Below are 57671 nucleotides of genomic sequence, written 5' to 3'. Positions count from 1 at the left end.
TCGGCCGCGTGCCGGGATTGCGCCGTGGCCTCACCCAAATCGTGCTGCTGACCGGACTGCTCGAATTGGTCGCGGTTCTGATGCCGTTCCTGCTGCAGTGGGTGGTCGATGACGCGCTGCCTGCGCGCGGCACTTCGCTGCTCGATGGGCTGGTCGTCGGCTTCGCGCTGCTCGTGCTCATCGGCACCTTGCTGGACATCGCACGCGGCTGGTTGGCCGTGCTGGTCAGCATGGACCTGAATCTGCGCTGGACCGCGCGCGTTCTCGCTCACCTCTTGCGCTTGCCGCTGGACTTTTTCGAGCGCCGCCATGCAGGCGACATCGCTTCGTGCTTCGGTTCGATCACCATCGTGCAGCACACTTTTACGACCGGCTTCATCGAGGCGCTCGTCGACGGGGCCCTGGTGTTGGGCACCTTGGCGATGATGACCTGGTACAGCCCGGTGGGGGCGGCACTTGCGCTCGGCGGCGTGCTTTTGTATGCACTGGTGTGTGTGCTGCTGCACCGGCCACTGCGTCAGGCGAGCGCCGAAGAAATCGTGCAGGTGGCACGGCAGCAGAGCCACTTTCTCGAGACACTGCGGGGCATTCAGGGCATACGCCTGTTCGCGCGCGCCGAAGAGCGCCAACGCGGCTGGGCCAAGCTCATCGCCTTGCAGACCAATGCCGAGCTTCGTGTGCAGGGCCTGCGACTGACGCACCAGACAACACACCGGCTGCTGTTCGAGCTGCTGCGCGTGCTGGTCATCTGGCTCGCCGCGCACGCTGTATTGTCAGGTTCGGCGACCCTGGGCCTCTTGTTTGCATTTCTGGCCTACCTTGACCAATTCACTCGGCGCACGGGCGCACTCATCGACCGGCTGCTCGATCTTGCGCTGCTGCGTCTGCATGTCGATCGCGTCGGCGACATCGTGCAGACACCGGTGGAACCGCCCGACCCATCGCCACCTGCCGCCGAACCCGACACGGGGCCACCGAGGATCAGCGTGCATGGGCTGCGCTACGCGTATGCGTTCGCGGAGGAGCCCGTGCTCGATGGCGTCGACCTCGAAATCGAAGCCGGCGAGTGCGTTGCGCTGACCGGGCCTTCGGGCTGTGGCAAGACGACGCTTGTGAAGTTGCTGATGGGGCTGCTCGAACCGACGCACGGCGAGATCCGGGTCGACGGTGCGCCGCTGGCCGAGTTCGGCCGCAATCGGTTGCGTGCGATGGCCGGCACCGTGATGCAGGACGATGTGCTGTTTACCGGTTCGCTCGCCGACAACATCTGCTTCTTCGACCCCGAGCCGGATTTCGAGCACATGCGGCACTGCGCGCAGCTGGCCGCGCTGCACGATGACATCGAGAACATGCCGATGGGTTACGACACGCTCGTCGGCGAGGTCGGGGTCGGCCTGTCCGGGGGCCAGAAGCAGCGCGTCATGCTGGCCCGCGCACTGTACCGACGCCCCCGCCTGCTGGTGCTGGACGAAGCGACGAGTCACCTGGATGTATTCGCCGAGCGCAACGTCAACGAGGCCATCCGCAGGTTGGCTTTGACGCGCATCGTCGTCGCTCATCGGCCCGAGACGATCGCCATGGCAGACCGCGTGATCGAGATGGCACACGGCCGTGTCGTGCGCCAACTGAGAGCGCTCGGGCAGGTTGGCCGATGAGGCCCCCAAGGGCGTGGCGTCGGTCCACAAGCGCCGAGCACGGGGGCGGAGCCTGCGCGACGAAGTGGTCCCGCGCCGCCCACCACGATCGGCTGCTGCGGGCTCGGGATTGGGCGACGAGCGCAGGTTGACCATCGGGTACAAATACGCTGCTGGTGGTGGCCGTTCCGGCCGAACGCGAAGCCGCTCCCGCCTGTTCCATCCTGGCTGGCGCACCGTTGGCGGCGCTCGCTGGCTTCTGCGCGCGATGCTGCTGTGGTTCGCCATGGCGGTCGCGGCGTTGCCGGCGGACGCGCATGACCCGGCTGCGGCACCTCTGGTCGTCGGCCTCTTGCCCGCCGGTGTCGCGCCGCTGCTCGACGGCCGCCTCGATGAGCCGTGGTGGGCCGAGGCGGCGCTGATCGACACCTTTTATGAAGTCGATCCCGGTGATCGTCTGCCGCCACCAGTGCGCACCGAGATCCGGTTGGCCGTCGATGCCAGGTACCTGTACATCGGGGTGCGTGCCTTCGACCCGTCACCTCAGGCCATACGTGCGCCGATCCTGCGCCGCGACGATAGCGGCGACGATGCGGACAAAGTGACGATCTACATCGACGCCTTGGGCAACCGTCGCGTTGCCCAGATCTTCGAGGTCTCGGCCAGCGGCTCGATCGGCGACGGACTGTTCAGCGAGGACACCGGCAGCGCCGACGAGGGTGGGGCTACGCTGGGTGTGGAGGACATGTCGCCCAACTTCCGCTACCGCAGCGCGGCGGCGCGTTTCGAAGGCGGCTGGTCGGCCGAACTGGCGATTCCGTTCTCCACGTTGCGCTACGAAACCGGTGACGCCAAATCCTGGGGGGTGCTGGTGGCGCGCAACTACCCGCGCGAGCAGGCCTACTACATGATGTCCGGACCGGTGCCGCGCGACTCCGCATGCACCCTGTGCTGGGCCACGCCGCTGGCCGGCCTGCAGCCGCCGCAGTACCAGCTGACGTTGCAGGGGACGGCTTCACTCTCGCACCGCACCGTGCGCGAGCGTCAGGCCGATGGTGGAACCGCGGCGCAGGGGCAGGACCAGGCGGGCCTCGACCTGAAGTTGTCGTGGCGTGCCGACACACACGCCGACCTGACGCTGCGGCCCGATTTTTCGCAGGTCGAGATCGACGCCCCGCAACTGGCGGGCAACACGCGCTACGCGATCTATTTCCCGGAAAAGCGGCAGTTCTTCCTGGAGAGCGCCGACCTCCTCGAATCGCCTTTGCCGGTGCTGCGTACGCGTTCCCTGGCGGCGCCGGATTGGGGGCTGCGCCTGACGCATCGCGGGCCGGTCGAGGGCACCGTGCTGATCGTTCGCGACGCGCCGGCAGGCAGCATACTGCTGCCCGCGCCCAGCTACACCGACGAGCGCCTGCGTGAGCAGCCCTCGACCGCGTTGCTGATGCGCATGCGCACGCAACTGGGCGACGCGACGATCGGCGCGCTGCACAGCCAGCGGCGTTACGAAGGCGCGCTCGGCCGCAACGAAGTGAGCGGCGTCGATGCGGCCTGGTCGCCCGCGCCGTCGCACCGCCTCGATTTCCAATGGCTGCAAAGCCGCTCCACCGCCTTGCAGGCCGAGCGCGGTGTGCCCGACACGGGATCGGCTTGGCAGCTGCGTTGGTTCCATCGCGCACCGTCGCTCAGCGTGGATGCCAGCGTACGGCGCGTGGATGCAGGCTTCCGCGCCGACAACGGTTTCGTCGAGCGCGCCGACGTGCGCCAGACGGCATGGAGCGCCAGCATCTACCAGCGGCCCTGGTTCGGTCTGCAGGAAGTCGGGCTGACCATGGGCGACCAACGCAGCCTCGCGCTCGACGGCGACCGATCGCTGCTCGACGCGCGCACCGCGGCCGGCGCCTACGCCACCTTGCCGCGCCTGACGCGACTGGCGGTAGAGCCGTGGGTGCGTGTCCAGCAGCGCGCCACCACGACAGGCCTCGTTCACGAGATGCAGCGCTGGCAGGCCAACCTGAGCTCGATGCCTTCGTCGTGGTGGAGCGGGCTGTGGCTGCAGATCGAGGGCGGTGAGATGCTCGATGTCGAGCGCGACCGCATCGGCCGCGGCGGCGCGTTCGACAGCTGGGCCAGGTGGCAACCGCACGCCCACCTGCAGGTACAGGGCGAGTTCAGACGGCTCGCGATCGGGGGGCACGGTCAGGCGTGGTTCGACGAACGTGCCTGGCGCTTGCTGGTGCTCTGGCACCTGGGGCCCGACCAGTACTTGCGCTGGATCGATCAGCGCCGCCGCGTGCGCCGCCAGGGCTTGTCCGACTCTGGCGAGGCGGCGCGCACGTTGAGCTGGCAATACAGGTGGCGCTCGGATTGGCTCATCGACGTCGGCATGACCACCCAGACGAGCTTGCGCGTCAACGCAGACCGCGGGGCCCGCAGCCGGGAGCTATTCGTCAAGGCCACCTGGGAGTTCGACCGGTAACGGGTCGGCGCTACGATGGGGGTGACTCCGCGCAGGCACTAGGGCGTGTTCTCAATGAGCCTGTGGATCTCGTTGAGGCCATGAGTTCCCGCCAGCGACGTTGCACTCGTTGCCCAGGGAGCCACCCTTGGCTGCCTTGCGCGCCTTGCGGCGTGCGCTCATGGTCTCAACCCGGGCTCGGGCGGGATGGCGCTGACCAGCTTGCTCTATCGGCTATGACAGGTTGGTGGTATTTCACTGGGTTGAATTGGCCGCCTGACAATTCGTATTTTGGCCGTCCGGATTACTCGGTGAAGGTGAAATCGACCGTCGGGTCATTTGCGATGAATAGCTCGGCCAAGGTCCGGCGCAACCAGACCAGTGCTGGGTCTCTGTTGAATTTCGAATGCCAGTACTGGTTGATTGGGACCTCTGGAATGCGCAGCGGTGGTGGAAAAACGCGGAGCTTCATCCATTGGGCGAAGATGAACCCGATCGCTCTGGGCACGGTTGCCACTACATCGGTGTCGCGAACGATAAATGCGGCATTCACGCAAAGCTGCGTCCACAAGGTGACACGGCGTTTCGGTACGCTCTTGTTAATGAGCGCCTCGATATGCTTCTGATGGTGCCCTTCGGCCAGCACCGCCATATGCTCGGCCGCCGTGTACTGTTCCAACGTCAGGCCAGTTCTGATGTGGGGATGGCCGTCGCGCACGAGACAAACGAAGGGATGTTCGAACAATCTTTGCACGAAGATGTTGCCCTCGGGTAAATCGGGCTGATAGCCAATGGCGAGATCGACCACACCGTCGGCCAGGGCCTGGGCGAGCTCTCGCGTCGGCAGGCAGACGGACTTGATGCTGACCATGGGCGCAGTTTCCCGCAAGCGCGTCATCAGGTGCGGCAGAAACGCGATCTCACCGATGTCCGTGGTGTTGATGGTAAACACCCGCTCGCTGCTCTTGGGATCGAACCCTGGAGGATTGAGGAAATCGCGCTCCAGGATGTGCAGCATCTGGCGTACCGGTCCGGCCAGCGCCAGGGCCTTCGGCGTCGGTTCCATCCCGCGTACCGTCCGGACGAAGAGCTCGTCGCCAAGGGTCTCGCGCAACTTCTTCAGGCCATAGCTCACCGTCGGCTGAGAGGTGTTGAGACGTTCAGCGGCCAGGGTGACGCTTTGGTCGCGCAACATCGCATCGAATATATGGAGCAGATCCAGATCGAGTTTCATCGTTTCCTGGTGTCCTTGGTCGTTTGTCCTAGAAGGCACACCGTTTATTTAACTTTCAACTAGTTGGTCTGTCCATTACTTTTTTTCCTCGGAAGTCTGCGTCTCATTTTTATATCTCAATGGTATTTTTCATCGTTGGCTTCTCTGTCTTCTGGCTCGAGTCCAATCAATTTGGCTCGGTGCTCATCGCACAAGGTGATCAGCCGCCGCTTGGTCTTGAGACCGTTGTTGGCGCTTCGCGCCCAAGGGGTGCCCTGATGGGGCGCCAGGGCACGAAAAGCGTCGTGAATGGCCAGCGGCTAACCGCGCTGAGGGTGAAAAATGCCACGCGATTGCAAGACGTTTGCCCGGTCCGTGCCCTAAACTGGTCCGGTACCTGTTGAAACCCATTTGTTCAGCGTTTCCCTGGCGGAAGTGTCGCAAGTATGTGATCGTCAATCAGTTTTGTTATTTTGGATTGCCAACGATATGCTGATTGCTGCGGGAGCCCCGCGTGCTAAACCACTTAAGCATCTATTTCCACGTTGCTTTTTGGTTTGGCAATACACATCAACACGTAGCCGTTTTTCTTGTCTTCAGCGCTTAGAACCGAATCATCGTAACCTTCGCTGATCAGGTCCCCCTTTGTCTTTTTTTGCTTGCATACGCCGCAGACGCCCTGGCGGCATCCTGCCGGCAACGACAAACCGGATCCCTCGGCCGCGTCCAATAGTGTCCCCCCGGAATAGGGAACAGCGCACGCTGTGCGGGAAAATTCAATCTTGAGTCCGGTGTCCTTTGCGTTGCAACCAACACCCGTGGGCAGTTGGCTTCGTGCTTTCTCCCGGCGTACCGGCTCAGTGGATAATTTGTCGAGTATTGCTTTGAGACCATAGCGGGGCGTTTCGGGTAGTGGCGCGCTTCTTCCGCCTTGGGTATAACCTGCCGGTGGTCCACCGAAGCTTTCTTCGTGATAGTGCTCCATGGGAAATTCACAGGATTTCATCTGTTCCCTCACGCTCTGCATGAACGGCTGCGAGCCGCAGACGAATAGGGTCCGATTTTTGAAATCCGGGACCGCCATCTCCATGAACGCCGTGTTCAGTCGTCCACGATAGCCGGCCCAGCTGCTGGTGCAGCCGACTTGGGACAGGATGAATATCAGGTGAAGATTGGGGTGGCGGGAAGCGTAATACTCGAGTTCCTGTCGCGCGACGATGTCCGCTTCGGTCTTGGCGGCATGCACGAAAACAATATCCACCTTTGCTAGGGTGTCCAGCAACCAGCGTGTCATGGACAGCATGGGCGTCACGCCGCTGCCCCCTGAAATAAAGCATACCTTGTCATTTGGATAGTCGTGACAGGAGAATTCACCATAGGGGCCGGAAATTTCGATTTCGTCCCCTTCTTTCAAGTTGTCATGAAGCCAATTCGATACCATCCCCGGTTGTTGCCCCTCGGCAGCGGGCATGCGCTTGATGGTATGGGAAATGGTGTGCGGACGACTCGGCGTCGAGCTCAAGGTGTAGGAACGGGCGACCGGCTTTCCGTCGATATTCAGATATAGGGTGGCGAACTGACCAGGCTTGTATCGAAATAGGGTATTTGGGGTTGCCGTGAAAAAGAACGTCTTGACGTCATGCGTCTCGTCGATGATGCGGCTACAGGTGACCTTGATTTTTCCTTTTTCCCAGGCTTTCCAACACGTGTTGTGTACCATAGCGACCGGTTGATACATCTTGGGAGGAGGGGGCATCATTTCGGTGAGTTCGGCCTCGGGAACCTCGACGCGATTGGATTCCTGATCTGCGTTCGTTGATTCGACTTTCAACGTCAGAACGCCCACCTGGATATGCGCGTCACGCTCCAATGCCATTGCCGTTCCAGGGGTTAGTTGGCAGCCGTTTGCTTGGGTTCCATATTTTGAATTCAAGTCTTCAATTACCACTTTTCCATTGGCCATGGTGAGCTTGGCATGCTGGTGGCTGACGGATGTATGCCCGAGATGGACCGAACTTTCGGGATGGCGACCGATGATGGCGCCGTTTGTCAGTGCGATATCGTCGAGTTTGAGTTGTTGAATCAACTCGCGCGCTCTATTGATTACATTGACTTTTATCATATGGATCCTCGCGGTATTCCTGGAGCATTCGATTGATACTGGTCAGCCATTGGTTATTGAAAGCAGCTTCTTGTCTTGAGAGGCAATCGATCGTTGTATTCGGCCAAATCACCAGCGTGCCGTTGCCATCAGAGTCAAGCCAGGCGTCTGTCAGTCGATGAATGAGGGTCGAATTGACGGGAAGGCCTTGCGGCAATCCGTGACGCTTCCCCGCCAGCAGCAACGCGCCTGACGTGTCGAGCAACATCACGGTGAAATCCCGTGACAAGGCATGAACGGGGATCGGGGTGCCGGCATGGGTGGGCCGAAGTTCGGCGCCGTCCGCGAGCTTGAACAAGGCTTCGCTGGGGCAATTCACGAACAAGGGCAGGCCGGCCAGGGTAACCATCAGATCGAGCGGGTGAGTGAAGTCGGCTTCCCGCCGATGATGCACATTGATGATGGCCGTTTGCCCGTTTGAAAGGATCGACAGCGTATTGCGCTTTTTGAGCGGGGCGCTCTGCCCGTGCAAAAGGCGTCCATTCAGAAATGTCCCGTTGCAGGAATTCAGGTCCTCACAGCGATACCCCTGTGCGTTCTTGACCAGGCGGAAGTGATAGCGGCTGATTTGGCCGAGTTGAACGACCCAGTCGTTGTCCGGCGCACGCCCGCAGCGCACGGTTCCGTCAAACGACAGGTGTTCGTTCGCAAAGCCGACGATGCTCAGCGACATGCCGAGCGGCCTCGGTGTCACATCGGGGGCGCTGCGTCCAAGTTGGGGCCACAACCGATCATTGATGGCGTCCGCCCAGGCAAGTCCTTGCCATTGCGCTTCGTAAGCGGCAACCAGTGCCACGCAAGGGTCTTCGGCGTGCGCCAATGCATGTAGCACTTGGTTGAGCGTGTACGCTTCAAGGCGTTCTATCGCACCATCCGTGGGGCGGTCGAGTGCGGTCCAGAACGGTTCTGGCAGGCGTAGCCGCCATTGTGATTTTTCGATGAGGAGCGCGTTTCGCACCGCTGATTCGTGCTTTGACAGCAGTTCCCCGGCCAGATCGACGAAGAACTGCGGGCTTTCGTCCAATGTCTCGACAATGCCCAGACACTCCTCAGCCACTTTTGTCGCCTCGCGTTGAAGGTGGCGATGGAGAAATGCCCGCGAGGGATTGCCGGGAGCAAGTGTCAGTTGCTTCGCGTGGATATCACGCAGATCGTCGAACAGCGCGTGCAGGGTTTCAACGAGGGGGCCGGATTTGGAGGTGAGTCCCTCGATGACTTGGGCTTCCTCGTGTTCGGAAATCGCAACATCCTCGCGCAGTCGGCAAATGGAATCGTGGTGTTCGCGCAAGGCTTCCGTCAACGGTTGGCCTTGAGAGATCGTGCTGTACAAGAGCTTTTCGAGCTGTCGACGAAAGCTCTCCATGCGCAGCGACGATGAAATCAACAAGTTGTCCCTGATGTCGTATTCGTCTTTCAATGTGCCGACGATCGCCTCGTGCTCTTGGTCGGAGATGCCGCAACTGGTACGAACCTTGGCCAACAACGTGCGTCCTTCGATGGAATCCGCATTCCCTTGATGGAGCACGTCTGCCAGGAGTGCTTGATAGAAGGCAAGACGGTTGCTGCTTTCCAGCTTGGGTACCAGGGAGGTCAACAAATGTATTTCGTCGGCACTCAGGGCATCGAGCTGGCGACCGTTCAAGTGCTCGGACCAGTCGCTGCGAAGCGCATGCAAATGCCTGCGCATGCTGTCGGCGAGCGATTCCCGCTGGTGGCGTTGGCTGGTTCGCTGCCAACTCCGGTAGGCCCAGAACGCCAGGGCGATGGTGCTGACCACGCCAAGCGTGCCGACGACCGGTTTGGGCAGCCAGACCATTCCCGGTAAGGCAACCTGATAGATCAGAAGAAGCACGGCCAGCAGGGTGGTCAGGGTCATCGTCCGATGCCGTGACATCTCCACCACTGTGTCCGCCTGACTATCGTGAGACCATCGTTGCATCAGCTTCTCGGCCAGCAGTCCGACCGCGGCCGCGAGCACGATCCAGAACACCATCAACAGCGATGCGCCGAGCAGCCGCGGTATCGGTAGCCAAGTGCCCCAGGGCGCAAAGCCGACAGCGCGCCAGTCGGTGTCATACCAGACCGCCGTGCCGTAGTTGAAACCTCCCGCGGTGGCATACATACCGTGAATGAACCCCAGAACGGTGCCAAGGTAGCCGTACACCACGAAACGCTGGTCGAGCTTGGGCAGCCGATCCCAATAGCTCTTCTCGATGTCAATGTCCGGGCACGCCGAAATACAACCAACACAGGTCGAAACATCGCCATTGGCATCGGATTTTCGGCACATCGACTGACTGATTCCGGCCACCGGTTTTGAGGCGTTCAGCCCCCGAGGCCCGCTCAATGCAATCTGTACTGCGTTCATGGGACAAAAATAGTGGCACCAGGTCTTGCCCCCATAGAGAAATCCCACCAGCAGCGCGGCAGCGAACAGGACCAAGGTAAAGCCGAACAGCAACTCGGGGTTGGCGGAAATCACCGTCAGACGCAAGGTGACGCCGACGAAGAACAGAAGAAACTGCAAGACGAGCGCGTAGCGAGCGAACCAGGAGTCGGGTGGTATCAATGCCGGCCGCCGTTGATCGCCGCGTCCGACCTTGCGCTGCAGGCCCAATGCCCGCGGAATCTGGCTCAGCGCGGACAACGGGCAAATGCGCCGCCAGGCATCGTGGCCCGCGAAGCCCAGAAACAGGACCACCAAGGGGATAGCCACACCCCAGAAAATACGGGGTGCGGGGTTGTAGTCCGTAGGTAGTAAGACCTGGTGACGCAAGTTCACCGCCTTCCCAGCCAGGCCCTGTACATACCAAGCGTCACCTGGAACTGTCAGGCGATTTTGTCCAATATCGACGACATACAACGCCAATAAGCCTATCCATGCCAAGAGCAATCCGTAGCGTATGCGGCGCATGCGACTTTCGCTGATTTTCGAAAACATAATCAATCTCGGGGCATGCGTTCGACGGTACTGTTTCGGTTCTCACCTGACACCGGTCGCTGACGGGTTTTGTGGATCATGTCGTCTCGCTTCTCCTTTTGTGATGCGCTTCGTTGGGCCTGAGCATCAGCCCATGTTCGGCTTCAAACGCATGGACGGCGAGCCGCCCGAGGATGGAGGGCGATAGCACGGGCATCGTTGATTTCAAGGGCGAGAAGCGCTCGACTATCCGGGCAGCACTGCCCGACAGTCGGTTTTGTCATCATCGGGATGCCAGCCTGTATCTGCCTGATCGACGTATTTGGCTGTTCACCCAAGAGATACGGACGCCGGCCCGTGGTGATCGGGCGGATTGATGATCGTGCTCCGGAACAGCCGGCTGCGCGGTAGCCACCACAACGGCAAGAGGATTGAAAGCAGCAAGGCCACAGCCGCGGGGCCGGGGTCGATAGCACGAATTTGCAGGTGTGCAAGTGCGTGCAGCCACCAGTACGCGCCGGTCGTCGTCAGCGCTGCTAGCGTGCAAGTGATGGCCCGCTGCAATGCCATTGAGATGTTGGTGGCGCCCTGGATGGCGTCGGGCAGTCGCGAACGGGTCAATCCGAGCATTAGAAGAACGATAATGATCGGTGCATGGCCGATGGCATCGAGCGATCCGAACACAGGGATGGCGGCAATGAATGGCACCAGGAGCAGCCAGGCCGCGATCTGTACGCTTCTGCGGCCAAAAACCAGCGCATAGGCTGCGCAGAATTCGATCCATCCAGCGGCAGACAGAAAGAGTTCCGGTGACAAATTGCCACGGAGCCCACGTAGTTCGTCATTCATTACCTCGGCGCTCCACGATGGAAACAACCATTTTTCTCCGGCGGCCCACATCAATGTGATGCCGGCACTTACGCGTAGCACCGCAAACGCGAGATCGTTGCGCTGACCGCGGTAGCAAGAATCAATCGCCACGAATGCGGCCGCACCCAGGAAAATCGGGTAGTCCAGCATATGGAACGCGCCATGCTGCAAGACGGAGAAACCATACAATACGGTAATACCCGCCGCGCCGAGCCATGCGCTCGGCCGCCATATCAGCGTGAACGCGATCAGCAGCTGGAGAATCGGGACCCACATTCCCGAGGCATAGAGCTCAGGCGTCAGATAGACGGGGCTATCGCCGAAATATGGCACCACCGTGAAGAAGAAGGCCGCAAGTCCATATCTCAACAGCCTGGGCATCCATGGGGTGGCAAACACATCGATACGTTCGGCAAATGTATTCAGGGGAGAGCCGACCCGTGAAACGCGCGTGTCGATCACACCCACGACGAACATCACTAGAAAACTCAATACTCCAAGGATAATGAATGCCGGTGAGGAAATGACCTTCAGTGGCGACAAAGCCGGCGCCGAGCAATCTGCGTTCTCCCAGAACCACTTCACATGGGCAAACGCAGTGTTGCTACAAGTGGCCAGGAGTATGAGCAGGCCGCAGCGGGTGGACCAGCGGAGGTGACGAGTCTGGGAACCTGCGCAATCATTTTGGACAGGAATTCGCATTGAAACTGTCTCCTTGAACTCTTGTGTTGAACGCAATGCGACGTTCGGTTTAGCGCAGCGTGCCTTCACGGTTTGTGAAGGCGCCGCCGACCTGCTGCACGAAGCAGCCGTCGCAGCAGGCGGGCGATCTGCCACCGAAGAGCGCACAGTCCGATATGCGCTACGCCAAAGGCCAGCGATACGCAGGGACTACATTTGGGTTGAAATCAGGTGGACCGGAGTGGCTGGCTGGGATCAGGCGATGACCGCCTCTCTATTCGCCTTGCGCCGCGCATCGGCCCTATTGAACAAATGCTCGCCCGCCGTCACCATCGGTGGCCAGCCAGCTGGACTCATCCGGGCGTACGATACGACTGCGATATTCAATTGGGTGCGGCGGGTAGGGCGTCGACGAAGCGGATCCCGGCCGGTCGGGTACGGCCGATTAGATAGGCGCCAATCGTATGTTGCTAGCGGGCCTTGACTGGTTGCTGCAGGGCCTGGTCGCTGCGATCAGTTGCGGTCGGCCGCCTGATGTCCATGGCGAGTCAGACAAGCGGACTTCCCTATATCGGTCGATCAAGCCTTCCGATACCTTCGTTGCAGTGCAAGCGGTAACATCAAAAGTGGTGCGCATCCCGTGTCTCCTCGAAAAGTTGCGATTTGATCGCTTGTTTTCCGTCCGTCGTTTCTATCAAGAAGTGACGCCGGCTTTTTTGTATTTCGTGGTGCTTAGTGAGCGAGACTGATGCTAGCAATGAGGGGGTGACAAGGAAACAAAGGAATGGGCAGATCAACTATTTGAAAGTTAAATAGGCGAAATGCATTAGGGTAATCTGGTTTGTCCCACGAGGCGGGGAAAGAGCTGAGGTAAATCGTCTCGGGTATCGCGACAGGATGATTGGATCCAATCATCATGGCGCCTGAATCTGCAACACTCGCATGCGCTCATCGTCGTCCGGAGCAAATCAAGATAGTTGTCGCCAGATTCATGCAACCAACCGATCAATGGCTTTGGCATGGCCGTGGTCGCAAAGGGCCGCATCGCGCTCGTGGATCTCCCTGCTGACGATCTTGCGGCTGTACAAATCCAGGATCAGGTAGAGGTAGAGGTAGAACCACTGCCCCTGCACCTGTGTGGGCAGGTAGGTCATGTCCCACTCCGCACCTAGCCAAGAGCTGTGGCGGCAATCCCCCCCGGTGACTTGGATCCAACAGTAAAAACGCCCCGAACTCGGGGCGTTTTGTTAGGCGGTGGATGATGCAGACAATCAGCCCTCGTAAGCCTCGATCGGCACGCAGGCGCAGAACAGGTTGCGGTCGCCATACACATCGTCGATGCGATTGACGCTGGGCCAGAACTTGTTCTCGCCGACCCAGGGCAGCGGGAAGGCGGCCACTTGGCGGGTGTAGGGACGATCCCATTCGCCGATGAGGTCGGCCTGGCTGTGCGGGGCGTGCTTGAGCGGGTTGTTGTCGCCGTCCCATTCGCCGGCTTCGATCTTGGCGATCTCGGCGCGGATGCTGATCATGGCGTCGATGAAGCGGTCCAGCTCGGCCTGGCTTTCGGATTCGGTCGGCTCGATCATGATCGTGCCGGCCACCGGGAAGCTCATGGTCGGGGCGTGGAAGCCGTAGTCCATCAGCCGCTTGGCGATGTCCACTTCGCTCACGCCGCAGGCGGCCTTGATCGGGCGGATGTCGATGATGCACTCGTGCGCCACGCGGCCGTTCTCGCCGCTGTACAGCACCGGGTAGTGGCCCTTGAGGCGGTTGGCGATGTAGTTGGCGTTGAGGATGGCGATCTCGGTGGCGCGCTTGAGGCCCTCGCCGCCCATCATGGCGATGTACATCCAGCTGATCGGCAGGATGCTGGCCGAGCCGTAGGGCGCGGCGCTGACGGCGCCCTGGCCGGCATGCGGGCCGTCGATCGGCTGCACCACATGGTTGGCCATGAAGGGCGCCAGATGCGCGGCCAGACCGATGGGGCCCATGCCCGGGCCGCCGCCGCCGTGCGGGATGCAGAAGGTCTTGTGAAGGTTCATGTGGCTGACATCGGCGCCGATGCTGGCGGGCGAGGTCAGGCCGACCTGGGCGTTCATGTTGGCGCCGTCCATGTACACCTGGCCGCCGTGGGCATGCACGGTGTCGCAGATCTCGCGGATCGCCGCTTCGAACACGCCGTGGGTCGAGGGGTAGGTGATCATCAGGCAGGCGAGGTTGGCGCTGTGCTGCTCGGCCTTGGCCTTGAGGTCGGCCACGTCGACATTGCCGTTGTCGTCGCAGTCGACGGCCACCACCTTCATGTTGCACATCTGTGCCGTGGCGGGGTTGGTGCCGTGGGCCGACTTGGGGATCAGGCAGATGGTGCGGTGACGGTCGCCGCGGCTGTCGTGATAGCGGCGGATCGCCAGCAGGCCGGCGTATTCGCCCTGCGCGCCGGAGTTGGGCTGCATCGAGATGGCGGCAAAGCCGGTGATGGCGCGCAGGTAGGCGTCGAGCGAGCCGATCATCTCGAGGTAGCCCTGCGCCTGGTCGATGGGCGCGAAGGGGTGGATGTTGGCGAACTCGGGCCAGGTGACCGGGATCATCTCGGCCGTGGCGTTGAGCTTCATGGTGCACGAGCCGAGCGAGATCATCGAGTGATCGAGCGCCAGGTCCTTGTTTTGCAGGCGCTTGAGGTAGCGCAGCATCTCGTGTTCGGTGTGGTGGGTGTTGAACACCGGGTGCGAGAGGATCGCGTCGTTGCGGCGCAGCGCGTCGGGCAGGGCGCCGTTGCGGGCGGCCACGACGGTGTCGAGCGCATGGATGTCCATGGCCTGGCCGGTGACCAACTGCAGCAGGGCGGCCACGTCGGCGGCGGTGTGGGTTTCGTCGAAGGCCAGGCCGAGGGTGTCGTCGGCGACGCGGCGCAGGTTGTAGCCGGCGGCCGCAGCGGCGGCGAGGACGTCGGCACCGGCGCGGACCAGGACGGTGTCGAAGAACACGTCACTGACCGGCGCCATGCCGGCCTGTGACAGGCCTTCGGCGAAGATCGCAGCGAGGCGGTGGATGCGCCCGGCGATGGTGCGCAGGCCCTCCGGGCCGTGATACACGGCGTAGAAGCCGGCCATGTTGGCCAGCAGCACCTGCGAGGTGCAGATGTTGGAGTTGGCCTTTTCGCGGCGGATGTGCTGCTCGCGCGTTTGCAGGGCCATGCGCAGCGCGGTCTTGCCGCGGGCGTCGACCGACACGCCGATGATGCGCCCCGGCACCGAGCGCTTGTGTGCGTCGCGGGTGGCGAAGAAGGCGGCGTGCGGGCCGCCGAAGCCCATCGGCACGCCGAAGCGCTGGGCCGAGCCGAGGGCGATATCGGCGCCCATCGCGCCCGGCGACTTGACCAGCACCTGGGCCATCAGGTCGCAGGCCACGGCGACCACGGCGTCCTTGGCCTTGAGGGCGGCGATGGTGTCGGTCAGGTCGACCACCTCGCCGTTCTGGCCGGGGTTCTGCAGCAGCGCGCCGAATACGTCATGGGCGGGGGCGTCGGCGGCATCACCGAACACCAGCTCGAAGCCGAACAGCGCGGCGCGGGTGCGCACCACGTCGATGGTCTGCGGCCAGGTGTTGGCGTCGACGAAGAAGGCGTTGCTCTTGCTGCGCGAGACGCGGCGGGCCATGGCCATGGCTTCGGCGGCAGCGGTGGCTTCGTCGAGCAGCGAGGCGTTGGCCAGCTCCATGCCGGTGAGGTCGATCACCATCTGCTGGTAGTTGAGCAGGGCTTCGAGGCGACCCTGGGCGATTTCGGCCTGGTAGGGCGTGTAGGCGGTGTACCAGCCCGGGTTCTCGAGCACGTTGCGCAGGATGACGTTGGGCGTCAGCGTGCCGTAGTAGCCCATGCCGATCAGCGATTTCTTGACCACGTTCTTGGCGGCGATGGCCTTCAGCTCGGCCAGGGCGACATGCTCGGCCTTGGCGCCGGCCAGCGGCAGCGGGGCGTCCAGACGGATCGAGGGCGGCACGGTTTCACCGATCAGCGCATCGAGGCTGGGCGCGCCGACGGCGGCGAGCATGGCCTGCACTTCGTCCTGGCTGGGGCCGATGTGGCGTTGGATGAAAGCGTCGTGCTGGTCGAGCGCCGACAGGGGAGCGGAAAACGGTGTGGTCGACATGGGGCGGGTTTCGCTGATAGGAAAGGGCACAGAGGTCCGTTCGGACGGCGGACGCGGCGCCGCGCCAGGGCGCACCGCGTCCGTGGGCGGGGGTCGGGATCAGTCGTCGGCGGCGATCTCGGCGTAGGCGGCGGCGTCGAGCAGGCCGTCCACGTCCGCCAGGTTGGCCGGCTTGATCTTGAACAGCCAGTTGGCATAGGCATCGGCGTTGACCGCCTCGGGCGCATCCAGCGCGGCCTCGTTGGCGGCGACGATCTCGCCGGCGACCGGTGCGTAGATGTCGGAGGCGGCCTTGACCGACTCGACCACTGCACATTCTTCGCCGGCGGCGACGATGCGGCCGGCCTCGGGCAGATCGAGGAAGACGATGTCGCCGAGCGCTTCCTGGGCATGGTCGGTGATGCCGATGGTGACCGTGCCGTCGTCTTCGCGGCGGATCCACTCGTGGCTCTTGGTGTACTTCAGCTCGGCGGGGATGTTCATGAGGTGCGCTCCGGTGAGATGGATTGAGTCTTGGCCCCGGTGGGGCCGGAAAAATAAATCAGATCAGGGGCTTGCCGTTGCGAACGAAGGGCAGCTTGACGGTGCGGGCCTTGAGGCGCTTGCCGCGGATGTCCACCTCGACCTCGGTGTTCTCGGCCACGCCCGGCGGCAGGCGCGCGAAGGCGATCGATTGCTGCAGGGTCGGTGAGAAGCTGCCGCTGGTGGTTTCGCCCTCGCCCTGGGCGGTGATGACGCTCTGATGGGCGCGCAGCACGCCGCGCTCGAGCAGCACCAGGCCGAGCACCTGCTGGCTGGCCGGGGCGGCCTCCAGCGCGGTGCGGCCGATGAAGGCGCGCTCGGCGTCCTTCAGGTCAACGGTCCATGCCAGGCCGACGTTGAGCGGCGAGGTGGACTCGTCCATATCCTGGCCATACAGGTTCATGCCCGCTTCGAGGCGCAGGGTGTCGCGTGCACCGAGGCCGCAGGGGGCAACGCCGGCACCGGCCAGCGCGGTCCAGGTATCGGCAGCCTGGGCGGCGGGCAGGGTGATCTCGAAACCGTCTTCACCGGTATAGCCGGTGCGGGCGATCAGCATGTCGCCCACTTCCACGGCACAGAAGGGCTTGAGCGCCGCCGTGACTGATTCGGAGCCGGGGATGGCGTGCCAGGTCTTGGCACGGGCATTCGGGCCTTGGACGGCGATCATCGCCAGGTCGCGGCGGGCGTCGAGCGTCACGTTGGCGCCGGTGCGGGCGATCTGCTTGCGCATCCAGGCCACGTCCTTGTCTGCGGTGCCGGCATTGACGACGATGCGGAAGCGGTCGGCGGCAAAGTAGTAGACGATCAGGTCGTCGATGACGCCGCCGGCCTCGTTGAGCATGCAGCTGTACAGCGCCTTGCCAGGCACGGTGAGCTTGGCCACATCGTTGGCCAGCAGGGTGCGCAGGAAATCGGTGGCATCGGCGCCGGTCAGATCCAGCGCGAGCATGTGGGAGACGTCGAACATGCCGGCATCGCCGCGCACGGTGTGGTGTTCTTCGATCTGGGAGCCGTAATTCACCGGCATGTCCCAGCCGGCAAAATCGACCATGCGGGCGCCTGCGGCGACATGAACGGCATGAAGCGGGGTGCAACGAGCCATGGCGGGGCTCCTCTTTTCAACAGTGTAGGCGACAAAAAAGGGACGGCACACGTGGTGTGACGTCCCCATCTGTCCGTTCTACCTGAGAGATTCCACCTTGGCCGGTGGGTGCCCCTTCGGTGGATGCGCCGGCCTCGCGGCCCACATCGCTCTCCAGATTGTTGATTCGTCGGCGGTCCGTTTGCCTGAGCGGTTCCGGGGGGTTACGCCTTCGGCGGCTCGATTTTCGAGCGCTCTCCCGCGCGACGGCGCAACGGTATCACCGGCCCGGAGGCGGTGCAAGGCTTTGTTATGATGCCGCCCATGAACGCTGCCCGACATCACGATCTCATGCTGCGCGGCCTGCGCATGCACTGTTCCCTCTGGGGTGACGCCGACGCGCCGCTGCTGCTCATGTTGCACGGTTGGGGAGACGCCGGCGCGAGTTTCCAGTTCGTGGTCGATCAACTTGGCCAGGACTGGCATGTGGTGGCGCCCGATTGGCGCGGCTTCGGGCGCAGCGAATGGGCGAGCGGCGGTTACTGGTTTCCGGATTATCTGGGCGATCTGGATGCCCTGGCGGCAGTGCTGTCGCCCGAGGCGCCGCTGCGCCTGGTGGGCCACAGCATGGGCGGCAACATCGCCTGCCTGTATGCCGGCATCCGCCCGGGTCGGGTGTCGCGGGTGGTGGCGATCGACGCCTTTGGCCTGGCCGATCGGCCCGCCGACGAGGCGCCGGGGCGCTATGAGAAGTGGCTCGGCACGCTGGCGCAGACGCCACCGTGGCGTCGCTACGACAGCTTCGAGGCGCTGGCCGACCGGCTGCGGCACCGCAACCCGCGGCTCGACGGGGCAAAGGCGGCGTTTCTGGCCGAGGTGCTCGGCCGGACGTGCGAGGACGGGCGGGTGACGCTGTCGGCCGACCCGGCGCACCAGCGGGTCAACCCGGTGCTGTATCGCCGCGCCGAGGCCGAGGCCTGTTGGCGGCGCGCGCAGGCGCCGGTGATGTGGATCGAGCCTGAGGACGAGACCTTGCGCCGGGAGCTGGGGGTCGATGCGGCGCAGATCGCGTCGGCCAAAGCCTGTTTTTCGGATTTTCGGGAGCATTCCATCGCCAACGCGGGTCATAACCTGCATCACGATGTCCCCAACCAGATCGCCGCTCTGATCGAGGACTTCATGCGCGAGACACGACAGGAGACGCCCCGGTGACGCGACCGATGCCCGACAACCCCGATCTGCACTGCCATTCGACGGTGTCCGACGGCTGGCTGACGCCGACGGAGGTGGTGGCGCGCGCGGCGGCCAACGGTGTGGACTTCCTGGCGCTGACCGATCATGACGAAACCGGCGGGCTGGCCGAAGCGCAGGCGGCGGCCGATGCGGCCGGCATCCGCTTCGTGCCCGGCGTGGAGATCTCGGTGAGCTGGGGCGGCGAGACCATCCACATCGTCGGGCTCGGCATCGATGCGGCGCATCCGGTACTGCAGGCCGGGCTCACCCAAGTGCGCGCCGGGCGCGGTGCGCGGGCGCAGAAGATGGGCGACGCGCTGGCCGAGCTCGGCATTCGCGGCGCGCTGGAAGGTGCCATGCGCTTTGCCCGCAATCCGGCACTGGTCAGCCGGGCCCACTTTGCCCGGCACCTGGTGGAGATCGGGCTGATGCCGCACACCGATGCCGTGTTCAAGCACTATCTGGTGCGCGGCAAGCCCGGTTTCGTGGAGACGCGCTGGGCCGATCTGGCCGACGCGGTGCAATGGATCCGTGCCGCGGGCGGGCTGCCGGTGGTGGCGCATCCGGGCCGATATCGCTTGTCCGATGCCGAGCTGGAGCGCCTGCTGGCCGCCTTCGTCGAGGCCGGCGGGCTGGGGTTGGAGGTGGTGTCGGGGTCGCATTCGGATGCGAAAGTGAGTAAATTTGCCCGGTATGCGCGACGGTTCGAGCTACTGGCGTCGCGCGCGTCCGATTTTCACGGCGAGCAGGAGAGCCGGGTCGATCTGGGGCGTTGCGCCCCCTTGCCCGAAGGCGTGACGCCGGTATGGCAGCGCCTGGTCGATCGTTTCTGATGGAGTGTCATGGCCCAGTTTTTCACCGTTCACCCGGAACAGCCCCAGCCGCGCCTGATGCATCAGGCGGCGGAGATCATGCGTGGCGGCGGCCTGGTGGCCTTCCCGACCGATTCGGCCTACGCGCTGGGCGGGCACACCGGCGACGGCGGGCTGCTCGACCGCATCCGCCGCATCCGCAATGTGGACGCGCGCCATCACTTCACGCTGCTGTGCCGAGACCTGTCCGAAATCGGCACCTATGCTCGGGTCGATAACGCGCAGTACCGACTGCTCAAGGCGACTACGCCCGGCCCCTACACCTTCATTCTCGAAGCCACCAAGGAGCTGCCGCGCCGGCTGTTGCACCCCAAGCGCAAAACGATCGGCCTGCGCGTGCCCGAGCATCCGGTGGTGGCGGCGCTGCTGGAAGCCCTGGGCGAGCCGATTCTGTCCTCGTCACTGATTCTGCCGGGCGACGAGTTGCCGATGACCGACGCCGAAGACATCCGCGATCGCCTCGGCAAGCTGGTCGATCTGGTGATCGACAGCGGCGGCTGTCCCGGCGAGCCGACCTCGGTCATCGATCTGTCCAGCGGTTCGCCCGAACTCGTGCGGGCCGGGCGCGGCGATCTGTCGCCCTTCGGCCTGACGGCCGATTGAGGCGGTGTGCTCTGCTACAATCGCTTGTTTTCTGACGCCGTGAGTGCATGGAAGAGCTGATCGCCCTCGTGGCCATCTGGGCCTTGCCCGTCCTGCTGGCCATTACCCTGCATGAGGCGGCGCATGGCTATGTGGCCCGCCATTTCGGCGACCCGACGGCCGAGCAGGCCGGTCGCATCAGCCTCAATCCGCTGCGCCATATCGACCCGGTCGGCACGATCCTGGTGCCGGGGCTGATCCTGGCCACGAGTGTGCTGGCCGGTGGTAGCGGCATGCTCTTCGGCTGGGCCAAGCCGGTGCCGGTCAGCTTCGGGCTGCTGCGCAACCCCAAGTCCGACATGCTGTGGGTGGCCGCCGCGGGGCCCGGCGCCAACCTGCTCATGGCGCTGGCCTGGGCGGCGTTGCTGAAGATCGCCATCGTCGCGCCGGCCTCCGCCTACACCTTGCCGATGGCGCAGATGGCCGATGCCGGCATCCAGATCAACCTGATCCTGATGTTGCTCAACCTGCTGCCGATCCCACCGCTCGATGGCGGGCGCATCGCGGTCAGTCTGTTGCCGGCGGGTCTGGCGTGGAAATTCGCGCGTATTGAGCCGTTTGGATTCCCGATTCTCATCGTGTTGCTGATCACCGGCATGCTGGGCCGAATTCTTGGCCCGCTGATCGGCGTTTTCAGTTACTTTCTTGCCGTCATTTTTGGATTCTGAGTCGTCACATGTACGCAGAGCGCGTTCTTTCAGGTATGCGGCCCACCGGCCGTCTTCATCTCGGCCACTACCATGGTGTGCTGAAAAACTGGGTCAAGTTGCAGGCGGAGTATCCCTGTCTGTTCTTCGTGGCGGACTGGCATGCGCTGACCACCAACTACGACAGCCCGCTGGTGATCGAAGAGAGCGTGTGGGACATGGTGATCGACTGGCTCGCCGCCGGTGTCGATCCGGCGCAGGCGACGATCTTCATCCAGTCGCGCATCCCTGAGCACGCGGAACTGCATCTGCTGCTGTCGATGATGTGCCCGCTCGGCTGGCTCGAGCGTGTGCCGACCTACAAGGATCAGCAGGAGAAACTGTCGGACAAGGACTTGTCCACCTACGGCTTCCTCGGCTATCCGCTGCTGCAATCGGCCGACATCCTGATCTACCGGGCCGACAAGGTGCCGGTCGGCGAAGATCAGGTGCCGCATGTCGAGCTCACGCGCGAGGTCGCCCGCCGCTTCAACCACCTCTATGGTCGCGAGCCGGGCTTCGAGGACAAGGCGCGCGAAGCGATCAAGAAGCTGGGGCGCAAGCGCGCCAAGCTCTACGAAGATCTGCGCACCCGGTTCCTGCAAGAGGGCGATACCGCCGCTCAGGAGCAGGCCGAGGCCTTGATCGACGATTCGCAAAGTCTGAGCCACGGCGATCGCGAGCGGTTGTATGGCTTTCTCGACGGCGGCGGCAAGATGATCCTGGCCGAGCCGGGCGCGATGCTCACCGAAGCGGCGCGCATGCCGGGGCTGGATGGGCAGAAGATGTCCAAGTCCTATGGCAACACCATCTTCCTGCGCGAGGACACCGAGTCGGTGGCCAAGAAGATCCGCACCATGCAGACCGATCCGGCGCGGGTGCGGCGCAACGACCCGGGCGATCCGGAAAAATGCCCGGTGTGGCAGTTCCACAAGATCTACACTGACACCGCCACGCATGAGTGGGTGCAGCAAGGCTGCAAGAGCGCTGGCATCGGGTGCCTGGAGTGCAAGCAGCCGGTGCTCGAAGCGATCCAGCGCGAGCAGGACGCCATGCGCGAGCGCGCCCAGCCCTATCTGGACGATCCCTCGCTGGTGCGAAACATCGTGGCCGACGGCTGCGAGCGGGCGCGCAAGCTGGCGCAGGAGACCATGCGCGACGTTCGCGACGCCATGGGCTTGGGCTACTCGTGACGGCCCCCACGCTCACTACGTTCGCTGCCCCCCAAGGGGGCTGCGGCGCCCTTGGGGCGGCCCGGCGGGCGCCGCGGACGACCCCCACGCTCACTGCGTTCGCTGCCCCCCAAGGGGGCTGCGGCGTCCTTGGGGCGGCCCGGCGGGCGCCGCGGACGACCCCCACACTCACTACGTTCGCTGCCTCCCAGGGGGGCTGCGGCGCCCTTGGGGCGGCCCGGTGGGCGCCGCGGACGACCCCCACACTCACTACGTTCGCTGCCTCCCAGGGGGGCTGCGGCGCCCTTGGGGCGGCCCGGTGGGCGCCGCGGACTGCCCCTACACTCACTGTGCTTGCCGCACCCCAAAGGGGGCGTGGCGGCTGAGGTGGCGACTTGATGAACTCCGTCACGTCGGCCGAGCTGCCGCTCGCTCCGGTCGAGACGCCGGAGCAACGGGCGGCGGTGGCGCGCCTCTACGGCGAACCGCTGCTCAAGCTGCCGGCCGATCTGTATATCCCGCCCGAAGCGCTGGAGGTGTTCCTCGATGCCTTCGAAGGGCCGCTCGACCTGCTGCTGTACCTGATCCGCAAAGCCAACATCGATGTGCTCGACATCCCGATGGCGGCGTTGACGGCGCAGTATCTCGAATACGTCGAGGCGATGCGTCGCCACAACCTGGAATTGGCGGCCGATTATTTGCTGATCGCGGCGATGCTGCTGGAGATCAAATCGCGGATGTTGTTGCCGAAATCGCCACGTGCGATCGAGGAAGAAGAAGATCCGCGTGCAGAATTGGTGCGCCGGCTGCTAGACTACGAGCAAATGAAGCTGGCGGCCGCGAAACTGGACGCCATTCCGCGCGTCGGCCGGGACCTCGAATGGGTCGGCATTTTCGTCGCGGAGAAAGTTGTCGAACGCTTGCCGGAAGTCGGCCTGCACGACTTGCAGTTAGCGTGGCTGCGGATTGCGCGCCAGGCCAAATTGACCCAGCACCACCACATTCGCAAGGAAAGTCTCTCGGTGCGCGAGCACATGAGCCGCATCCTGCGTTGTTTGCAGGGCGGGGACTTCGTGGTGTTCGAGTCCTTGTTCGACCCAAAGGAAGGGGCGCCGCACCTGGTGGTGAGTTTTCTGGCTGTGCTCGAACTGGTCAAGGAGCGTCTGGTGCAGATTACCCAGACGGCCGGGTTTTCGCCGATTTACGTAAAGCTGAACGATGCAGGAACCGAGCACGCCTGAGGAGTACACCCGGATTCTCGAAGCGGCCTTGCTGTCGGCCAGTGAGCCGAGGACGGTGTCGGCGCTGCGGCAGCTGTTTGCCGAGGACCCGGGCAGCGACATGGTGCGCCGGCTGCTCGAAGCCCTGCGCGAGCAGTGGCAGGGGCGGGGCGTGGAGCTGGTGCAGGTGGCCTCGGGCTGGCGTTTCCAGACGCGGCCGGAAGTGCAGGTCTTCCTGGATCGCTTGAAAGACGAAAAGCCCCCGAAGTACTCGCGCGCCGTCCTCGAGACGCTGGCCATCATTGCCTACCGTCAACCGGTGACGCGGGGGGATATCGAAGATATTCGCGGCGTGGCGGTCTCCACCAATGTGATCAAGACGCTCGAATCGCGCGGCTGGATCGATGCGGTGGGCTACCGGGATACCCCCGGGCGCCCGGCGCTGCTGGCCACGACTCGTCGATTTCTCGATGAGCTGGGGCTGAGAAGCCTGACGGAATTGCCTCCGTTGACTGAAATTGAAAGGATCATGGACCTTGTCGAACTCCCAGAAACCGACCCGACGCCCGACGCGGCCTAAAGACTCCACCGAAGCGGGCGAGGCGCCCAAAGAAGGGCGTCGGCGCCGGCCCAGAGGTGAGGCGCGGGCCGCGGGCGATGCGCCGGCTGCGCCGCAGGGCGGCGAAGGACGGTCCGAAGGCGGCGGCAACGCAGCGCCCGGTGGGCGCTCGAAGCGCCGCTCCGGCGGGCGCGGATCGCGTGGTGGCAAGGGGGGCTCGGGCGGCGGTGAGGCGGCTGAGGTCAATGGCAACGTCGCGCCGCGGGAAGGGCAGGGGCAGAAAGGCGGCGGCGGTCGGGACCGGCGCCGTGCTGGTGGCGGCGCTTCTGGTGGCAACGGAGGGGGCGAAGCCAACGGCAACGTGGCCTCGCGCGGCGCCTCCCGCAAGTCGGGTTCCGGCGGCGGACGCGGCGGCAAGCGACAGGGCGGACAAGGCGGACAGAACGGCCCCAAGGGCGAGGCCAATGGCAACGTCGCTCCCGTGGCGCCGGCTCACTCGCCGCGTCCCGGTGGCGGTCGTGGCGGGCATTCGGCCAAAGGCCAGGGCGGGCGCCGGGTGCCCGAGCAATTTGCCGTTCCCGAGCGCTTGAACAAGGCCCTGGCGGCCATCGGTGTGGCGTCGCGGCGCGAGATCGAAGAGATGATCATCGCCGGGCGCATTTCGGTGAACGAAGCACCGGCGGCGATCGGCCAGAAGGTGACGCCGGCCGATCGCATCCGGGTCAATGGCAAGCTGGTGCAGTTGCGTTTCGAGACCAAGGTGCCGCGGGTGCTGATGTATCACAAGCCCGAAGGCGAGATTGTCTCGCGGGACGATCCGGAAGGACGGGCGACAGTCTTCGAGCAGCTGCCCAAGTTGCGCCATGGACGTTGGGTGGCGGTGGGACGCCTGGATTTCAACACCTCTGGCCTGCTGCTGTTTACCGACGACGGGGCCTTGGCCAATCGCCTGATGCACCCGCGCTACGAGATGGAGCGGGAGTACGCCGTGCGCATTCTCGGGACGTTGACCGACGAGCAGATCGCCTTGCTGAAGAACGGCATTGAGCTGGGCGATGGCGAAGCGCGTTTCACCAGCGTGGTGGATCGCGGCGGGGAAGGGTCCAATCATTGGTATCACGTGGTGCTGTCGGAGGGGCGCAACCGTGAGGTGCGTCGCATGTTCGAGGCGCTGGAGTTGACGGTCAGCCGTCTGATGCGCGTGCGCTACGGACCGGTGCTGCTGCCCTCGCGCCTCAAGCGCGGGCAGGTGGAAGATGTTGAGGAGGCGCTGGTGTGCCAGCTGGCCGGCATCGAGGCACCCAAAAGCCAACCGGGCAAGGGGCGTCGGTCACGACGGTAAAATTGCCTGGGGCTTCGTAAGTGGTTATAATTCGAGAGTTTTGGTGGCCGCGCGTCACCAAAACACCGATTTCCAGTTGAAACGATGGGGATGGGCGCGAGCCCATTTTTTTATTTTTGGGCGCGAAAATGGATCTGGCTGGCTTGGTCGAACAGGTGGTGACGGGCTTGGGTTTTGAACTCGTGGACATCGAGATGTCGCCACGGGCAAGGCTGCTGCGCGTATTCATCGATGTGCCGCGCGGCATCACGGTGGATGATTGCGCCACCGTCAGCAACCAGCTCACGCGGGTGTTCGAAGTCGAGAATGTCGACTATGACCGCCTGGAAGTATCCTCGCCCGGCCTGGATCGCCCGCTCAAGAAAGCGGCTGATTTCGAGCGCTTTGCCGGCGAAACCATCCAGCTGCGCACGCATCTGCCATTGAACAACGGAAATCAACGCAATTTTTCGGGCGTGCTCAAGGGCTTCGTCGACGGGAAAGTGCTGCTGGCGCAAGATGCTGGCGTGCTGGAAATCCCGCTCGAGGAAGTCGAGAAAGCACGTCTGGTGCCCCAATTTTGAGCTTCGGTCTGGAGGTCTGATTACATGAGCCGCGAAATTCTGCTGCTTGTCGACGCACTGGCGCGTGAAAAGAACGTTTTGAAGGACATCGTGTTCGCCGCGCTTGAGTCGGCGCTGGCCTCTGCCACCAAGAAGCGCATTCACGACGATGCCGACGTGCGCGTCACCATCGACCGCGAGACGGGCGACTACGAGTCCTTCCGTCGCTGGCAGGTGCTGCCCGACGCCGAGGTCGAGAACGATGAGGCCCAGATGGGCCTGATCGATGCGCGTGAAGAGGTGCCGGATATCCAGGTCGGCGAATACATCGAGGAGCCGCTCGAGCCGATCGATTTCGGCCGGATCGGTGCGCAGGCGGCCAAGCAGGTCATCCTGCAGAAGATCCGCGATGCCGAACGCGAGCAGGTGCTCAACGACTTCCTGGAGCGCAAGGAATTCCTGGTCAGTGGCACCATCAAGCGGATGGAGCGCGGCAACGCCATCATCGAAGTGGGGCGCCTCGAGGCGATGCTGCCGCGTGACCAGATGATCCAGAAGGAAAACCTGCGCGTGGGCGACCGCGTCAAGGCCTATCTGCTGCGCATCGATCGCAATGCCCGCGGCCCGCAGCTGATCCTGTCGCGCACGGCACCCGAATTCCTGATGAAGCTGTTTGAACTCGAAGTGCCGGAGATCGAAGACGGCCTGCTCGAGACCAAGGCCTGCGCCCGTGACCCGGGCCTGCGTGCCAAGATCGCCGTGCAGGCGCATGATCCGCGCATCGATCCGATCGGTACCTGCGTCGGCCTGCGCGGTTCGCGCGTGACGGCGGTGCGCAACGAGATCGGCGGCGAGCAGATCGACATCATCGTCTGGTCGGCCGACCCGGCGCAGTTCGTCATCGCGGCGCTGCAGCCGGCCGAGGTGAGTTCGATCGTGGTCGATGAGGAAACCCATTCGATGGATGTGGTGGTCGACGAGAACAATCTGGCGATCGCCATCGGGCGCAGCGGCCAGAACGTCAAGCTGGCCTCTGAGCTGACCGGCTGGTCGATCAACCTGATGAGCGAGGAAGAGTCGGCCCAGCGCGCGGATGTCGAGCGCGGTGGCCTGCGTGCCTTGTTCATGGAGCGGCTCGACGTGGATGAAGAAGTGGCGGACATCCTGATCGACGAAGGCTTTACCTCGCTCGAGGAAATTGCCTACGTGCCGCTGTCCGAAATGCTCGAAATCGAAGCATTCGACGAAGATACGGTCAACGAATTGCGCAACCGTGCGCGCAATGTACTGCTGACCGAAGCGATTGTGACTGAAGAGAAGCTGGAAACCGTTTCCGAAGACCTGATCGGCCTCGATGGCATGGACAAGGAACTGGCGGCGGCTCTGGCGAGCCATGGGGTGCGGAACCGCGATGAATTGGCGGATCTGGCAACCGACGAACTGGTGGAGATGACCGGGATCGATGAGTCCCGTGCGGTTGCGCTGATTACCGTCGCGCGCGCGCACTGGTTCGAGTAAGGCAAGGGGGGAAGATGGAACAAATGACCGTTACACAGTTTGCCGGCGAGCTGAAAATGCCGGCGGCCTTGCTGCTCGAGCAGTTGAAGAAGGCCGGTGTGAGCATCGCCGATGCGAGCGATCGCCTGACGGAACAGGACAAGACCAAGCTGCTGGACTACCTGCGTCGTTCGCATGGCGACGATAAGGCCAAATCCAAGATCACGCTGACCCGCAAGGAAACCAGCGAGATCAAGGCCACCGATTCGACCGGTCGCGCCCGTACGGTGCAGGTCGAGGTGCGCAAGAAGCGCGTCTTCGTCAAGCGGGACGAGTTGCTGGCAGAAGTCGAAGCACGCAAGGACAGCGACGCCGAGAGCGCCGAGGTCGCCGCGCCGGAAGTGCAGGCCGAACCGGTGGTTGAGCCGGTCGTCGCCGAGCCTCAGGTCGAAGTCGCCGAGCCGGTCGCCCAGGAGGCCGTCGAGGCGCCCGTGGCGGCGCCCGAACCGGTCCCAGAGCCCGAAAAGGCTGTCGAGCCCGCCCAGGAAGCCGAGGCCCCGGTCGACGCTGTTGCCGCGTCCGCCGACGAAGCGGCTGAGCGCAGCGATGCCGATACGGCCGAAGCCGGCACCGAGGCCGCACCGGCCGCAACGACCAAGCGACGCGTGCGTCGCGTGCAGATTTCCGAATTGCTGGACCCGGCCGAGATTCAGGCGCGTGAAAACGAAGCGCGCCGTCACTCGGAGCTGGTTGCCCGTCAGGCGGCCGACCGCCAGGCGCGCGAGGAACGCGAGGCGGCAGCACGTGCCGCGGCCGAGCGCGCCAAGCTTGAGGCGGCCGAAGGGGCGAAAGCCAAAGCCAAGGGCGAAGAGGGTGGCCACACCCTGCACAAGCCGCACAAGGATGAGCAGGGCCGCAAGGACGCCGGCACCGGTGACGGTGGCAAGCGCCGTACGCTGAAGACGCGTGGCGCCGATGCGCCGGCCGGCACCAGCAACTGGCGCGGCGGCAAGCGCACCGGCGGCGGTCGCGGCTCGCGCAACCAGCGGGGCGACCAGCAGGTCAGCACGAACTTCAAGGCGCCGGTCGATCCGGTGGTGCATGATGTGCACGTGCCCGAAACCATCACGGTGGCCGAGCTGGCCCACAAGATGTCGATCAAGGCCACCGAAGTGATCAAGGCCCTGATGAAGATGGGTTCGATGGTCACCATCAACCAGGTGCTGGACCAGGAAACGGCGATGATCATCGTCGAAGAAATGGGCCACAAGGCGCATGCCGCCAAGCTGGACGATCCGGACGCCTTCCTCGAAGAGACCGACGAGCACAAGGATGTGCCGCTGGAGCCGCGTGCGCCGGTGGTGACCGTGATGGGCCACGTCGACCACGGCAAAACCTCCTTGCTCGACCGCATCCGTGCCGCCAAAGTGGCCGCCGGCGAAGCGGGCGGTATTACCCAGCACATCGGTGCCTACCACGTTGAAACCGAGCGTGGCATGGTCACTTTCCTCGACACCCCGGGTCACGAGGCCTTTACGGCGATGCGTGCCCGTGGCGCCAAGGCGACCGACATCGTGGTGCTGGTGGTGGCTGCCGACGACGGCGTGATGCCGCAGACCAAGGAAGCCATTCACCATGCGCAGGCCGCCGGCGTGCCGCTGGTGGTGGCGATCAACAAGATCGACAAGCCCGAAGCCAACCCCGAGCGGGTCAAGCAGGAGCTGGTGGCCGAGGGTGTCGTGCCCGAAGAGTACGGCGGCGAGGCGATGTTCGTCTCGGTGTCGGCCAAGACCGGTCAGGGCATCGACGATCTGCTCGAAGCCATCTTGCTGCAGGCCGAGGTGCTCGAACTGAACGCACAGTACGACGCGCCGGCCAAGGGCCTGATCGTCGAAGCGCGCCTGGACAAGGGCCGTGGCGCGGTGGCTTCGCTGCTGGTTCAGTCGGGTACGCTGCGCAAGGGTGACGTGATGCTGGTCGGTGCGACCTTCGGCCGGATCCGCGCCATGCTGGACGAGAACGGCAAGCCGATCGAAGAGGCCGGGCCGTCGATTCCGGTCGAGATTCTCGGTCTGTCGGATGTGCCGGCCGCCGGTGACGAAGCCATCGTGCTGGCCGACGAGCGCAAGGCGCGCGAGATTGCGCTGTTCCGCCAGGGCAAGTTCCGCGATGTCAAGCTGGCCAAGCAGCAGGCTGCCAAGCTTGAGAACATGCTCGAACAGATGGGCGAGAGCGAGGTCAAGACCTTGCCGCTGATCATCAAGGCCGACGTGCAAGGTTCTCAGGAAGCGCTGGTGCATGCCCTCCAGAAGCTGTCGACCGACGAGGTGCGGGTCAAGGTCATTCACGGTGCGGTCGGCGCCATCTCCGAGTCCGACGTGAACCTGGCTCAGGCCTCCGGCGCCGTGATCATCGGCTTCAATACCCGCGCCGATGCCAAGGCACGCGGTCTGGCCGAGAATTTCGGCGTGGATCTGCGTTACTACAACATCATCTACGACGCGGTCGACGAGGTGAAGTCGGCGCTGTCGGGCATGTTGTCGCCCGAGAAGCGCGAAGAAGTCATCGGCATGGTCGAGGTGCGCCAGGTCTTCACCATTTCGAAGATCGGCACCATCGCCGGTTGCTATGTGCTCGAGGGCATCGTCAAGCGCGGCTCCAGGGTGCGGGTGATTCGCGACAACGTGGTGATCCACACCGGCGAGCTCGATTCGCTCAAGCGCTTCAAGGACGACGTCAAGGAAGTCAAGGCAGCCTTCGAATGCGGCCTGTCGCTCAAGAACTTCAATGACATCCAGGAAGGGGATCACCTGGAAGTCTTCGAAGTGCGCGAAGTGGCGCGCTCGCTGTAAGGCGGGGCTGGCATGGCGAAGGACTATTCGCGCGCAACCCGGGTCGGCGAGCAGATGCGTCGCGAGCTGGCCGAGTTGCTGCGCCTGGAAGTGAAGGATCCGCGGATCGGGTTCATCTCGTTGACCGAAGTGGACGTTACGCCCGACTTCGCGCACGCCAAGGTGTACTTCACCTCGATGACCGGCGCAGAAGGGGTTGACGAGATTCTCGCCGGCCTGCGCCGCGCCTCGGGGTTCCTGCGGCGCGAGCTGGGGCGGCGTATCCGCATCCACTCCACGCCGGAGTTGCATTTCATCTACGATGCCTCGGTCGAGCGTGGCGCCCAGCTGTCGGCGCTGATCGACAAGGCGGTGCACGAAGACGAAGCGCGATCCAAGCCGACGGATGAAGAAGACTGAACGGCCGCCGCGCCGGCGCGATCCGGTCGACGGCGTGCTGCTGCTGGATAAACCTCAGGGCATGAGCTCGAACGCCGCCTTGCAGCGTGCGAGAAACGCGCTCGGTGCGGCCAAAGCCGGGCATACCGGCACCTTGGATCCGATGGCGACCGGGCTGTTGCCGCTCGCCTTTGGCGAGTCGACCAAGTTTTCCCAGACCTTGCTCGATGCCGACAAGGGCTACGAAGCTTCCGTCCTGCTCGGTATCACCACCACCTCCGGCGATGCCGATGGCGAGGTCCTCGAACGCAGACCGGCGGCCTTTTCTGCCGATGAAATCCGTGCCGCGGCCGCAGCGTTCGTTGGCGAGATCGAGCAGATGCCGCCGATGTACTCCGCCCTCAAGCACGCAGGAAAGCCCCTGTATGCGTATGCCCGGGAAGGGATCGACATCGAACGCAAGCGTCGGCGTGTGCAGATTCATGCACTCGATTGCGAACCGACCGGGCCCGACAGCTTCGTGATGCGGGTGCGTTGCAGTAAGGGGACGTATATCCGCACGCTGGCTGAAGATATCGGCAATCGGCTCGGTTGCGGTGCCCATCTGACCGCCTTGCGTCGGACGCAGATCGGTCCGTTCTACATCGCTCAGGCGATTTCGCTCGATGCGGTGGAAGCGGCTACGCTGGATGCGGCACGCGCGGCGCTGGCGCCGGTCGATTGCCTGATCGGCGGCTTGCCGGTTCTGCAGCTGGACGACATGCAGTCGCGCCAGTTGTGCCACGGGCAGACGGTGGCGCTCGGGGATGTGCCCGAGGGCAGCTACCGGGTGTATCAGGCAGACCGTTTTCTCGGCCTGGGGCGTGTCGACGATGCAAGTGTATTGTCGTCCAGGCGCCTGGTCGTGACGAGTTGATCGTGCCGCATTGGCGATCAAATAGTACGTAGAAACTTGAACTTACGATGCGGCGTAGTTATAATCCCCGCTTTTCCGAAAACCAGAATTCAACCAAAGAGTAACGTTACATGGCTCTCGATACAGCACAGAAAGCGCAGATTGTTGGTGATTTCCAGCGTGCGCAAGGCGACACCGGGTCTCCTGAAGTCCAGGTGGCACTGCTGACCGCCCGCATCAATGGCCTGACCGGTCACTTCAAGGCCAACGCCAAGGATCACCACTCCCGCCGCGGTCTGCTCAAGATGGTGAGCTTGCGCCGTAAGCTGCTTGACTACCTCAAGCGCACGAATGCCGACGCATACCGCGCCCTGATTGAGCGCCTGGGTCTGCGTAAGTAAGCGGAAGGCCCTTGTGACGACTGCGTCAGCAGCGTCTGCCAGCCGCATCAAAGCCGGTGTGAGCCTTGCGGCCGCGCCGGCTTTTGTCATTGTTCCCGCCGATTTCAATCAACGCGAAAGAAACCCGGCAGTTGTTGCCTGCTGCCCTATTTGAAAGGAAAGTCCCTTGCCTAACGCAATCAAGAAAACCTTCGCGTACGGTGCGCACACCGTTACGCTCGAAACGGGCGAAGTCGCCCGTCAGGCCGGCGGTGCCGTCATCGTCAACATGGACGACACCGTGGTGCTCGCCACCGTCGTCGCCGCCAAGAGTGCACGTCCCGGTCAGGACTTCTTTCCGCTGACCGTCGACTACCAGGAAAAGACCTACTCGGCCGGCAAGATCCCCGGCGGCTTCTTCAAGCGCGAAGGCCGTCCGTCCGAAAAAGAAACCCTGACCTGCCGCCTGATCGATCGCCCGATCCGTCCGCTGTTCCCCGAAGGCTTCTACAACGAAGTCCAGGTCATCCTGACCGTGCTGTCGCTGAACCCCGAAATCGATCCGGACATCCCGGCGATGATCGGCGCATCCGCCGCGCTGGCGATCTCCGGCGTGCCGTTCAACGGCCCGATCGGCGCCTGCCGCGTGGGTTATGTCGGGGGTGAATACGTTCTCAACCCGACCGCGACTCAGCTGGCCGAAAGCGCCCTGAACCTCGTCGTGGCCGGTACGCAGGCCGCGGTGCTGATGGTCGAATCCGAAGCTCAGCAGCTGTCCGAAGAGGTCATGCTCGGCGCCGTGGTGTTCGGTCACGAGCAGATGGCTGCGGCCATCAATGCCATCAACGAGCTGGTCGAAGTCGCCGGCAAGCCCGCCTGGGACTGGCAGCCGCCGCCGGCCAACGAGGCACTGATCGCCCGCCTGAACGAAGCCTTCCAGGCCGAGGTCGAAGCCGCTTTCAACATCACCGACAAGCAAGCCCGCACTGCGCAGATCAACGAAGTGCGCAAGAAGGCCGTGGCCCTGGTGTGCGACGGCAGCGAAGACGCGCCGACCGAAAACGAAGTCAAGGATCTGCTGCACAACATGGAAGCTGCCGTGGTTCGTGGCCGCATCCTGAAGGGCGAGCCGCGGATCGACGGCCGAGACACCCGCACCGTGCGCCCGATCGACATCCGCACCGGCGTGCTGCCGCGTACCCACGGCTCGGCCCTGTTCACCCGCGGGGAAACCCAGGCGCTGGTGGTGGCTACGCTGGGCACCAGCCGCGACGAGCAGATCATCGACGCGCTGGCCGGCGAGTACCGCGACCGCTTCCTGCTGCACTACAACTTCCCGCCGTTCGCCACCGGCGAGACCGGCCGTGTCGGTACGCCGAAGCGCCGCGAAGTCGGCCACGGCCGTCTGGCCAAGCGCGCGCTGGCGGCTGTGCTGCCGAGCGCCGAAGAGTTCGCCTACACCGTGCGTGTGGTCTCGGAAATCACCGAGTCCAACGGCTCCAGCTCGATGGCGTCGGTGTGCGGCGGTTCGCTGGCCATGATGGACGCCGGCGTGCCCCTGAGCGATCACGTGGCGGGTATCGCCATGGGCCTGATCAAGGACGGCAACCGTTTTGCCGTGCTGACCGACATCCTCGGTGACGAAGATCACCTGGGCGACATGGACTTCAAGGTGGCCGGTACCGAAAACGGTGTTACCGCGCTGCAGATGGACATCAAGATCCAGGGCATCACCAAGGAGATCATGCAGGTCGCCCTGGCGCAGGCCAAGGAAGGCCGGATCCACATCCTCGGCCTGATGAAGCAGTCGCTCGACTCGCACCGCGGTGAAGTGTCCGAATTCGCGCCGCGCATGATCACCATGAAGATCAATCCGGAAAAGATCCGCGACGTGATCGGCAAGGGCGGTTCGGTGATCCGTGCGCTGCAGGAAGAGACCGGCACCGTCATCGAGATCCAGGACGACGGCAACATCACCATTTCGTCGGTCAGCGTCGAAGGGGCGAAAGCCGCTCAGGCCAAGATCGAAGCCATCACGGTCGAAGTCGAGGTCGGCAAGGTCTACGAAGGCTCGGTGGTCCGTATTCTGGACTTCGGCGCCATCGTCAACGTGCTGCCGGGCCGCGACGGTCTGCTGCACGTGTCGCAGATCGCCAACGAGCGTGTCGAGAAGGTCACCGACTACGTCAATGAAGGCGATGTGGTGAAAGTCAAAGTGCTGGAAACGGACGACCGTGGTCGCATCCGCCTGAGCATGAAAGCCGTCCAGAACGAAACCGCCGAGTAATCGACGGCTGGACATGAAAAGAGGCACCCGCGGGTGCCTCTTTTTTTACCTCCGCGCCGCCGGAGCGGTGGCTCGGGGAGGCTGGCGGATTATTTCGCCACTTGGCGCTCGCGCATTTCCTCAAGCGTCTTGCAGTCGATGCACATGGTGGCCGTCGGGCGCGCTTCGAGGCGCTTGAGGCCGATCTCGACGCCACAGCTGTCACAGTAGCCGTATTCGCCCGACTCGATGCGGCCGAGGGCTTCGTCGATCTTCTTGATGAGCTTGCGTTCGCGGTCGCGGTTGCGCAATTCCAGCGCGATGTCGGACTCCTGGCTGGCGCGGTCGTTGGGATCGGCAAACACCGTCGCTTCGTCCTGCATGGTGTGAACGGTCCGCTCGATGTCTTCCATCAATTCGGATTTCACAGTACTGAGGATTTCGCGAAAATGCGCCTGCTGTTTCTCGCTCATATATTCTTCGCCCTTGGCGGGAACATAAGGCGGGAACTGTTTGTGCAGCGTGTCGTCAGCCATGCCGTGTTACTCGTGGATGTGTGAAGGCGATTTAATAGCAGAAAGCGGCAGGAGCCGCAAGTGATCCGGTTTTGGGCCGGAAAATGGACGAAAAAATGTGTTTGACGCTGCTTCGGAGTCTGTGTAATATTCGCGCCTTCTCGGGGTGTAGCGCAGTCCGGTAGCGCGCTTGCTTTGGGAGCAAGATGTCGGGGGTTCGAATCCCTCCACCCCGACCATGGCTCACCCCGATTGCCCGGCGACTCTGCCCGTAGCTCAATTGGATAGAGCACCGGCCTTCTAAGCCGGGGGTTGCAGGTTCGATCCCTGCCGGGCAGACCAGGTTTTCGATCGGTGCGAGAGCGCCGATCAATGATAGTGGCGGCATTAGCTCAGTTGGTAGAGCATTGGATTGTGATTCCAAGGGTCACCGGTTCGAGACCGGTATGTCGCCCCAAATTGAAAAGCCCCCGCATTCGCGGGGGCTTTTTTCTTGGCACGCAGGCGCCGGTCGGCATCGGATCGCCCTTCGTGTGCCAGTGATTTGCGTTGCCATGCATCAAGACAGGCCGCCCCGGGCTTGTCTATCATCCGGGCATGAGTTCCCTTCCTGTTCGCCCCTCGCTCGCTGCGCGCCTGCGGCGAATGCTCGAGCGCCTCTCCGACGGCCTGGTCGAGCGTGATGCGCTGGCCCGGCAGGTCTTTCTCGCCGCATTGGCCGGTGAGCATTCGTTGCTGATTGGCCCGCCGGGCACGGCCAAGAGCGCGTTGGCCCGGCGCCTGCATCGGGCGTTTGCCGAAGGGGGGTATTTCGAGCGCCTGCTGACACGTTTTTCGGTGCCGGAGGAGTTGTTCGGCCCCTTGTCGATCAGTGCCTTGGAGCAGGACCGTTACGAGCGGCACACGGCGGGTTTTTTGCCCGAGGCGCACATCGCCTTCATCGATGAAGTGTTCAAGGCCAACAGCGCCATTCTCAATGCCTTGCTGACCTTGCTCAACGAGCGGGAGTTCGACAACGGGGCAGGGCGCATGCGCTGTCCGCTGGTGTCGGTGATCGGTGCGACCAACGCGGTGCCGGACGATGCGGTGGCCGACGCATTCTTCGATCGTTTTCTGATGCGGATCGTCGTTTCCCCGGTCAGCGCGGCCGGCTTCGGGCGGCTGCTCCAGGCCGCGCCCGATGACCAAGGCGCCCCCTTTCCGGAGGCCTTGTTGGCCACCGAACGGCAGGCGCTGGCGCAGGCGGCGCAGGCCGTCACGCTACCGTCCCCGGTCATGGACTGTTTGCGTGATTTGCGCAGCGCGTTGGCACAGATGGAGATCGTTGTCTCCGATCGGCGCTGGGTGAAGATGGTGGCCTTGCTCAAGACGGCCGCGGCCACCGAAGGGCGTAGCGCGGTGTCTTGCTGGGATGTGTCGCTCCTGCCGGTGTGCATCGCAACCGAGGCCGAGGAGCAGGCACAAGTGGCGGCCTGGCTGGCGAGCCGGCTGGGGGTGCGCGAAGCGATCTCGCCGCCGCGGCTGACGCGCATCGTCGAAGCCTTCGAGGCGCAACTGGGCGCCGAACAGAAGGCCAACGATCTGGACTACGACGCTGACGGTCGGCTGCGCTTTTCGGCCGGCGAGCTGGCCCATGAGATCGGCGACGCCAAGGGCGGGGCCGAGGCCTTGCGCATGACCTACCAGCGTCGGCGGCGCTACGGCGCGGCGCACATCGACGCCCGCACCGCCCAGGTCAGCGCCTTGCTTGAGCGCATCGAACGCTACCGACGCGAGGTGCTGGCCCAGATCGACGATCTGACGCAGTACCTTGACCAAAGCCTGTGGATGGCGCCGGATTTCGCCGTGGCCGCGCACACTCATCTACGCGACACCGTGGCCGCAATCGACGCGCTGCGCGAGCGCGCCGTGTCCGCCCGGGAAGGCTTCGTTGCCTTGCCGCGCTTGCCCGAGGGCGCCGGCAGCGTGCCCGAGCCCGTGGCCCACGAGGCATGGCCGGATTGAGCGCGGCCCCCGATCCCGGAACGCCAGCCCGGCCGGTGTTGTTTGGCGCGCTGGAAGCCCGTCTGGCGGCGCTCGACGCGCTGCCGCGCAGTCTGTGGCTGGGCGGGCTGACGCACAGTATCGGTGAGCTCGAATCCCGCCTGAACGCGCTGGCCGTACTGCGCGAACGGCTGTCGCAGGGCGAATGGCCGGCGCCCGGCCAATGGCGCTGGCCTGCCGAGCCTATCGCCGGGGCGCTGGCAAGCGCGTTCGCCAGCCTCGATCTGGCCCGCCACTGCCGGCGGCAGGACGCGCTGGTCGATACCGTGCTGATGAGCCTGTTGTTCCATCTCGACCTGATCGTCGACTATCAGGACCGCGGTGCCAGCGAAGACGAGGCGATCGCGCGGGCGGTGGCGGCCTTTGCGGCCGACTGGCAGGACCGTTGCGGCGTGATGGACGAGCTGGTGGCGGCGCTGGGGCAGGTGCCGTACATCGACGATAACGACCGCTGGGACGCGCTGGCCGGGCTGTTGCGCAGCACCAGCTGGCAGGCGGTGCTCAAGGCGCGCGATGCCATGGCCCGGCTGCCCGAACTGGCCGCCACCCTTCGTGCGCTCGGCCGGGCCCGGCCCGCTTTGGCGCCGGCCATGGTGCCGCAAGGCCAGGCAGAATCCCTCAGTACCGCCGAACTGCAACCGACCGAGGCGCGCAGCGTACGTGTGCCCGATCTGCCGGGCGAGACGCGTGGCATCCAGCGCTCGGCGCGCATCAGCCGCATGCTGCCGGCCGAGGCGGTACTGCTGGGCCATCCGCGGCTGCGGCTGGTCTGGCATGCCCGGCGCGCCGAGCGCACCTTGCTCACCTATGAAGACGACGACCGCCTGACCGACATCCCCCTTGCCCATGTCACACTGCCGCGCCCGGCGCCCGCGCCGGTGCCTGCACCGCACCCCGAGCAGGGACCGATGCTGGTGTGCGTCGATACCTCCGGCTCGATGCAGGGCGGCGCCGAGGCGGTGGCCAAGGCGGTGGTGCTCGAAGCGGCGCGTTGTGCCCATGCCGAGGGGCGCGATTGCCGGGTGTTCGCCTTCGGCGGGCCGGACGAAGTGCTTGAGCTGTCGCTGTCGCCGGATGTGGACGGGGTGCTCCGGCTGACCCATTTCCTCGGTCAGGCCTTCGGCGGCGGCACCGACATCTGCGGCCCGATCGAGCGCTGCCTGGCGGCGATGGCCACCGCGCGCTGGCAGCAGGCCGACCTGCTGCTGGCCACCGACGGCGCCTTCGGCGCCACACCAGCGCTGGCCCGGCAACTGGCCGAGGCCAAACAGGCGACGGGGCTGCGCGTGCAGGGCGTGCTGGTGGGCGACCGCGAGACCATCGGTTTGCTGGAGCTGGCCGATGCCGTGCTCTGGGTGCGCGACTGGCGCCGCTTTGGGGCGTCGGCGGCTGTCTCGCCGGTGCACAGCAAGAGCCTGACGGCAGAGTACTTTCCCGGCGCCTTGCGCAACGAAGCGAACCGCCGCAGCACCGTGTCAGGGCACGATGCCTCTCTGGCGGTGCGTGCCGGCGCCCATCGGCGCAAGGAGTCCCCATGAGTTTCGCCCGCGACTACCTGGCTCAGCTCGAGGCGTTTGCCGCCAAGGGCGCGTTGCCGCGCATTCGGGCGTTGCATCTGCCGCCCATCGAGGCGGCCGGCAGCAAGGAGGGCGAGTTCTGCGCGGTCGAGCTGGAGGGCGGCGCGCTCGGCTTGTCCTATGTGCTGCTCGACGACACGCTGGGCCGCCTGCGCGACGGGCAGGACGCGTCGGGGCTTGCCGGTGTGGCGGCGATGACCGTGGCGCGGGCCTATGTTGAAGGCGTCGGCGTACAGCGAACGCTCGGTTTCGCCGTCGCCAACGCCATCACCCGCCATCTGTTCGACCTGAGCGGCTTCGTGCCGCCGGACAGCGCCGACGCGATCGGTGGATTGGCGCCGACCGCGGGCGAGCGCATCGGCATGATCGGCTTTTTCCGCCCGCTTGCCGAGCGCATCGTGGCCACCGGCGCCGAGCTGGTGGTGGTGGAACTCAACCCCGCCCTGGCCGGGCCGCAGGCGGGCTTTTACGTGACGACCGACGCGGGCGTGCTGCGCGATTGCGACAAGGTCTTGTCCACCAGCACGATCCTGCTCAACGACACGCTCGAGCGCATGCTGTCGCTGTGCGGACGTGCCCGCCGTATCGCCCTGATCGGCCCGAGCGCCGGTTGCCTGCCCGATGCCTTGTTCTCGCGTGGCGTCAGTTCGCTGGGCGGCAGCTGGGTGACCGACCGCGACGGTTTTGTCGATGCCCTGACCCGCGGCGACGGCTGGAGCCGATATGCGCGCAAATGCGCCATTGCGCCGGCTGACTGGCCGGGTTTTGCCAGCCTGTTGGCGCGGCTCTAGCGGCGCTCAGGCCGAACGCAGGCGGGCGCGCACGCGGTTGATCGGATGCTCGATGAGCCGGTTGGCACACAGCCCCATCACGATCACCAGGGGCGTGGCGGCGAACGCCAGGGCCCACTCGCCACGTGCCAGCGGGGTGAGGGCGGCGAGCATGAGTCCGGCCTGGTAGTGCATCAGGTAGATGGGATAGCTCAGATCGCCCAGGCGTTTGTCCAGCGCGCCGCCGATGGGGCCGAGTCGATGGCGCGAGGAGAGATTGACGATCACCAGCGCCATCAACACCAGGTTGGCATAGAAATGCAGGCCCATGATCCGCTCGGTGCCGCCCGTCGCGCCGAAGGCGTAGTTGGCGCACAGCAGCACCAGCAGCACGGTGAGGCTGAGGTCGCCATGCAGCATCGGGTGGCCCAGGCGCTGCTGCTGCTTCAGATGGAAGACGGTGGCGCCTAGCGCGAAGGGCAGCGAGGCCGCGGCCACGGTGAAATAGCGGTAGCTCCAGGAGGCGTCGCCTATTACCAGATAGACGGTGTAGGCCAGGCTGGCGGCCAGCCAGGCCAGGGTGCCGTACCAGTAGCGCGAGGCGCCGAGGCCGATCAGCAGGTAGAAGACGCACTCCACCGTCAGCGCCCAGGCGGGGGCGACCCAGCGGGTGTCGGTATGAATGGAGAGCACCAGCGCGAGGTTGCGTAGCACCTCTTCGACCGAGCGGGGCGCGCCGATGTCGGGATGGAAGTCCCGCACGAAGGCGTCGCCCAGCAGCGCGACCAGCAACACCATGATGGCCACGGCCACGTAGTAGATCGGGAAGATGCGCAACCAGCGGTTGAGCGCGTAGCGCCCGAAGCCGCGCAGCGAGTAGCCGTAGGTCTGGTGCAGGATCATGGTCATCAGGTAGCCGCTCAGCACATAGAAGCCGAACACCGCATAGGGGCCGGTCCAGTGCGCGGCGCCCAGATGTTCGGCCACCACGGCCAGGGCGAGAACGGTGCGAAACAGCCCGAACATCAGCCGATGCGGCGGACCGTAGCGCGGCGCCCGCGACGCTCAGAAGATTTCATTCGACGCCTCGATCAGGTTGCCGTCCGGATCGCGGAAATACACCGAGAGGATCGGCCCGTTGGCGCCGGTGCGCGATACCGGGCCTTCGAGCACGGTCACCCCGCAGGCGGCCAGATGGGTGAGCATGTCGGCCACCGGCGTGGTCGTGATGAAGCACAGGTCGGCGCTGCCGGGCAGGGGCGTGGCGGCATGCGGTTGCAGCTCGGCACCTTGCCGGTGCAGGTTGATTTTCTGCCGGCCGAATTTCAGTGCGATCCGCCCCTCGCCGAACACCACCTTTTCCATACCCAGTACCCGGCAGTAGAAATCGCAGCTGACGTCCGGGTCGGCGACGGTGAGCACAAGATGATCCAGGCGGTCGATAGGCATCGGTAAGGTCTCGTGAAGGTGGCCGGTGCGACGGGCTGTGTCAGCGCCCGTGCAGCAGTGTGCCGATCCAGTGTTCCAGCGGTGCGACGAGGTCCGGCGCGGTGCGGCGGACAAGCACGAAGGCCAGCAGGGCGATGGCGCTCCAGATGGCCAGACGGCCCAGCAAACTGCTGCCGCTGTCGCGCGGCAGGCGCTTGACGCCGGTGGCGAGTGCGGTGGCCTGGCTGTGGTCGGTGACCGCCGCGTGGCGCACGCCGCTTGTCGGGGCTTGGGTCTGTCCGGCGGCGCCGCGCATGAACGCGGCCAGCTTGCCGCTCAGCGTCACCGTGTGATGGCCGGTGTTCAACTGCACCGCGTCCGGCCCGTCGTTTTGTTGCGTGGTCTGCGCCTTGGGCAGCCACAGCAGCGCGCCGCCGAACACCGGATGCATCTGCACCGCATGGCCGTTGACGTATTCGACCACCCGTATGCTGTTGGTGGCCCGCGAACCGTTGATGACGGCATTGCCCCAGCCCGAGCGGCGCAGCTCGGCCCCGGCGTCTGCCGGGATGGTGTCGGTCATGCGTGACAGCCGGCGGATCATCCGGGTGATGACCCGCCAGACCATGAAGACGCCCAGCAAGGCGAAGAGCAGAATGACGGGAAACGAAGCGTGCATGAGAGGTTCCGTAGCGGGCGCGACCCTTGACCAATGCCTTTTTTACCCTACTTGAGCCCAGCCGCCGGGAGCAAGCACCGGCGCGTACAATGGCGCCCGGCCGAGCCTACCTTGAACCGAGACCGATGTGAGCGTGATTGTGCAGATTTTTTCCAGTGTCCTGACGCCTTGCGAGGCGGCGCATGCCTGAGACGAGCGCCGTGATCGAATGGACCGACGCCAGCGGCCGGCATCAGGCGCTGTGGCGTTCCGAGCGCGGCGCGCCGCCGCCCAAGCGGGTGGTGCTTGCCGACGACACGATGAAGGCCGATGCGGCCTGGCGCCTGGCCTGCGAGGGGACGGCGCTGCTGTGGCAGGGCGACTACCACAATGCCCGCCAGCTGCTGCAGGCCATGGGGCGGCGCCAGGCGCGCAGCCGCCGCGCGCCGCAGGCCGACAAATCGATGGCCGAGCGCTTCCACCTGCACCGTCAGGCGCAGGCGCAACAGGCGCGCACGCTGGGCATGCTGCTAGTGCCGGTCGGCGCCGGGCACCGCATCGGCCTGCGCCGCGCGCCCGAGGTGGCCGAGGCCTGCGAAACGGTGTTCGGGCCAGCGGAGGCGGACTATGTGATCTCGCTACGCGAGCTGCTCGGCCTGGTCGGCGCCTGGCAATGGCGGCTCAAGGGGGTCGAGGTGCCGGCGCTGGGCGAGCGCATCACGCCGCACTACGGCGTGTTTTCACCGCTGCGCGGCGAGTATGTCGATCTCGTGGCGCGGGTGCCGCTGCCGGCCAGTTCGCTGGCCTTCGACATCGGCACCGGTTCGGGTGTGCTGGCGGCGGTGCTGGCGCGGCGCGGGGTGGCACAGGTGGTGGCGACTGACCAGGACCCGCGCGCGCTGGCCTGCGCGGCCGAGAACCTGGCCCGGCTCGGCGTGGCCGACCGGGTGTCGCTGGTCGAGGCAGATCTGTTTCCCGAGGGCCGTGCGCCGCTGGTGGTGTGCAATCCGCCCTGGGTGCCGGCACGCCCGGCCGCGCCCATCGAGGCGGCGGTGTACGACCCCGACAGCCGCATGCTGCGCGGCTTTCTGGCCGGGTTGGCCGATCATCTCGCGCCGGGCGGCGAGGGCTGGTTGATTCTCTCGGATCTGGCGGAGCACCTCGGCCTGCGCACGCGCGCGCAATTGCTCGAATGGATCGACGCGGCCGGCCTCGCGGTGCGCGAGCGCCATGAGATCCGCCCGCGCCACGGCAAGGCGCAGGACGCGGACGACCCGCTGCATGCGGCGCGTGTCGCCGAAGTCACTGCGCTGTGGCGGCTGGTGGCCAAGGCGGAGGCGTAGTTACTGCCACTCGACCGTGGCGGCCAGCAGGTAGCCCGCGCCATACACGGTCTTGATCAGCTTGGCGTGCTGCGGGTTTTCGTCGAGCCGGCGGCGCAGGCGGGAGATGCGCAGGTCGATGCTGCGATCGAGCGCGCACACGTCGCGTCCGTCGAGCAGCTGGTCGCGCGAGAGGATCTGGTTGGCGTGTTCGAGCAGCACGGTGAGCAGCTGCGCCTCGGCCACGCTCAGCGTGTCTTCCTTGCCGTCCGGGCTCACCAGCCGGTGCGTGCCGGTGTCGAAGCGCCAGCCGGCGAATAGCGCGCTGCGCGGAACGTGGCCGTTGCCCGGCAGCGGCTCGGGCTGGTAGCGGCGCAGGATGCTGCGCACCCGGGCGATCAGCTCGCGCGGCTCGAAAGGCTTGGTCATGTAATCGTCGGCGCCCAGCTCCAGGCCCATCACCCGGTCGTGGGTGTCGCCGCGGCCGGTGACGATCAGCAAACCGAAGCGGTGGCGGGTGCGCAGTTGCTGCATCACCGCGAGGCCGTCCATGTCGGGCAGGCCGAGGTCGAGAATCGCCACCTGGGGCACCTGTGTGCCGAGTCGGCGCAGAAAGTCGCCGCCGGTGGCGAACAGCTCGCAGCGGAAGTCGAAGCGCCGCAGCGTCGATTCGATGAGGCGGGCGATCTCGGGCTCGTCTTCGACGACATGGATCAGCGGCCGGAGGGCGTGCGACATGCCGATGCTCCTAGCGATTGAGCGCCGCGGCGAGTTTTTCGCGGCTGAAGGGCTTTTCGAGTAGCGGCAAGCCGTCGTCGTCCTGATGACGCTGGCCCACGTCGGCATAGCCGCTCATCAGCACCATCGGAATCTCCGGCCGGAAGCGGCGCACGAAGCGCGCCAGCGCCCAGCCGTCCATGCCGCCGGGCATCACCACGTCGGACAAGACCATGGCGATGGCTGGCACGTTTTCCACCAGGTCGGCGGCTTCCTGACCGTTCTCGGCCTCGAGCACGGTGCATTCGAGCGAGGCGAGCTGAGCGCGCACCACCTTGCGTACCTCCGGGTCGTCTTCGACCAGCAGCACCACCCGGCCGCGCAGGTCGATGTCGGCCTCGCCCGCGCTGCCCGGCGCGGCGGGGCGGCTGCCGGCCGGCGCGCGCGGCAACAGCAGGGCCACCTGGGTGCCCACCGCCTGCCGGCTGCGGATGCGGATGGCGCCGCCCGACTGTTTGACGAAGCCATACACCATGGCCATGCCCAGCCCGCTCCCCATGCCGAATTTCTTGGTGGTGAAGAAGGGCTCGAAGACGCGTGCCAGCACCGTGCCGTCCATGCCGGTGCCGTTGTCGGCGATGCTGATCTGCACATACTCGCCGGGCGGCACTTCGAGGTCGGCCGCGGCCGCTTCGTCGAGCGTTTCGAGCGCCGACTCGATGCGCAGCTCGCCGCCGTGGGGCATGGCGTCGCGGGCGTTGAGCGCCAGGTTGAGCAGGGCGCTTTCGAGTTGGCCGGGGTCGACCAGCGTCACCAGCTCGGCCTCGCGCGAGGCGGTGGATAGCGCGATCGAACCGGGCAGGGAGCGGCGCACCAGGCGCGCCATGCCGAGCACCAGTTCGTTGACTTCGACCGGCCGCGCTTCCATCGGCTGCTGGCGCGAGAAGGCCAGCAGGCGCTGGATCAGCCCGGCGCCGCCTTCGGCGGCCGCCATGCACGGCGCCACGAATTCGGCCACCTCGGGCGCGTCGCCGAGCGCCTCGCGCAGGCCGACCAGGTTGCCCATCATCACCGTGAGCATGTTGTTGAAGTCATGCGCCAGGCCGCCGGTGAGCTGGCCGATGGCCTCCATCTTCTGGGCCTGTGCCAGCGCGTTCTGGGTGCGGCGCTGATCGGTCATGTCGACCGCGTGGACGAAGCAGCCGATGACCTCGCCCTCGGGCGTGATGTCGGGCAACAGCGTGCTGCGCGCGAAGATGCGGGCGCCGGTGGCCGAGGTGATGGCGTATTCGTAGGTCACCTCGTGGCCGTCGAGCGCGCGACGCACATGTGGCTCGACCTGGTGGAACAAGGTGTCGCCGATCACCTCGGGGATGGGCCGGTCGACCATGCTCTGACTGGTCCAGCCGAACCACTCGGCGTAGCGCTTGTTGGCGTAGCGGTAGGTCCAGCTGGCGTCGAAGTAGGCCACATGGGCGGGAATGGTGTCGGTGATCAGGCGCAGCTTGGCCTCGCTGTGCTGGAGCGCGGCGGTGATCTGGCGGTTGGCCTCGATGGCGGCCTTCAGCTCGGCGTTGGCGTCGGTGAGGGCCACGGTGCGCTCGCGGATGCGGCTTTCGAGCTCGGCCTGGTGGCGGTCGATCTGTTCGCGCTGGCGCTCGGCTTTGGTGATGTCCGAATACAGCGCGATGAAGCCCTGGTGGGGCAGGGGAAAGCCCTGGATCTTCAGCAGTGTGCCGTCGGGCCGCTGGCGCCGGGTGTCGTGCGAGGTGAAGCGCTGTGCCGCGGCCACGCGCTCGGCCACCTGCGTTTCCACATCGCCCTCGCCATATTCGCCGCGCTCGGCGTTATGGCGGATGAAGGCCTCGAAGGGCGTGCCCGGCGCACCCAGCGATTCGGGGAAGTCGAGCAAGGTGAGGAAGCTGCGGTTGCAGGTGACCAGACGCAGGTCCTGATCGAAGATGGTGACGCCCTGGTCGATGTGGTCGAGGCCGGCCGCAACCATCTCGCGATAGCGGGTGTCGCTGATGGGGGCGGGCGCGTTCGGGCTGCGTGCCATGGTGGTGTCCGTAAAGCGGTTCTCACCGAATTCTAGTGGCAGGCGGGCGGCCACGACGGCGCGACACGATTGAGTACATTTGCCGACAAGTTCCGACAAGGTTTGATGTGACCCTGCGTCCTTGATGCACTGGCAGCCCGGCCTGCGACCGATGTTGCCAACCCGGATCGCCGGCGCTCGCGCCGGCGCCCACGACGGACAACAAGGAGACGATGGTGTCGCGCAATGCCTATCAGCACGGCCTGGAGAAGAACCCGGCCAACTATGTTCCCCTCTCACCGCTGAGCTACATCGAGCGCACCGTGGCGGTGTATCCGACGCGCACCAGCGTGATCCACGGCGCGCGCAGCTTCACCTGGGCCGAGACCTACGCCCGCTGCCGCCGGCTGGCCAGCGCGCTGCAGCAGCACGGCATCGGCGAGGGCGACACGGTGGCGGTGATGCTGCCCAACGTGCCGGCCATGGTCGAGGTGCATTTCGGCGTGCCGATGGTCGGCGCGGTGCTCAACACGCTCAACACCCGGCTCGACGCCGAGGCGCTGGCCTTCATGCTGGGCCACGGCGAGGCCAAGGTGCTGATCACCGATCCGGAATTCGCCGGCGTGATCAGCCAGGCGCTGGCGCTGCTCGACGGCCCGCGCCCGCTGGTGATCGACGCGCTCGACCCGGAATACCCGGCCACCGACCGCCTCGGCGAGATCGAGTACGAAGACTTCATCGCCGCGGGCGAGCCCGACTTTGCCTGGCAGATGCCGGCCGACGAGTGGGCGCCGATCGCGCTCAACTACACCTCGGGCACCACCGGCAACCCGAAAGGCGTGGTCTATCACCACCGCGGCGCGTATCTGAACGGCGCCTCGAACATCATCAGCTGGGGCATGCCGCAGCATGCCGTGTATCTGTGGACGCTGCCGATGTTCCACTGCAACGGCTGGTGCTTTCCCTGGACCATGGCCGCCAACGCCGGGGTCAACGTATGCCTGCGCAAGGTGGATGTGGCGCTCATCTACGAGCTGATCCGCAAACACAAGGTGAGCCACTTCTGCGGCGCGCCCATCGTGCACGGCATGCTGATCAACGCCAACGCGGCGCTGCGCGCCGGCATCGAGCACAAGGTGTCGGCGCTGATCGCCGGCGCCGCGCCCCCGGCCGCGATCATCGAAGGCATGGAGCGTATCGGCTTCGACATCACCCATGTGTATGGCCTGACCGAAACCTACGGCCCCGCGGCGGTGTGCGCCAAGCACCCGGAATGGGATGCGCTCCCCATCGACCAGCGCGCCGAGCGCAACGGCCGCCAGGGTGTGCCCTACCACATGCAGCAGGCGATCAGCGTGCGCGACCCGCAAACGCTGGAAGCCGTGCCGGCCGACGGCGAGACCATGGGCGAGATCATGTTCCGCGGCAACCTGGTGATGAAGGGCTACCTGAAGAACGAGAAGGCCTCCGACGAAGCCTTTGCCGGCGGCTGGTTCCGTACCGGCGACCTGGCCGTGGTGCATGCCGACGGCTACGTGAAGATCAAGGACCGCTCCAAGGACGTGATCATCTCCGGCGGCGAGAACATCTCCTCGCTGGAAGTCGAGGAAGTGCTCTACCGCCACCCGGCGGTGATGACCGCCGCCGTGGTCGCCATGCCCGACGAAAAATGGGGCGAGGTGCCGGCCGCCTACATCGAGGTCAAGGACGACGCCATCGTCAGCACCGACGACATCGTCAAGCACTGCCGCGAACACCTCGCGCGCTACAAGGTGCCCAAGTACATCGAGTTCTGCGTGTTGCCGAAAACCTCGACCGGCAAGATCCAGAAGTTCGTCTTGCGCCAGCAGGCGCGCGCCACCGATGCGATCTCTTGAGGCGCCGTGCGGCCCGGCACCCACCGGGCGCAGCCTGCTGCGCACCACGGCGGCGGTGCTGCTCTATTGCGCGCTGGTGCTGATGCTCTATTCCCCCGCGGCGCTGCGCGTCTGAGCCGGCGAGGCCGGCCCTGCAGATGATGGGGGCCGGCATGTCCGGGTTGCTCCGGTGCCCATCCGGGCACCCGGGGCGTCCGCCGCACAACTTCAATAAAACCAGGAGACATACTGTGCTGATGCAACGCAAACACGGGGCCGAACAGCCTCACTGGCCGCTGGGGCCGTTCAAGATCCGCCTGCCGTTCGTGCACTACCGCTGGGAATACCCCGAGATGATCCAGGGCCTGATCATGTTCGTGGTCGGGCTGGCGATGATCCCGCTGCTGCAGAAGTATCTCGGCATGCCCTACGAGGCGGCGCTGGCCTTCTGCGTGATTGCCGGCATCGGCTACATGCTGCCGGCCCTGCTCGGCGTGCCCCTGGTGCCGGGGTGGATCACGCCGGCGATTCCGGTGGTGATCCTCTTCCTGCAAGGCTTCGAGCCCGGGCCCGAGGCGATCAAGGCGATGTTCGCGCTGCAGATCGAGGTCTTCATCATCTTCCTGGTGCTGGGCATCACCGGGCTGGGCAACCGGCTGGTGACGGTGATTCCCAACTCGCTCAAGTCCGGCATCATCATCGGCGCCGGCATCGCCGCGATGATGGGCGAGCTGAAGGTGGGCGGGCGCATCGACAACACGCCGATCTCGCTGATCATCGGCGCCATCGTCTCGGCCTATGTGCTGTTCTCGCTGTCGTTCAAGCACATCGTCGAGAAGAACGTGTGGGCCAAGCGCATCTCCAACTTCGGCATGGTGCCGGGCATGATCCTCGCCATGCTGGTCGGCTGGGCGGTGGGCGAATACCCGATGCCGGACGTGCAGTGGGGCATCACCCAGCCGGACTTCGCGCTGATGTGGGACTACCTGGTGTTCAGCACCGGCATGCCCGACGCGAGCACCTTCATGCTGGCCATCCCGACCGCCGTCATCGCCTACGTGATCGCCTTCGGCGACATCGTGGTCGGCTTCACCCTGGTCAAGCGGGTCGACCACCTGCGTGGGGACGAGAAGATCGAGGAAGGCATCACCCGGGTGCACCTGGTCACCGCCATCCGCAACGGCATCCACGCCTTCTTCGCCCCCTGGCCCGGCCTGGCCGGCCCCTTGTGGACCGCGGCGCATGCCACGGTGGCCGAGCGCTACGCGCTGGGCCGCAAGGCGATGGATTCCATCTACTCGGGCGGCGGCACCTTCTGGATCACCGGTTTCATCGCGCTGTTTCTGCTGCCGCTGGTGAGCATCTTCAAGCCGGTGCTGCCCATCGCGCTCTCGCTCACGCTGGTGCTGACCGCCTACATCTGCATCATGGTCGGCATGGAAGAGCTGAAGACCTCGACCGAGCGCGGCGTCGCCGGCATCGTGGCCGTCACGCTGGCCATGCCGGACCCGAAATCGACGGTGTATGCGGTGGTGATCGGGCTGGTGCTGTACTTCCTGATCGAGCGCTCGCACCACATCGGTACGCGCGAGAAGGACGACTTGAGCATTCTCGGCGACAGTACCGCCGACGTGGCAGCGGGCGACGCCCACGGCCGCAAGCTGCCGGCGAACTGATCGTCGCAGCCGCTTGGCCGCGTTGCCGAACGCCCTCGTCGCGAGGGCGTTTTTGCGTCCTCCGCGTGCGCGGATCTTGATCGAGATCGAAAGCGCGGCGCGGGCCTTCGGGGTATCCTTGGGGCTTCAGAACTTGTGAAGAAATCGTAGCGAGCAGGGCCGAGTGCAAGGCCGCATTTGGCAACTACGCGAGCGAACGACGAGACATATCAAATAGATAGGCGAGAAGTGAGCGAGTGAGCAACGCAGCAATCGGCTCGCGCAGTAGATTTATTCACAAGTTCTCAGTCGCGAATCCACAGAGGCGGAAGACACCTTGAAGGTTTTTGGCATTGCCGGCTACTCCGGTTCGGGCAAGACGACGCTGATCGAAAAGCTGATCCCCGAGATCAAGTCACGCGGGCTGACCGTGTCGGTCATCAAGCATGCGCACCACGGTTTCGATCTCGACCGCCCGGGCAAGGACTCCTGGCGCCACCGCGAGGCCGGCGCCGAGGAGGTGCTGATGCTCTCGAGCGGGCGCTGGGTGCTGATGCACGAGTTGCGCGGTGCGCCCGAGCCGACGCTCGACCAGCAACTGGCGATCCTCTCGCCCTGCGACCTGGTGCTTATCGAAGGCTTCAAGGCCGCGCCGGTGCCCAAGGTCGAGGTCTATCGCCCGGCCAACGGCAAGCCGCCGCTGTGGACCGACAACCCGCATGTGGTGGCGGTGGCCACCGATGCGCCAACCGACACGCCGCTGCCGACGCTGGATGTGAACGACCCGGTGGCGGTGACCGATTTCATTCTCGACTACCCGATGGAAGACTTCCAGGCATGAGCCTTCTGACCTTCGAAGACGCACGCACGCAACTGCTGGCCCAGGCCCGGCCGGTGGCCGGCACCGAGCTGGTGAGCACGCTCAAGGCGCGCGGCCGCGTGCTGGCCGGCGACCAGGTATCCGAATTCGACGTGCCGCCGCTCGACAACTCCGCCATGGACGGCTACGCCGTGCGCTGCGCCGATATCCCGGCCGCCGGCACGCGCCTGCCGGTGTCGCAACGCATCCCCGCCGGCGCGGTCGGCCACCCGCTGGCGGCCGGGTCGGTGGCGCGCATCTTCACCGGTGCGCCGATCCCGCCGGGCGCCGACGCGATCGTGATGCAGGAGCTGTGCGAACGCGAAGGCGACGAGGTCGTCATCAACCATGTGCCGCAGCTCGGCGATTCGATCCGTCGCCGCGGTGAGGACATCGCGGTCGGCCAGGCGGTGCTCACTGCCGGCACCCGCCTGCGTGCGCAGGAACTTGGCCTGGCGGCGTCGATCGGCATCCCGGCGCTGTCGGTGGTGCGCCGGCTCAAGGTCGCCATCTTCTTCACCGGCGACGAGTTGGTGATGCCCGGCGAGCCGCTGCGCGAAGGGGCCATCTACAACTCCAACCGCTTCGTGCTCAACGCCTTGCTCGAGGGCATGGGCTGCGAGGTGACCGACCTGGGCATCGTGCCCGATACGCTCGAGGCCACCCGCCAGGCGCTGCGCACCGCGGCGCATGGGCACGACGTGATCATCACCTCCGGCGGCGTGTCGGTGGGCGAGGAGGACCATGTCAAACCGGCGGTCGAGGCCGAGGGCACGCTGGATCTGTGGAACATCGCCATCAAACCGGGCAAGCCGCTGGCCTACGGGCGAGTGGGCGAGGCGGCTTTCATCGGCTTGCCGGGCAACCCGGTGTCGACCTTCGTCACCTTCCTGCTGCTGGTGCGCCCCTTCCTGCTCAAATGCCAGGGCGTGCGTGAGGTGCTGCCGCGGCCGCTGCAACTGCGTGCCGATTTCGACTGGCTCAAACCGATCAAGCGCCGCGAGTTCCTGCGCGTGCAGGTCAACGCCGAGGGCGGGTTGGCGCTGTTCGACAACCAGGGCTCGGGCGTGCTGACCTCGACGGTGTGGGCCGACGGCCTGACCGAAGTGCCGCCGAGCGAGCCGATCCGGCGCGGGCAGACCGTGGCCTACTATCCTTTCTCCGATTTGCTGGATTGATTGCACCATGACACTGACCATTCTCTATTTCGCCAGCCTCCGCGAGGCCCTGGGGCAGAGCCGGGAAGTGCTGGCGCTGCCCGACGAGATCGGCACGGTCGGGGCCTTGCGCCACTACCTGTGCGAACGCGGCGACGTGTGGTCGCGCTTGGCGCCGGGCAACAATGTGCGGGCGGCGGTCAACCAGCAGATGGCGCGCGACGAGGCGGCCCTGCAAGGGGGCGACGAAGTGGCGTTTTTCCCACCGGTGACGGGAGGCTGAGGCGATGGAAGTCCGGGTGCAGGAAGACGATTTCGATGTCGGCGCCGAAACGCGGGCGCTGTCGGCCGGGCGGACCGATGTGGGCGCGGTGGCGACCTTCGTCGGCTTGGTGCGCGGGGCCTCGGACGGCGTGCACAGCATGACGCTGGAGCACTATCCGGGCATGACCGAACAGTCGCTGGCAGACATCGTCGCCGAGGCCAAGACACGCTGGGCATTGCTCGCGGTGCGGGTGATCCACCGGGTCGGCCCCTTGGTGCCGGGCGATCAGATCGTGTTTGTCGGCGTCGCCGGCCAGCATCGCGGCGAAGCCTTTGCCGCCTGCGAGTTCATCATGGATTTTCTCAAGACGCGGGCGCCGTTCTGGAAAAAGGAAGAGACGCCGGAAGGCGCGCGCTGGGTCGACGCCCGCGATACCGACGACGACGCGGCGGCGCGCTGGCTGGATGTCGAGTCGCGGCGCTGAGGCCGGGCGGCGAGGGCGGCCATGACGAGAAACGGCGTCCTCGAGAGGACGCCGTTTTCATGCTCGGGGTAGAGCGGGTGTTGCTTAGCGGCGGCGAGCCGGCGCGCGCTTGGCCGGCTGACCGGCGTTGCCGACCTGGGTGAAGGCCTGGAAGGCTTCGGTCGAGGCACGCGTCATCTGCTCGAAAGCAGCGCGGGCATTGTCCATGGCACCTTGCACCGCGCCCATGGCGTTCTGGTCGGTGATGGGCATGCCGGTGAACATCTTGTTGATGGCTTCGAACACATCGTTGCCACCGCTGGCCAGTTGCTCGCTGACCATCTTGCCGACTTCGGACTGCGCCTGGGCAGCCACTTCGGCGATTTCGCGGGCGCAGGCAAGCATGCGCTCGGTGGTGGCCTGGGCGTATTCGGTGCGCAGGCGCAGCAGATCCTGCGGGTCCTTGGTGGTGGTCAGCGCCTTGGCGTTGCTGACGCCGTCTTCGAACAGCGTCTTGGCCGTGCGGACCTGCAGCTCCATGATGCGTTGCGAGTTCTCGATCGACATCTGGGCCAGCCGCATGGCCGCTTCGATATTCTTTTTCTGCAGTTCGTTGAGTTGTTCGGGTTTGATCGCCATCTGGTTTCTCCTCGCTCACATGGTGGAAGTTGAGGCGACTGAATGTATTGCGCTGTAGCAGCCCGCGCGTTCCACGGTTCTCAGACGTCTCACTCGACCCAAGGTAACACATTGATCGAGACGGGAATACTGTGCTGGATCAGTTAATTTTCAGTTCAAACGGATGTTTGATGCATTGCAGCAACACATACCGGGCGGATGCGTCCGGCGTGCTTGAAATTGTCGCCTTCACGCCCCACATAGAGTCCAACAGTTCTTCGGACAAGGATGACTCCCATGCGCTTCGACAAGCTCACCACCAAGTTCCAGCAAGCCCTATCGGATGCGGGCAGCATCGCCGTGGGCAACGATCAACAGTTCATTGAGCCGCAGCATTTGATGCTGGCTTTGCTGGAGCAGGACGATGGCAGCACGGCCTCGTTGCTGCAGCGTGCCGGCGTCAATGTGGCACCGCTCAAGGCCGCCTTGAAAAGCGCCATCGAGCGCCTGCCCAAGGTCGAAGGCCACGGCGGTGACGTGCAGGTGGGGCGCGACCTGGGCAATCTGCTCAACCTCACCGACAAGGCCGCGCAGAAGCAGGGCGATGCCTTCATCGCCAGCGAAATGTTCCTGCTGGCGGTGGCCGACGACAAGGGCGAGACTGGCCGCCTGCTGCGCGAGCACGGTCTGGCCAAGAAGCATCTGGAGAGCGCCACCGCTGCCGTGCGTGGCGGTCAGAACGTCGGCTCGCAGGACGCCGAGGGCCAGCGCGAAGCTTTGTCAAAATATTGTCTGGACCTCACCGAGCGCGCCCGTCTAGGCAAGCTCGACCCGGTGATCGGCCGTGACGACGAGATCCGCCGCGCGGTGCAGATTCTGCAGCGGCGCACCAAGAACAACCCGGTCCTGATCGGCGAGCCCGGCGTGGGCAAGACCGCCATCGTCGAAGGCCTGGCGCAGCGCATCGTCAATGGCGAAGTGGCCGAGACGCTCAAGGACAAGAAAGTGCTGGCGCTCGACATGGCCGCTCTGCTGGCCGGCGCCAAGTACCGCGGCGAGTTCGAGGAGCGGCTCAAGGCCGTGCTCAAGGAGGTCGCCCAGGACGAGGGGCGCATCATCCTCTTCATCGACGAGATCCACACCATGGTCGGCGCCGGTAAGGCCGAAGGCGCCATGGATGCCGGCAACATGCTCAAGCCCGCGCTGGCGCGCGGCGAGCTGCACTGCATCGGCGCCACCACGCTGGACGAATACCGCAAGTACATCGAGAAGGACGCCGCGCTCGAGCGCCGCTTCCAGAAAGTGCTGGTGGACGAGCCGAGCGTCGAGGCGACCATCGCCATCCTGCGCGGCCTGCAGGAGAAGTACGAGATCCACCACGGCGTGGACATCACCGACCCGGCCATCGTCGCTGCGGCCGAATTGAGCCACCGCTACATCACCGACCGCTTCCTGCCCGACAAGGCCATCGACCTCATCGACGAGGCCGCCTCGCGCATCAAGATGGAAATCGACTCCAAGCCCGAGGTGATGGACAAGCTGGACCGCCGCATGATCCAGCTGAAGATCGAGCGCGAAGCGGTCAAGAAGGAAAAGGACGAGGCCTCGCGCAAGCGCCTGCAACTAATCGAAGAGCAGCTCGAATCGCTACAGCGCGAGTACAACGACCTGGAAGAAGTGTGGAAGGCCGAGAAGGCCCGCGCCCACGGCTCGGCGCACATCAAGGAAGAGATCGACGCCCTGCGCGCCAAGATGGCCGAACTGCAGCGCGGCGGCAAATACGAACAACTGGCCGAGCTGCAGTACGGCAAGCTGCCGCAGCTCGAAGCGCAGCTGAAGGCGGCCGAGCAAAGCGGCGAGAGCGCCACGCCCAACAAGCTGCTGCGCACCCAGGTGGGCACCGAGGAGATCGCCGAGGTGGTGTCGCGTGCCACCGGCATCCCGGTCTCCAAGATGATGCAGGGCGAGCGCGACAAACTGCTCAAGATGGAAGACAAGATGCACGAGCGCGTCATCGGCCAGGACGAGGCCGTGCGCCTGGTCGCCGATGCCATCCGCCGCTCGCGCGCCGGCCTGTCGGACGAGAACCGGCCCTACGGCTCCTTCCTCTTCCTCGGCCCCACCGGCGTCGGCAAGACCGAGCTGTGCAAGACGCTGGCCGAATTCCTCTTCGACAGCGAAGACCACCTGATCCGCATCGACATGAGCGAGTTCATGGAGAAGCACTCTGTCGCCCGCCTGATCGGCGCGCCGCCGGGATACGTCGGCTACGAGGAGGGCGGCTACCTCACCGAGCTGGTGCGCCGCAAACCCTACTCGGTGATCCTGCTCGACGAGGTCGAAAAGGCCCACCCCGACGTGTTCAACGTGCTGCTGCAGGTGCTCGACGATGGCCGCATGACCGACGGACAGGGCCGCACGGTCGATTTCAAGAACACCGTGATCGTCATGACCTCCAACCTCGGCAGCCAGATGATCCAGCAGATGGCCGGCGACGACTACGGCGTGATCAAGCTCGCGGTGATGGCCGAAGTGAAAACCTACTTCCGCCCCGAGTTCATCAACCGCATCGACGAAGCGGTGGTGTTCCACAGCCTCGACGAAAAGCACATCGCCCGCATCGCCCGCATCCAGCTCCAGTATCTGGAAAAGCGCCTGGCGCGGCTGGAGATGGGGCTGGAAGTGTCCGACGCCGCGCTCGCCAACGTGGCCGATGCGGGCTTCGACCCGGTGTTCGGTGCACGGCCGTTGAAGCGCGCGATCCAGGAACGCATCGAGAATCCGCTGGCCAAGGCGATTTTGGAAGGGCAGTTTGGCGCCAAGGACGTGATCCGGGTGGATGCGGAAGGCGGGAAGATGGTGTTCGGGAAATCGAACGTCGGCTGACGCTCAGTGAGCGGATACGCAAATTGAACGGGGTTCTGCGGGGCTCCGTTTTCCATGCTGCATCGTCGGCCGGACGAACACGTAAGTCGGATAAGCGCAGCGCCATCCGACACATCGATGCAACACTTACGGAGAAATGCCGGGTGCGCAGTACGTAGGGTGGGTTGAGCGCAGCGAAGCCCAACACGCAGCGGTGCAATCTGTAAGGCCGAATGTGGGGCTTCATCAGTCAGCCCCGGCGACACTCACTCACGCACCAAGCAGCCGTCGCGCCAGCAACGACTGCATGTCACGTCGCCCATCGGCAATCAGGTAGATGACCACCCGCGTATCGATGACCCGATAAATCACCCGATAGGGCTTGAACAGAGTCTGACGGAATTCCTTGATGCCGAGTTCGGCAAGCTCCTTCGGAAAGCTGCCACGTTCGGGGAACTTCGCCAGACTGTCCGCTGCAGCCATCAATTGGTCGAGCACATAATTCGCGTTCGCGGCGCAATCGAACTCGGCGATGGTGTCGTAAATTGACTCCAGATCCTGCTCGGCGCCTGCCGTCAGCACCACTTCGTATTCGGGGATTCTGCTGGGCATCAGACCGAGGTGCGCTTCGCCCGCAAGCGCCCGACGACATCCGAAATTGGTTTGACACGCCCCGCGTCAATATCCTGTTGGCCCAGCGCCAATATCTTCAACAAAGCCAGTGTTTCCTGCGTCTGCTCATAGCTGGTCACGTCCTGGAGCACGGCCTTCGCTTCGCCGTTCTGAGTGATGACCAAAGGCTCGCGCCGATCGGCCAGATGCGACAACACCTCGGCGGCATGGGCTTTCAGGTAACTGATGGGTTTGACTTGGGAGGAGTAGCGCATGTCGTTCGCCTCAGGACAAAGTGGTCTGAATTTAGACTTTTTATAGTCTTTTTGCAACGGCGGAATTCCAGCCACCCGCCCCATCCAATCATCCTAGAAACCGTAGTTGGACGCGCCCGAGTGTGCGGCTGGCGGGCTGGCTGGCAAGGCGCGACGACGCACAGCCTGCACGCTGTAAGGAGGAGCAACGCTGTCAGGCGGCGTGCCAGGCGCGCAATCGGGTGCGTAGCGCTGTCACCCGCCAGGTGATCGGCCACGAAACCGGAAAGGTTAGCATGTTCAATACCTTGCCCATGGGCACAAGCGGTCAACTGCGGTTTCTGGATCATTCACTTTCCGGCATGCAGACCGTCCAGCGGACTGACCACGCCACGCCCGCCCTTGTTCAGCACATGGGTGTAGATCATCGTGGTCGATACATCGGCGTGGCCCAGCAATTCCTGCACCGTGCGGATGTCGTAGCCGGACTCCAACAGATGGGTGGCGAAGGAGTGGCGCAAGGTGTGGGGTGTGGCAGGTTTGTGAATGCCGGCGGCAGCAACGGCGCGTTTGACCGCCCGCTGGAGACGTTTTTCATCGAAGTGATGACGCCCCGTGGTGCCGCTTCGCGGATCGACGGACAAGCGCTCCGCCGGGAAAACATACTGCCACCCGAAAGCGCTGGGCGCCGAGGGATACTTCACCGCCAGCGCATTCGGTAGCCATACGCGGCCGCCCCCCGATGCCAGATCGGACTCATGAACCGCCTTGGTGTGCGCAATCTGTGCCGACAAAGCCTTGTTCAGGCTGCGTGGCAGCATGGTGACACGGTCCTTCGCGCCTTTGCCGTCCCGGACCAGAATCTCCCCCCGCGAGAGTTCCACATCCTTGACCCTCAGCCTGACCATCTCCATCAGGCGCAGACCGGCACCGTACATCAACCCGACCATCAGACGGATCTGGGAATCGTCGATCTCGCGAATCATCGCCGCGACCTCGTCGCGGGTGAGCACGGTCGGCAATCGAGCCGGACGCTTCGCCCGCACGACATCGTCCAGCCAGGGCGCCGGCAATTCGAGCACCTCGCGATACAGGAACAGCAAGGCCGACAGCGCCTGATTCTGCGTGGCTGCTGCCACGTTGCGGTCCACCGCCAGCGCCGTCAGGAAGGCCTCGATGTGGAGTTTGCCCATCTCCCGAGGGTGGCGCTTGTCATGAAACAGAATGTATCGTCTAATCCACGCAACATATGACTTCTCGGTGCGGATGCTGTAGTGCTTCAGGCGCAGGCGTTCGCGGACGACATCAAGCAGGCGGGGTTGGAAAGCGATGGAGGCATTGGAAGTGTTATCCGACATGATGGCAGACCCGTACGGGAAGGCAGCATTAAGAATCAGCAGCTTAGCAGAGTATGCCGCGCTATGCGAATGTCGTATAACGCGTTTACTCTCCGCTTTGGCGTCCACTTCACGTTACATCGCTCGGCCAGAATCTTTGAATAATTAAATTAATTTGGTGGTAGCAGCACATAGTCTCTTTCGTAAATGTGTGTTCTGGTTGTTTGGTAAATGTCAGGTGTAAACAGTTTGTTCTTGGTGCCAGTAGCAAATTCAGTACTATCGTTTGGTTTGTACCAGGGTCAGTTCCAGGGCGATTGCACCTATTTGGCATATTTCTGAGTCCTCGAACAACAAAGGACTTGTGCACAGCGTAAAAATCCCGTCCACTCTCGTCTTTTGGGCAACAGATGGGAAAGACGCTGGTGGAACACC

The 57671-nt window shown here is 64.6% G+C and carries 48 protein-coding genes, 3 tRNA genes and 1 riboswitch (1 of these 52 running past the window's edge); of the genes, 32 read left to right on the top strand and 19 right to left on the bottom strand.

Going from position 1 to position 57671, the window contains the following annotated elements; translation table 11 throughout:
• Positions 1-1655: the 3' portion of a peptidase domain-containing ABC transporter gene (locus I8J34_RS05805; protein WP_214360447.1), read on the top strand. Its footprint begins 445 nt before the window's first position; the window shows 1655 of its 2100 coding nt (coding positions 446-2100); its start codon lies off the left edge, out of view; the stop codon is at positions 1653-1655.
• A gap of 127 nt (positions 1656-1782) precedes the next feature.
• Positions 1783-4113 (top strand): carbohydrate binding family 9 domain-containing protein, encoded by a 2331-nt coding sequence (locus tag I8J34_RS05800; RefSeq protein WP_214360446.1) that lies wholly within the window; start codon positions 1783-1785, stop codon positions 4111-4113.
• A gap of 283 nt (positions 4114-4396) precedes the next feature.
• Here the strand turns inward: I8J34_RS05800 and I8J34_RS05795 are convergent, their stop codons facing one another.
• The 8 genes from I8J34_RS05795 to gcvT form a co-directional block, all read right to left on the bottom strand.
• Positions 4397-5326: a LysR family transcriptional regulator gene (locus I8J34_RS05795; protein ID WP_214360445.1), complete on the bottom strand. Its 930-nt coding sequence runs from the start codon at positions 5324-5326 to the stop codon at positions 4397-4399.
• Between the two features lie 505 nt (positions 5327-5831).
• Positions 5832-7427, bottom strand: a complete 1596-nt coding sequence (locus I8J34_RS05790; protein ID WP_214360444.1) for an FHA domain-containing protein — start codon at positions 7425-7427, stop codon at positions 5832-5834.
• The gene (locus I8J34_RS05785; protein WP_214360443.1) at positions 7402-10407 is read right to left on the bottom strand and encodes an FHA domain-containing protein; all 3006 of its coding nucleotides are present in this window, start codon (positions 10405-10407) and stop codon (positions 7402-7404) included. Before I8J34_RS05785 ends, I8J34_RS05790 begins: the two co-directional genes overlap by 26 nt.
• A gap of 309 nt (positions 10408-10716) precedes the next feature.
• Entirely contained in the window at positions 10717-11958 is a 1242-nt protein-coding gene (locus I8J34_RS05780) for a hypothetical protein (RefSeq protein WP_214360442.1), read from the bottom strand.
• A 968-nt stretch (positions 11959-12926) separates the two neighbouring features.
• Positions 12927-13091, bottom strand: coding sequence for a hypothetical protein (locus I8J34_RS05775; RefSeq protein WP_214360441.1), 165 nt, complete (start codon positions 13089-13091; stop codon positions 12927-12929).
• A 117-nt stretch (positions 13092-13208) separates the two neighbouring features.
• Positions 13209-16088, bottom strand: a complete 2880-nt coding sequence (gene gcvP, locus I8J34_RS05770; protein WP_214360440.1) for an aminomethyl-transferring glycine dehydrogenase — start codon at positions 16086-16088, stop codon at positions 13209-13211.
• Between the two features lie 99 nt (positions 16089-16187).
• Complete coding sequence (gcvH, locus tag I8J34_RS05765; protein ID WP_214360439.1) at positions 16188-16571, bottom strand: glycine cleavage system protein GcvH; 384 nt, start codon at positions 16569-16571, stop codon at positions 16188-16190.
• A gap of 58 nt (positions 16572-16629) precedes the next feature.
• A complete protein-coding gene (gcvT, locus tag I8J34_RS05760; RefSeq protein ID WP_214360438.1) occupies positions 16630-17712 on the bottom strand; it encodes a glycine cleavage system aminomethyltransferase GcvT in 1083 nt (360 codons plus the stop codon).
• 164 nt (positions 17713-17876) lie between these two features.
• Positions 17877-17963, bottom strand: a riboswitch (glycine riboswitch).
• 52 nt (positions 17964-18015) lie between these two features.
• On the opposite strand from gcvT, the gene I8J34_RS05755 reads away from it, so the two are divergent.
• From I8J34_RS05755 to pnp, 15 genes are all read left to right on the top strand, one after another.
• Complete coding sequence (locus I8J34_RS05755; RefSeq protein WP_214360437.1) at positions 18016-18903, top strand: alpha/beta fold hydrolase; 888 nt, start codon at positions 18016-18018, stop codon at positions 18901-18903.
• 8 nt (positions 18904-18911) lie between these two features.
• Positions 18912-19757: a 3',5'-nucleoside bisphosphate phosphatase gene (locus I8J34_RS05750; protein ID WP_214360635.1), complete on the top strand. Its 846-nt coding sequence runs from the start codon at positions 18912-18914 to the stop codon at positions 19755-19757.
• A gap of 9 nt (positions 19758-19766) precedes the next feature.
• Entirely contained in the window at positions 19767-20399 is a 633-nt protein-coding gene (locus I8J34_RS05745) for an L-threonylcarbamoyladenylate synthase (RefSeq protein ID WP_214360436.1), read from the top strand.
• Between the two features lie 47 nt (positions 20400-20446).
• Positions 20447-21106 carry a site-2 protease family protein gene (locus I8J34_RS05740; protein WP_214360435.1) on the top strand — a complete coding sequence of 220 codons (660 nt, stop codon included), beginning with the start codon at positions 20447-20449 and terminating at the stop codon, positions 21104-21106.
• An 8-nt stretch (positions 21107-21114) separates the two neighbouring features.
• Positions 21115-22317 (top strand): tryptophan--tRNA ligase, encoded by a 1203-nt coding sequence (locus tag I8J34_RS05735; RefSeq protein ID WP_214360434.1) that lies wholly within the window; start codon positions 21115-21117, stop codon positions 22315-22317.
• A gap of 377 nt (positions 22318-22694) precedes the next feature.
• Entirely contained in the window at positions 22695-23537 is an 843-nt protein-coding gene (locus tag I8J34_RS05730) for a segregation and condensation protein A (protein ID WP_214360433.1), read from the top strand.
• Positions 23515-24096: an SMC-Scp complex subunit ScpB gene (scpB, locus tag I8J34_RS05725; protein ID WP_214360432.1), complete on the top strand. Its 582-nt coding sequence runs from the start codon at positions 23515-23517 to the stop codon at positions 24094-24096. Before I8J34_RS05730 ends, scpB begins: the two co-directional genes overlap by 23 nt.
• Positions 24053-25417 (top strand): pseudouridine synthase, encoded by a 1365-nt coding sequence (locus tag I8J34_RS25190; protein WP_370661879.1) that lies wholly within the window; start codon positions 24053-24055, stop codon positions 25415-25417. The genes scpB and I8J34_RS25190 overlap by 44 nt, the downstream gene beginning before the upstream one ends.
• 128 nt (positions 25418-25545) lie before the next feature.
• Positions 25546-25980, top strand: coding sequence for a ribosome maturation factor RimP (rimP, locus tag I8J34_RS05715; protein ID WP_214360431.1), 435 nt, complete (start codon positions 25546-25548; stop codon positions 25978-25980).
• Positions 25981-26004: 24 nt separating this feature from the next.
• Positions 26005-27477 carry a transcription termination factor NusA gene (gene nusA / locus I8J34_RS05710; RefSeq protein ID WP_214360430.1) on the top strand — a complete coding sequence of 491 codons (1473 nt, stop codon included), beginning with the start codon at positions 26005-26007 and terminating at the stop codon, positions 27475-27477.
• A gap of 14 nt (positions 27478-27491) precedes the next feature.
• Complete coding sequence (gene infB, locus I8J34_RS05705; protein ID WP_214360429.1) at positions 27492-30308, top strand: translation initiation factor IF-2; 2817 nt, start codon at positions 27492-27494, stop codon at positions 30306-30308.
• A 12-nt stretch (positions 30309-30320) separates the two neighbouring features.
• Positions 30321-30707: a 30S ribosome-binding factor RbfA gene (gene rbfA / locus I8J34_RS05700; RefSeq protein WP_214360428.1), complete on the top strand. Its 387-nt coding sequence runs from the start codon at positions 30321-30323 to the stop codon at positions 30705-30707.
• Positions 30694-31602 (top strand): tRNA pseudouridine(55) synthase TruB, encoded by a 909-nt coding sequence (gene truB / locus I8J34_RS05695; RefSeq protein WP_214360427.1) that lies wholly within the window; start codon positions 30694-30696, stop codon positions 31600-31602. Before rbfA ends, truB begins: the two co-directional genes overlap by 14 nt.
• Positions 31603-31712: 110 nt before the next feature.
• A complete protein-coding gene (gene rpsO, locus I8J34_RS05690) occupies positions 31713-31982 on the top strand; it encodes a 30S ribosomal protein S15 (protein ID WP_214360426.1) in 270 nt (89 codons plus the stop codon).
• Positions 31983-32148: 166 nt separating this feature from the next.
• Positions 32149-34248, top strand: a complete 2100-nt coding sequence (pnp, locus tag I8J34_RS05685; protein WP_214360425.1) for a polyribonucleotide nucleotidyltransferase — start codon at positions 32149-32151, stop codon at positions 34246-34248.
• An 89-nt stretch (positions 34249-34337) separates the two neighbouring features.
• Here pnp and dksA read toward each other — a convergent pair whose 3' ends face one another.
• Positions 34338-34763, bottom strand: coding sequence for an RNA polymerase-binding protein DksA (dksA, locus tag I8J34_RS05680; protein WP_214360424.1), 426 nt, complete (start codon positions 34761-34763; stop codon positions 34338-34340).
• A 141-nt stretch (positions 34764-34904) separates the two neighbouring features.
• Between dksA and I8J34_RS05675 the strand changes: the two genes are divergently transcribed.
• The 6 genes from I8J34_RS05675 (at position 34905) to I8J34_RS05650 (ending at position 39153) form a co-directional block, all read left to right on the top strand.
• Positions 34905-34981 (top strand) — tRNA-Pro (locus I8J34_RS05675).
• Between the two features lie 26 nt (positions 34982-35007).
• Positions 35008-35084 (top strand) — tRNA-Arg (locus I8J34_RS05670).
• Between the two features lie 39 nt (positions 35085-35123).
• Positions 35124-35199: transfer RNA gene (locus tag I8J34_RS05665), tRNA-His, on the top strand.
• A 140-nt stretch (positions 35200-35339) separates the two neighbouring features.
• Positions 35340-36746 carry an AAA family ATPase gene (locus tag I8J34_RS05660; protein ID WP_214360423.1) on the top strand — a complete coding sequence of 469 codons (1407 nt, stop codon included), beginning with the start codon at positions 35340-35342 and terminating at the stop codon, positions 36744-36746.
• Positions 36734-38323, top strand: a complete 1590-nt coding sequence (locus tag I8J34_RS05655; protein WP_214360422.1) for a VWA domain-containing protein — start codon at positions 36734-36736, stop codon at positions 38321-38323. The genes I8J34_RS05660 and I8J34_RS05655 overlap by 13 nt, the downstream gene beginning before the upstream one ends.
• Positions 38320-39153, top strand: a complete 834-nt coding sequence (locus I8J34_RS05650) for a Rossmann-like domain-containing protein (RefSeq protein WP_214360421.1) — start codon at positions 38320-38322, stop codon at positions 39151-39153. Before I8J34_RS05655 ends, I8J34_RS05650 begins: the two co-directional genes overlap by 4 nt.
• A 6-nt stretch (positions 39154-39159) precedes the next feature.
• Here the strand turns inward: I8J34_RS05650 and I8J34_RS05645 are convergent, their stop codons facing one another.
• Genes I8J34_RS05645 through I8J34_RS05635 form a run of 3 tightly spaced genes read right to left on the bottom strand, consistent with a single transcriptional unit; the run spans position 39160 to position 41239 of the window.
• Positions 39160-40158: an acyltransferase family protein gene (locus I8J34_RS05645; protein ID WP_214360420.1), complete on the bottom strand. Its 999-nt coding sequence runs from the start codon at positions 40156-40158 to the stop codon at positions 39160-39162.
• A gap of 39 nt (positions 40159-40197) precedes the next feature.
• Positions 40198-40581: a VOC family protein gene (locus I8J34_RS05640; RefSeq protein WP_214360419.1), complete on the bottom strand. Its 384-nt coding sequence runs from the start codon at positions 40579-40581 to the stop codon at positions 40198-40200.
• A gap of 40 nt (positions 40582-40621) precedes the next feature.
• Positions 40622-41239 carry a hypothetical protein gene (locus tag I8J34_RS05635; RefSeq protein WP_214360418.1) on the bottom strand — a complete coding sequence of 206 codons (618 nt, stop codon included), beginning with the start codon at positions 41237-41239 and terminating at the stop codon, positions 40622-40624.
• Positions 41240-41421: 182 nt separating this feature from the next.
• On the opposite strand from I8J34_RS05635, the gene I8J34_RS05630 reads away from it, so the two are divergent.
• The gene (locus tag I8J34_RS05630; RefSeq protein ID WP_214360417.1) at positions 41422-42561 is read left to right on the top strand and encodes a 50S ribosomal protein L11 methyltransferase; all 1140 of its coding nucleotides are present in this window, start codon (positions 41422-41424) and stop codon (positions 42559-42561) included.
• Here I8J34_RS05630 and I8J34_RS05625 read toward each other — a convergent pair whose 3' ends face one another.
• Positions 42562-43278: a response regulator transcription factor gene (locus I8J34_RS05625; protein WP_214360416.1), complete on the bottom strand. Its 717-nt coding sequence runs from the start codon at positions 43276-43278 to the stop codon at positions 42562-42564.
• 10 nt (positions 43279-43288) lie between these two features.
• Complete coding sequence (locus tag I8J34_RS05620) at positions 43289-45316, bottom strand: PAS-domain containing protein (protein ID WP_214360415.1); 2028 nt, start codon at positions 45314-45316, stop codon at positions 43289-43291.
• Positions 45317-45528: 212 nt separating this feature from the next.
• Between I8J34_RS05620 and I8J34_RS05615 the strand changes: the two genes are divergently transcribed.
• The 7 genes from I8J34_RS05615 (at position 45529) to moaE (ending at position 51571) form a co-directional block, all read left to right on the top strand.
• Positions 45529-47172 carry an acyl-CoA synthetase gene (locus I8J34_RS05615; protein WP_230411727.1) on the top strand — a complete coding sequence of 548 codons (1644 nt, stop codon included), beginning with the start codon at positions 45529-45531 and terminating at the stop codon, positions 47170-47172.
• Positions 47159-47287, top strand: a complete 129-nt coding sequence (locus I8J34_RS24825) for a hypothetical protein (RefSeq protein ID WP_255553118.1) — start codon at positions 47159-47161, stop codon at positions 47285-47287. Before I8J34_RS05615 ends, I8J34_RS24825 begins: the two co-directional genes overlap by 14 nt.
• A gap of 121 nt (positions 47288-47408) precedes the next feature.
• Entirely contained in the window at positions 47409-48827 is a 1419-nt protein-coding gene (locus I8J34_RS05610; protein ID WP_230411726.1) for a solute carrier family 23 protein, read from the top strand.
• Positions 48828-49095: 268 nt separating this feature from the next.
• Positions 49096-49647: a molybdopterin-guanine dinucleotide biosynthesis protein B gene (gene mobB, locus I8J34_RS05605; protein ID WP_214360632.1), complete on the top strand. Its 552-nt coding sequence runs from the start codon at positions 49096-49098 to the stop codon at positions 49645-49647.
• Positions 49644-50843: a molybdopterin molybdotransferase MoeA gene (locus tag I8J34_RS05600; protein WP_214360413.1), complete on the top strand. Its 1200-nt coding sequence runs from the start codon at positions 49644-49646 to the stop codon at positions 50841-50843. The genes mobB and I8J34_RS05600 overlap by 4 nt, the downstream gene beginning before the upstream one ends.
• Positions 50844-50850: 7 nt before the next feature.
• Positions 50851-51105 carry a molybdopterin converting factor subunit 1 gene (gene moaD, locus I8J34_RS05595; protein ID WP_214360412.1) on the top strand — a complete coding sequence of 85 codons (255 nt, stop codon included), beginning with the start codon at positions 50851-50853 and terminating at the stop codon, positions 51103-51105.
• Positions 51106-51109: 4 nt separating this feature from the next.
• Complete coding sequence (gene moaE / locus I8J34_RS05590) at positions 51110-51571, top strand: molybdopterin synthase catalytic subunit MoaE (RefSeq protein WP_214360411.1); 462 nt, start codon at positions 51110-51112, stop codon at positions 51569-51571.
• Positions 51572-51655: 84 nt separating this feature from the next.
• On the opposite strand, the gene I8J34_RS05585 is transcribed toward moaE, so the two are convergent.
• Positions 51656-52189 (bottom strand): phasin family protein, encoded by a 534-nt coding sequence (locus I8J34_RS05585; protein WP_214360410.1) that lies wholly within the window; start codon positions 52187-52189, stop codon positions 51656-51658.
• 139 nt (positions 52190-52328) lie between these two features.
• Positions 52329-52454 (bottom strand): hypothetical protein, encoded by a 126-nt coding sequence (locus I8J34_RS24820; RefSeq protein WP_255553117.1) that lies wholly within the window; start codon positions 52452-52454, stop codon positions 52329-52331.
• An 11-nt stretch (positions 52455-52465) separates the two neighbouring features.
• On the opposite strand from I8J34_RS24820, the gene clpB reads away from it, so the two are divergent.
• The gene (clpB, locus tag I8J34_RS05580; RefSeq protein WP_214360409.1) at positions 52466-55054 is read left to right on the top strand and encodes an ATP-dependent chaperone ClpB; all 2589 of its coding nucleotides are present in this window, start codon (positions 52466-52468) and stop codon (positions 55052-55054) included.
• A gap of 249 nt (positions 55055-55303) precedes the next feature.
• Here the strand turns inward: clpB and I8J34_RS05575 are convergent, their stop codons facing one another.
• From I8J34_RS05575 to I8J34_RS05565, 3 genes are all read right to left on the bottom strand, one after another.
• Complete coding sequence (locus tag I8J34_RS05575) at positions 55304-55645, bottom strand: type II toxin-antitoxin system RelE/ParE family toxin (RefSeq protein ID WP_230411724.1); 342 nt, start codon at positions 55643-55645, stop codon at positions 55304-55306.
• Positions 55645-55920 carry a type II toxin-antitoxin system Phd/YefM family antitoxin gene (locus tag I8J34_RS05570; protein ID WP_214360408.1) on the bottom strand — a complete coding sequence of 92 codons (276 nt, stop codon included), beginning with the start codon at positions 55918-55920 and terminating at the stop codon, positions 55645-55647. The genes I8J34_RS05575 and I8J34_RS05570 overlap by 1 nt, the downstream gene beginning before the upstream one ends.
• A gap of 329 nt (positions 55921-56249) precedes the next feature.
• On the bottom strand, positions 56250-57257 hold the full coding sequence (locus I8J34_RS05565; RefSeq protein WP_214360407.1) for an integron integrase: 1008 nt from the start codon (positions 57255-57257) through the stop codon (positions 56250-56252).
• Positions 57258-57671: the final 414 nt, after the last annotated feature.

This window comes from Denitromonas iodatirespirans (assembly GCF_018524365.1).
Taxonomy (GTDB): Bacteria; Pseudomonadota; Gammaproteobacteria; order Burkholderiales; family Rhodocyclaceae; genus Nitrogeniibacter; species Nitrogeniibacter iodatirespirans.
The sequence above is the reverse complement of the archived record's forward strand: the minus strand, read 5'-3'. Positions and strand labels throughout refer to the sequence as shown.

What these genes read in the sequence shown, in the direction of transcription:
- I8J34_RS05795 (WP_214360445.1), bottom strand. Translation starts at nt 5,326, where the DNA reads ATGAAACTCGATCTGGATCTGCTCCATATATTCGATGCGATGTTGCGC.
- I8J34_RS05790 (WP_214360444.1), bottom strand. Translation starts at nt 7,427, where the DNA reads ATGATAAAAGTCAATGTAATCAATAGAGCGCGCGAGTTGATTCAACAA.
- I8J34_RS05785 (WP_214360443.1), bottom strand. Translation starts at nt 10,407, where the DNA reads ATGTTTTCGAAAATCAGCGAAAGTCGCATGCGCCGCATACGCTACGGA.
- I8J34_RS05780 (WP_214360442.1), bottom strand. Translation starts at nt 11,958, where the DNA reads ATGCGAATTCCTGTCCAAAATGATTGCGCAGGTTCCCAGACTCGTCAC.
- I8J34_RS05775 (WP_214360441.1), bottom strand. Translation starts at nt 13,091, where the DNA reads ATGACCTACCTGCCCACACAGGTGCAGGGGCAGTGGTTCTACCTCTAC.
- gcvP (WP_214360440.1), bottom strand. Translation starts at nt 16,088, where the DNA reads ATGTCGACCACACCGTTTTCCGCTCCCCTGTCGGCGCTCGACCAGCAC.
- gcvH (WP_214360439.1), bottom strand. Translation starts at nt 16,571, where the DNA reads ATGAACATCCCCGCCGAGCTGAAGTACACCAAGAGCCACGAGTGGATC.
- gcvT (WP_214360438.1), bottom strand. Translation starts at nt 17,712, where the DNA reads ATGGCTCGTTGCACCCCGCTTCATGCCGTTCATGTCGCCGCAGGCGCC.
- I8J34_RS05755 (WP_214360437.1), top strand. Translation starts at nt 18,016, where the DNA reads ATGAACGCTGCCCGACATCACGATCTCATGCTGCGCGGCCTGCGCATG.
- I8J34_RS05750 (WP_214360635.1), top strand. Translation starts at nt 18,912, where the DNA reads ATGCCCGACAACCCCGATCTGCACTGCCATTCGACGGTGTCCGACGGC.
- I8J34_RS05745 (WP_214360436.1), top strand. Translation starts at nt 19,767, where the DNA reads ATGGCCCAGTTTTTCACCGTTCACCCGGAACAGCCCCAGCCGCGCCTG.
- I8J34_RS05740 (WP_214360435.1), top strand. Translation starts at nt 20,447, where the DNA reads ATGGAAGAGCTGATCGCCCTCGTGGCCATCTGGGCCTTGCCCGTCCTG.
- I8J34_RS05735 (WP_214360434.1), top strand. Translation starts at nt 21,115, where the DNA reads ATGTACGCAGAGCGCGTTCTTTCAGGTATGCGGCCCACCGGCCGTCTT.
- I8J34_RS05730 (WP_214360433.1), top strand. Translation starts at nt 22,695, where the DNA reads ATGAACTCCGTCACGTCGGCCGAGCTGCCGCTCGCTCCGGTCGAGACG.
- scpB (WP_214360432.1), top strand. Translation starts at nt 23,515, where the DNA reads ATGCAGGAACCGAGCACGCCTGAGGAGTACACCCGGATTCTCGAAGCG.
- rimP (WP_214360431.1), top strand. Translation starts at nt 25,546, where the DNA reads ATGGATCTGGCTGGCTTGGTCGAACAGGTGGTGACGGGCTTGGGTTTT.
- nusA (WP_214360430.1), top strand. Translation starts at nt 26,005, where the DNA reads ATGAGCCGCGAAATTCTGCTGCTTGTCGACGCACTGGCGCGTGAAAAG.
- infB (WP_214360429.1), top strand. Translation starts at nt 27,492, where the DNA reads ATGGAACAAATGACCGTTACACAGTTTGCCGGCGAGCTGAAAATGCCG.
- rbfA (WP_214360428.1), top strand. Translation starts at nt 30,321, where the DNA reads ATGGCGAAGGACTATTCGCGCGCAACCCGGGTCGGCGAGCAGATGCGT.
- truB (WP_214360427.1), top strand. Translation starts at nt 30,694, where the DNA reads ATGAAGAAGACTGAACGGCCGCCGCGCCGGCGCGATCCGGTCGACGGC.
- rpsO (WP_214360426.1), top strand. Translation starts at nt 31,713, where the DNA reads ATGGCTCTCGATACAGCACAGAAAGCGCAGATTGTTGGTGATTTCCAG.
- dksA (WP_214360424.1), bottom strand. Translation starts at nt 34,763, where the DNA reads ATGGCTGACGACACGCTGCACAAACAGTTCCCGCCTTATGTTCCCGCC.
- I8J34_RS05660 (WP_214360423.1), top strand. Translation starts at nt 35,340, where the DNA reads ATGAGTTCCCTTCCTGTTCGCCCCTCGCTCGCTGCGCGCCTGCGGCGA.
- I8J34_RS05655 (WP_214360422.1), top strand. Translation starts at nt 36,734, where the DNA reads ATGGCCGGATTGAGCGCGGCCCCCGATCCCGGAACGCCAGCCCGGCCG.
- I8J34_RS05650 (WP_214360421.1), top strand. Translation starts at nt 38,320, where the DNA reads ATGAGTTTCGCCCGCGACTACCTGGCTCAGCTCGAGGCGTTTGCCGCC.
- I8J34_RS05645 (WP_214360420.1), bottom strand. Translation starts at nt 40,158, where the DNA reads ATGTTCGGGCTGTTTCGCACCGTTCTCGCCCTGGCCGTGGTGGCCGAA.
- I8J34_RS05640 (WP_214360419.1), bottom strand. Translation starts at nt 40,581, where the DNA reads ATGCCTATCGACCGCCTGGATCATCTTGTGCTCACCGTCGCCGACCCG.
- I8J34_RS05635 (WP_214360418.1), bottom strand. Translation starts at nt 41,239, where the DNA reads ATGCACGCTTCGTTTCCCGTCATTCTGCTCTTCGCCTTGCTGGGCGTC.
- I8J34_RS05630 (WP_214360417.1), top strand. Translation starts at nt 41,422, where the DNA reads ATGCCTGAGACGAGCGCCGTGATCGAATGGACCGACGCCAGCGGCCGG.
- I8J34_RS05625 (WP_214360416.1), bottom strand. Translation starts at nt 43,278, where the DNA reads ATGTCGCACGCCCTCCGGCCGCTGATCCATGTCGTCGAAGACGAGCCC.
- I8J34_RS05620 (WP_214360415.1), bottom strand. Translation starts at nt 45,316, where the DNA reads ATGGCACGCAGCCCGAACGCGCCCGCCCCCATCAGCGACACCCGCTAT.
- I8J34_RS05615 (WP_230411727.1), top strand. Translation starts at nt 45,529, where the DNA reads ATGGTGTCGCGCAATGCCTATCAGCACGGCCTGGAGAAGAACCCGGCC.
- I8J34_RS24825 (WP_255553118.1), top strand. Translation starts at nt 47,159, where the DNA reads ATGCGATCTCTTGAGGCGCCGTGCGGCCCGGCACCCACCGGGCGCAGC.
- I8J34_RS05610 (WP_230411726.1), top strand. Translation starts at nt 47,409, where the DNA reads ATGCAACGCAAACACGGGGCCGAACAGCCTCACTGGCCGCTGGGGCCG.
- I8J34_RS05600 (WP_214360413.1), top strand. Translation starts at nt 49,644, where the DNA reads ATGAGCCTTCTGACCTTCGAAGACGCACGCACGCAACTGCTGGCCCAG.
- moaD (WP_214360412.1), top strand. Translation starts at nt 50,851, where the DNA reads ATGACACTGACCATTCTCTATTTCGCCAGCCTCCGCGAGGCCCTGGGG.
- moaE (WP_214360411.1), top strand. Translation starts at nt 51,110, where the DNA reads ATGGAAGTCCGGGTGCAGGAAGACGATTTCGATGTCGGCGCCGAAACG.
- I8J34_RS05585 (WP_214360410.1), bottom strand. Translation starts at nt 52,189, where the DNA reads ATGGCGATCAAACCCGAACAACTCAACGAACTGCAGAAAAAGAATATC.
- clpB (WP_214360409.1), top strand. Translation starts at nt 52,466, where the DNA reads ATGCGCTTCGACAAGCTCACCACCAAGTTCCAGCAAGCCCTATCGGAT.
- I8J34_RS05575 (WP_230411724.1), bottom strand. Translation starts at nt 55,645, where the DNA reads ATGCCCAGCAGAATCCCCGAATACGAAGTGGTGCTGACGGCAGGCGCC.
- I8J34_RS05570 (WP_214360408.1), bottom strand. Translation starts at nt 55,920, where the DNA reads ATGCGCTACTCCTCCCAAGTCAAACCCATCAGTTACCTGAAAGCCCAT.
- I8J34_RS05565 (WP_214360407.1), bottom strand. Translation starts at nt 57,257, where the DNA reads ATGTCGGATAACACTTCCAATGCCTCCATCGCTTTCCAACCCCGCCTG.